55 protein-coding genes, 1 pseudogene and 1 other annotated feature (2 of these 57 only partly in view) are annotated in these 57671 nt (G+C 45.7%); of the genes and pseudogenes, 40 read left to right on the plus strand and 16 right to left on the minus strand.

Going from position 1 to position 57671, the window contains the following annotated elements; genetic code table 11:
- Positions 1 to 279 carry the 5' end (the start) of an LMBR1 domain-containing protein gene (locus KHQ79_RS00395; RefSeq protein WP_225513996.1) on the minus strand. Its footprint begins 471 nt before the window's first position, so the window shows 279 of its 750 coding nt (coding positions 1-279); its start codon is at positions 277 to 279; its stop codon lies beyond the left edge, outside the window.
- Positions 280 to 467: 188 nt separating this feature from the next.
- Between KHQ79_RS00395 and KHQ79_RS00400 the strand changes: the two genes are divergently transcribed.
- Positions 468 to 1661, plus strand: a complete 1194-nt coding sequence (locus KHQ79_RS00400; RefSeq protein WP_225513997.1) for an MDR family MFS transporter — start codon at positions 468 to 470, stop codon at positions 1659 to 1661.
- 31 nt (positions 1662 to 1692) lie between these two features.
- Here the strand turns inward: KHQ79_RS00400 and ytvA are convergent, their stop codons facing one another.
- Positions 1693 to 2478 carry a YtvA family blue-light photoreceptor gene (ytvA, locus tag KHQ79_RS00405; RefSeq protein ID WP_225513998.1) on the minus strand — a complete coding sequence of 262 codons (786 nt, stop codon included), beginning with the start codon at positions 2476 to 2478 and terminating at the stop codon, positions 1693 to 1695.
- Between the two features lie 401 nt (positions 2479 to 2879).
- Here ytvA and KHQ79_RS00410 point away from each other — a divergent pair, with 401 nt between their 5' ends.
- The 3 genes from KHQ79_RS00410 (at position 2880) to KHQ79_RS00420 (ending at position 6484) form a co-directional block, all read left to right on the plus strand.
- On the plus strand, positions 2880 to 3215 hold the full coding sequence (locus KHQ79_RS00410; protein WP_003246114.1) for a DUF4257 domain-containing protein: 336 nt from the start codon (positions 2880 to 2882) through the stop codon (positions 3213 to 3215).
- A gap of 103 nt (positions 3216 to 3318) precedes the next feature.
- Positions 3319 to 3533 (plus strand) — a binding site (T-box leader).
- 109 nt (positions 3534 to 3642) lie between these two features.
- Positions 3643 to 6057: a leucine--tRNA ligase gene (gene leuS / locus KHQ79_RS00415; RefSeq protein WP_019259235.1), complete on the plus strand. Its 2415-nt coding sequence runs from the start codon at positions 3643 to 3645 to the stop codon at positions 6055 to 6057.
- Between the two features lie 115 nt (positions 6058 to 6172).
- Positions 6173 to 6484, plus strand: coding sequence for a rhodanese-like domain-containing protein (locus KHQ79_RS00420; protein WP_003237998.1), 312 nt, complete (start codon positions 6173 to 6175; stop codon positions 6482 to 6484).
- Positions 6485 to 6506: 22 nt separating this feature from the next.
- Here the strand turns inward: KHQ79_RS00420 and melA are convergent, their stop codons facing one another.
- The 5 genes from melA to KHQ79_RS00445 are packed head-to-tail and all read right to left on the minus strand — an operon-like array spanning position 6507 to position 11904.
- Positions 6507 to 7805: an alpha-galactosidase MelA gene (gene melA, locus KHQ79_RS00425; protein WP_225513999.1), complete on the minus strand. Its 1299-nt coding sequence runs from the start codon at positions 7803 to 7805 to the stop codon at positions 6507 to 6509.
- Positions 7806 to 7824: 19 nt separating this feature from the next.
- Complete coding sequence (locus KHQ79_RS00430; RefSeq protein WP_003237993.1) at positions 7825 to 8655, minus strand: carbohydrate ABC transporter permease; 831 nt, start codon at positions 8653 to 8655, stop codon at positions 7825 to 7827.
- A complete protein-coding gene (locus KHQ79_RS00435) occupies positions 8652 to 9563 on the minus strand; it encodes a carbohydrate ABC transporter permease (protein WP_225514000.1) in 912 nt (303 codons plus the stop codon). Before KHQ79_RS00435 ends, KHQ79_RS00430 begins: the two co-directional genes overlap by 4 nt.
- A complete protein-coding gene (locus tag KHQ79_RS00440) occupies positions 9556 to 10836 on the minus strand; it encodes an ABC transporter substrate-binding protein (RefSeq protein WP_225514001.1) in 1281 nt (426 codons plus the stop codon). The genes KHQ79_RS00435 and KHQ79_RS00440 overlap by 8 nt, the downstream gene beginning before the upstream one ends.
- Before the next feature lie 33 nt (positions 10837 to 10869).
- Entirely contained in the window at positions 10870 to 11904 is a 1035-nt protein-coding gene (locus KHQ79_RS00445; RefSeq protein WP_060399316.1) for a LacI family DNA-binding transcriptional regulator, read from the minus strand.
- 217 nt (positions 11905 to 12121) lie between these two features.
- Here KHQ79_RS00445 and KHQ79_RS00450 point away from each other — a divergent pair, with 217 nt between their 5' ends.
- The 11 genes from KHQ79_RS00450 (at position 12122) to KHQ79_RS00500 (ending at position 23433) form a co-directional block, all read left to right on the plus strand.
- Positions 12122 to 13021 carry a dienelactone hydrolase family protein gene (locus KHQ79_RS00450; RefSeq protein ID WP_003237986.1) on the plus strand — a complete coding sequence of 300 codons (900 nt, stop codon included), beginning with the start codon at positions 12122 to 12124 and terminating at the stop codon, positions 13019 to 13021.
- Between the two features lie 55 nt (positions 13022 to 13076).
- Positions 13077 to 13577 (plus strand): hypothetical protein, encoded by a 501-nt coding sequence (locus KHQ79_RS00455; protein WP_225514002.1) that lies wholly within the window; start codon positions 13077 to 13079, stop codon positions 13575 to 13577.
- Between the two features lie 200 nt (positions 13578 to 13777).
- Positions 13778 to 14554 (plus strand): 6-carboxyhexanoate--CoA ligase, encoded by a 777-nt coding sequence (bioW, locus tag KHQ79_RS00460; RefSeq protein ID WP_225514003.1) that lies wholly within the window; start codon positions 13778 to 13780, stop codon positions 14552 to 14554.
- Positions 14544 to 15890: an adenosylmethionine--8-amino-7-oxononanoate transaminase gene (bioA, locus tag KHQ79_RS00465; RefSeq protein ID WP_225514004.1), complete on the plus strand. Its 1347-nt coding sequence runs from the start codon at positions 14544 to 14546 to the stop codon at positions 15888 to 15890. Before bioW ends, bioA begins: the two co-directional genes overlap by 11 nt.
- A complete protein-coding gene (bioF, locus tag KHQ79_RS00470) occupies positions 15880 to 17049 on the plus strand; it encodes an 8-amino-7-oxononanoate synthase (RefSeq protein WP_225514005.1) in 1170 nt (389 codons plus the stop codon). The genes bioA and bioF overlap by 11 nt, the downstream gene beginning before the upstream one ends.
- Entirely contained in the window at positions 17046 to 17741 is a 696-nt protein-coding gene (gene bioD / locus KHQ79_RS00475) for a dethiobiotin synthase (protein ID WP_225514006.1), read from the plus strand. The genes bioF and bioD overlap by 4 nt, the downstream gene beginning before the upstream one ends.
- A 2-nt stretch (positions 17742 to 17743) precedes the next feature.
- Positions 17744 to 18751: a biotin synthase BioB gene (gene bioB, locus KHQ79_RS00480; protein WP_148982190.1), complete on the plus strand. Its 1008-nt coding sequence runs from the start codon at positions 17744 to 17746 to the stop codon at positions 18749 to 18751.
- A 68-nt stretch (positions 18752 to 18819) separates the two neighbouring features.
- Complete coding sequence (gene bioI / locus KHQ79_RS00485; RefSeq protein ID WP_225514007.1) at positions 18820 to 20007, plus strand: biotin biosynthesis cytochrome P450; 1188 nt, start codon at positions 18820 to 18822, stop codon at positions 20005 to 20007.
- A 76-nt stretch (positions 20008 to 20083) separates the two neighbouring features.
- A complete protein-coding gene (locus KHQ79_RS00490; RefSeq protein WP_225514008.1) occupies positions 20084 to 20845 on the plus strand; it encodes an NAD-dependent epimerase/dehydratase family protein in 762 nt (253 codons plus the stop codon).
- Positions 20846 to 21052: 207 nt separating this feature from the next.
- Positions 21053 to 21913: a carbohydrate ABC transporter permease gene (locus tag KHQ79_RS00495; protein WP_019259222.1), complete on the plus strand. Its 861-nt coding sequence runs from the start codon at positions 21053 to 21055 to the stop codon at positions 21911 to 21913.
- A 23-nt stretch (positions 21914 to 21936) separates the two neighbouring features.
- On the plus strand, positions 21937 to 23433 hold the full coding sequence (locus tag KHQ79_RS00500; protein WP_225514009.1) for an extracellular solute-binding protein: 1497 nt from the start codon (positions 21937 to 21939) through the stop codon (positions 23431 to 23433).
- Positions 23434 to 23473: 40 nt separating this feature from the next.
- Here KHQ79_RS00500 and KHQ79_RS00505 read toward each other — a convergent pair whose 3' ends face one another.
- Positions 23474 to 25789: a helix-turn-helix domain-containing protein gene (locus KHQ79_RS00505; protein WP_225514010.1), complete on the minus strand. Its 2316-nt coding sequence runs from the start codon at positions 25787 to 25789 to the stop codon at positions 23474 to 23476.
- A gap of 215 nt (positions 25790 to 26004) precedes the next feature.
- Between KHQ79_RS00505 and rmgP the strand changes: the two genes are divergently transcribed.
- From rmgP to KHQ79_RS00535, 6 genes are all read left to right on the plus strand, one after another.
- Complete coding sequence (gene rmgP / locus KHQ79_RS00510; RefSeq protein ID WP_019259219.1) at positions 26005 to 26970, plus strand: polygalacturonan/rhamnogalacturonan ABC transporter permease; 966 nt, start codon at positions 26005 to 26007, stop codon at positions 26968 to 26970.
- Positions 26971 to 26977: 7 nt separating this feature from the next.
- On the plus strand, positions 26978 to 28099 hold the full coding sequence (rmgQ, locus tag KHQ79_RS00515) for an unsaturated rhamnogalacturonyl hydrolase (protein WP_225514256.1): 1122 nt from the start codon (positions 26978 to 26980) through the stop codon (positions 28097 to 28099).
- The gene (locus KHQ79_RS00520) at positions 28096 to 28599 is read left to right on the plus strand and encodes a lipoprotein YteS (protein ID WP_225514011.1); all 504 of its coding nucleotides are present in this window, start codon (positions 28096 to 28098) and stop codon (positions 28597 to 28599) included. Before rmgQ ends, KHQ79_RS00520 begins: the two co-directional genes overlap by 4 nt.
- A gap of 12 nt (positions 28600 to 28611) precedes the next feature.
- Entirely contained in the window at positions 28612 to 29898 is a 1287-nt protein-coding gene (locus KHQ79_RS00525; RefSeq protein ID WP_225514012.1) for a Gfo/Idh/MocA family oxidoreductase, read from the plus strand.
- 21 nt (positions 29899 to 29919) lie between these two features.
- Positions 29920 to 30588 (plus strand): YesL family protein, encoded by a 669-nt coding sequence (locus tag KHQ79_RS00530; RefSeq protein WP_225514013.1) that lies wholly within the window; start codon positions 29920 to 29922, stop codon positions 30586 to 30588.
- Positions 30589 to 30655: 67 nt separating this feature from the next.
- Positions 30656 to 30838 (plus strand): sporulation protein Cse60, encoded by a 183-nt coding sequence (locus KHQ79_RS00535; protein WP_003223398.1) that lies wholly within the window; start codon positions 30656 to 30658, stop codon positions 30836 to 30838.
- A gap of 36 nt (positions 30839 to 30874) precedes the next feature.
- On the opposite strand, the gene opuD is transcribed toward KHQ79_RS00535, so the two are convergent.
- The gene (gene opuD / locus KHQ79_RS00540; RefSeq protein ID WP_080429050.1) at positions 30875 to 32413 is read right to left on the minus strand and encodes a glycine betaine transporter OpuD; all 1539 of its coding nucleotides are present in this window, start codon (positions 32411 to 32413) and stop codon (positions 30875 to 30877) included.
- 187 nt (positions 32414 to 32600) lie between these two features.
- On the minus strand, positions 32601 to 33863 hold the full coding sequence (locus tag KHQ79_RS00545) for a BaiN/RdsA family NAD(P)/FAD-dependent oxidoreductase (protein WP_225514257.1): 1263 nt from the start codon (positions 33861 to 33863) through the stop codon (positions 32601 to 32603).
- A 205-nt stretch (positions 33864 to 34068) separates the two neighbouring features.
- Between KHQ79_RS00545 and murJ the strand changes: the two genes are divergently transcribed.
- Entirely contained in the window at positions 34069 to 35703 is a 1635-nt protein-coding gene (murJ, locus tag KHQ79_RS00550; protein ID WP_084992882.1) for a lipid II flippase MurJ, read from the plus strand.
- A 68-nt stretch (positions 35704 to 35771) separates the two neighbouring features.
- A complete protein-coding gene (locus tag KHQ79_RS00555; protein WP_133486417.1) occupies positions 35772 to 36491 on the plus strand; it encodes a pseudouridine synthase in 720 nt (239 codons plus the stop codon).
- Positions 36492 to 36611: 120 nt separating this feature from the next.
- Here KHQ79_RS00555 and KHQ79_RS00560 read toward each other — a convergent pair whose 3' ends face one another.
- Positions 36612 to 36833, minus strand: coding sequence for a DeoR family transcriptional regulator (locus tag KHQ79_RS00560; protein ID WP_003152337.1), 222 nt, complete (start codon positions 36831 to 36833; stop codon positions 36612 to 36614).
- Positions 36834 to 37120: 287 nt separating this feature from the next.
- Between KHQ79_RS00560 and KHQ79_RS00565 the strand changes: the two genes are divergently transcribed.
- Positions 37121 to 37831: an ABC transporter ATP-binding protein gene (locus tag KHQ79_RS00565; protein ID WP_148982179.1), complete on the plus strand. Its 711-nt coding sequence runs from the start codon at positions 37121 to 37123 to the stop codon at positions 37829 to 37831.
- Positions 37828 to 38984, plus strand: a pseudogene (locus tag KHQ79_RS00570) (ABC transporter permease). Before KHQ79_RS00565 ends, KHQ79_RS00570 begins: the two are co-directional and overlap by 4 nt.
- Positions 38985 to 39023: 39 nt before the next feature.
- On the opposite strand, the gene pbuO reads toward KHQ79_RS00570, so the two are convergent.
- Complete coding sequence (gene pbuO / locus KHQ79_RS00575) at positions 39024 to 40322, minus strand: hypoxanthine/guanine permease PbuO (protein ID WP_003237938.1); 1299 nt, start codon at positions 40320 to 40322, stop codon at positions 39024 to 39026.
- Positions 40323 to 40418: 96 nt separating this feature from the next.
- Here pbuO and pepV point away from each other — a divergent pair, with 96 nt between their 5' ends.
- The gene (gene pepV / locus KHQ79_RS00580; protein WP_225514014.1) at positions 40419 to 41810 is read left to right on the plus strand and encodes a dipeptidase PepV; all 1392 of its coding nucleotides are present in this window, start codon (positions 40419 to 40421) and stop codon (positions 41808 to 41810) included.
- 32 nt (positions 41811 to 41842) lie between these two features.
- On the opposite strand, the gene cysK is transcribed toward pepV, so the two are convergent.
- Positions 41843 to 42778: a cysteine synthase A gene (cysK, locus tag KHQ79_RS00585; protein WP_003237933.1), complete on the minus strand. Its 936-nt coding sequence runs from the start codon at positions 42776 to 42778 to the stop codon at positions 41843 to 41845.
- Positions 42779 to 42926: 148 nt separating this feature from the next.
- Here cysK and thpR point away from each other — a divergent pair, with 148 nt between their 5' ends.
- From thpR to KHQ79_RS00610, 5 genes are all read left to right on the plus strand, one after another.
- A complete protein-coding gene (gene thpR, locus KHQ79_RS00590; RefSeq protein ID WP_019259208.1) occupies positions 42927 to 43478 on the plus strand; it encodes an RNA 2',3'-cyclic phosphodiesterase in 552 nt (183 codons plus the stop codon).
- Between the two features lie 25 nt (positions 43479 to 43503).
- A complete protein-coding gene (locus KHQ79_RS00595; RefSeq protein ID WP_225514015.1) occupies positions 43504 to 44418 on the plus strand; it encodes a hypothetical protein in 915 nt (304 codons plus the stop codon).
- A 48-nt stretch (positions 44419 to 44466) separates the two neighbouring features.
- Positions 44467 to 45396 (plus strand): YegS/Rv2252/BmrU family lipid kinase, encoded by a 930-nt coding sequence (locus tag KHQ79_RS00600; RefSeq protein ID WP_225514016.1) that lies wholly within the window; start codon positions 44467 to 44469, stop codon positions 45394 to 45396.
- Positions 45397 to 45421: 25 nt separating this feature from the next.
- Positions 45422 to 47578 carry a type I pullulanase gene (gene pulA / locus KHQ79_RS00605; protein ID WP_225514017.1) on the plus strand — a complete coding sequence of 719 codons (2157 nt, stop codon included), beginning with the start codon at positions 45422 to 45424 and terminating at the stop codon, positions 47576 to 47578.
- 179 nt (positions 47579 to 47757) lie between these two features.
- Entirely contained in the window at positions 47758 to 48555 is a 798-nt protein-coding gene (locus KHQ79_RS00610) for a phosphotransferase family protein (protein ID WP_029316881.1), read from the plus strand.
- On the opposite strand, the gene KHQ79_RS00615 is transcribed toward KHQ79_RS00610, so the two are convergent.
- Positions 48556 to 48834, minus strand: a complete 279-nt coding sequence (locus tag KHQ79_RS00615; protein ID WP_003237926.1) for a YtzH-like family protein — start codon at positions 48832 to 48834, stop codon at positions 48556 to 48558.
- 204 nt (positions 48835 to 49038) lie between these two features.
- On the opposite strand from KHQ79_RS00615, the gene trmB reads away from it, so the two are divergent.
- The 3 genes from trmB (at position 49039) to KHQ79_RS00630 (ending at position 52378) form a co-directional block, all read left to right on the plus strand.
- Positions 49039 to 49680 (plus strand): tRNA (guanosine(46)-N7)-methyltransferase TrmB, encoded by a 642-nt coding sequence (gene trmB / locus KHQ79_RS00620; RefSeq protein WP_003237925.1) that lies wholly within the window; start codon positions 49039 to 49041, stop codon positions 49678 to 49680.
- A 69-nt stretch (positions 49681 to 49749) separates the two neighbouring features.
- Positions 49750 to 50595 carry a YtnP family quorum-quenching lactonase gene (locus KHQ79_RS00625; RefSeq protein ID WP_225514018.1) on the plus strand — a complete coding sequence of 282 codons (846 nt, stop codon included), beginning with the start codon at positions 49750 to 49752 and terminating at the stop codon, positions 50593 to 50595.
- Between the two features lie 82 nt (positions 50596 to 50677).
- The gene (locus KHQ79_RS00630) at positions 50678 to 52378 is read left to right on the plus strand and encodes an NAD-dependent malic enzyme (protein ID WP_019259203.1); all 1701 of its coding nucleotides are present in this window, start codon (positions 50678 to 50680) and stop codon (positions 52376 to 52378) included.
- A 52-nt stretch (positions 52379 to 52430) separates the two neighbouring features.
- On the opposite strand, the gene KHQ79_RS00635 is transcribed toward KHQ79_RS00630, so the two are convergent.
- Complete coding sequence (locus KHQ79_RS00635; RefSeq protein WP_003223432.1) at positions 52431 to 52748, minus strand: PepSY domain-containing protein; 318 nt, start codon at positions 52746 to 52748, stop codon at positions 52431 to 52433.
- Positions 52749 to 52906: 158 nt separating this feature from the next.
- Between KHQ79_RS00635 and KHQ79_RS00640 the strand changes: the two genes are divergently transcribed.
- The gene (locus tag KHQ79_RS00640) at positions 52907 to 53980 is read left to right on the plus strand and encodes a M42 family metallopeptidase (RefSeq protein WP_003237919.1); all 1074 of its coding nucleotides are present in this window, start codon (positions 52907 to 52909) and stop codon (positions 53978 to 53980) included.
- A gap of 56 nt (positions 53981 to 54036) precedes the next feature.
- Here the strand turns inward: KHQ79_RS00640 and KHQ79_RS00645 are convergent, their stop codons facing one another.
- Positions 54037 to 54483 carry a YtoQ family protein gene (locus KHQ79_RS00645; RefSeq protein WP_225514019.1) on the minus strand — a complete coding sequence of 149 codons (447 nt, stop codon included), beginning with the start codon at positions 54481 to 54483 and terminating at the stop codon, positions 54037 to 54039.
- A 77-nt stretch (positions 54484 to 54560) separates the two neighbouring features.
- On the opposite strand from KHQ79_RS00645, the gene KHQ79_RS00650 reads away from it, so the two are divergent.
- The 5 genes from KHQ79_RS00650 to KHQ79_RS00670 all read left to right on the plus strand — a co-directional run.
- Complete coding sequence (locus KHQ79_RS00650; protein ID WP_003237916.1) at positions 54561 to 54677, plus strand: hypothetical protein; 117 nt, start codon at positions 54561 to 54563, stop codon at positions 54675 to 54677.
- Positions 54678 to 54717: 40 nt separating this feature from the next.
- Positions 54718 to 55041 (plus strand): thioredoxin family protein, encoded by a 324-nt coding sequence (locus tag KHQ79_RS00655; protein ID WP_003237915.1) that lies wholly within the window; start codon positions 54718 to 54720, stop codon positions 55039 to 55041.
- A 14-nt stretch (positions 55042 to 55055) separates the two neighbouring features.
- Positions 55056 to 55865 (plus strand): DUF1444 domain-containing protein, encoded by an 810-nt coding sequence (locus KHQ79_RS00660; RefSeq protein WP_225514020.1) that lies wholly within the window; start codon positions 55056 to 55058, stop codon positions 55863 to 55865.
- 15 nt (positions 55866 to 55880) lie between these two features.
- The gene (ytpR, locus tag KHQ79_RS00665; protein WP_019259199.1) at positions 55881 to 56486 is read left to right on the plus strand and encodes a YtpR family tRNA-binding protein; all 606 of its coding nucleotides are present in this window, start codon (positions 55881 to 55883) and stop codon (positions 56484 to 56486) included.
- 159 nt (positions 56487 to 56645) lie between these two features.
- Positions 56646 to 57671: the start of a DNA translocase FtsK gene (locus tag KHQ79_RS00670; protein ID WP_225514021.1), read on the plus strand. It continues 1830 nt past the right edge of the window; 1026 of the gene's 2856 nt are visible here — the first part of the coding sequence; the start codon lies at positions 56646 to 56648; its stop codon lies beyond the right edge, outside the window.

Below are 57671 nucleotides of genomic sequence, written 5' to 3' on the forward strand. Positions count from 1 at the left end.
TTTATATTCTTTCTCAAGTTCTTCATGCTCTTTTGTGAGACTTTTGTATTCGGCGTTTAGCGCTGAATATTTTTTCTCAGCATTTGCTGCAGCAGCATCAGGTTCTGACAATCCTGCTCCGGTAAAGAGCAGCACGAGGCCTCCTATGAAAAGCGGCCAAAAGAGTCTCTTAGAGAAACGTTTTTCCTTTTTCAGCACATATCTGACGAGGTGATACAATCCATAGCCAAGCGAAATGAGACATGCAAGAAAACCTAAGAATGCTAATGCCATTTCCATAAAATTACTCCTTTTTCTATTTATTTTACATTTTATGAACAATATTTGTTAGATTTTTTCACGCTCATCAGTTGAAAAATGTGAGATAGACAGATAGAATGAATGTGCTATGATAACTGGATTCGTACGGAGCCGTTTTAGGTTTCGTTTTTTTCATGAGCTTTTTTAGGTAAGAAAGGGGGATGAGTATGCCGCGTGCTCTTAAAATTTTAATTATAGGAATGTTTATCAATGTGACAGGTGCTTCTTTTTTATGGCCGCTGAATACGATTTATATCCATAATCATTTAGGGAAGTCATTAACAGTAGCAGGGCTTGTCCTCATGCTGAATTCAGGCGCCAGTGTAGCCGGAAATTTATGCGGCGGTGTTTTGTTTGATAAAATCGGCGGCTTTAAATCGATTATGCTTGGGATTGCGATTACGTTAGCAAGCCTGATGGGCCTTGTCTTTTTTCATGATTGGCCGGCCTATATTGTGCTGCTGACGGTTGTGGGCTTTGGTTCCGGTGTTGTTTTTCCGGCCAGCTACGCAATGGCAGGATCAGTGTGGCCTGAAGGGGGAAGGAAGGCATTTAATGCGATTTATGTCGCGCAAAACGCTGGTGTGGCTGTCGGATCAGCGCTTGGCGGTGTCGTGGCGTCTTTCTCGTTTTCATATGTATTTTTGGCGAATGCTGTATTGTATCTGATCTTTTTCTTTATCGTATATTTCGGGTTTCGAAATATTCAGACGAAGGATGCGTCTCAAACGTCTGTGCTTGATTATGATGCTGTAAACAGCAAAGCAAAATTTGCCGCGCTCATCATATTATGCAGTGGCTATGTACTCGGATGGCTGGCTTATTCTCAGTGGTCTACCACGATTGCTTCGTACACACAAAGCATTGGAATATCTCTTTCCTTATACAGCGTGCTGTGGACGGTTAACGGAATTTTAATTGTGCTTGGCCAGCCGCTTGTCAGTTTTGTGGTGAAAAAATGGGCGGAGTCGCTGAAAGCGCAAATGGTCATCGGGTTTATCATTTTTATTGTATCCTTCAGCATGCTGCTGACGGCAAAGCACTTCCCGATGTTTTTGGCTGCAATGGTGATCCTGACTATCGGGGAAATGCTTGTCTGGCCTGCGGTGCCAACGATTGCCAACCAGCTTGCCCCTAAAGGGAAAGAAGGATTTTATCAAGGCTTTGTCAACAGCGCGGCGACAGGCGGGAGAATGATTGGTCCGCTGTTCGGCGGTTTGCTTGTCGATCACTTCGGCATTCAGGCTCTTGTTTTATCTCTTTTGGTTTTGCTGTTGATCAGTATTGCCACAACGCTTTTATATGACAAACGGATAAAACCGGCAAAAGAAACAAATAGGCAAGCATCAATCTCTTCATAATAAAAGATCCCGCCGGATGAGCGGGATCTTTTTACATGATCGGAAGCACGTTAACGGCATCCTTTACATTTGAATATGTTTTTAGCGATGAAAAATTGGCATCGAGTTTATTCATTTTCATAGCCAATTCGGGCTTAATGCCGGTAATAATTAATTCGGTTCCTGTCAATTTCAGCAAATGGCTCAGCTTGAAAATCTGGTCTGCAGTTTGTTCATTCACTTGTGCCAATCCTGATAAATCAATGATCAGATAATCATCCTTGGATGTTGATAAGATATTCGTCAATGTGCAGACGATGGAATTAAATCGTTCCTCTGTCAGGCTGCCGATCAGCGGAAGAGCCGAAATGCCGTTGCGAATCGGGACAATAGGCGTTGAAAGTGCAGTAATTTCGGTGAGGGAATCCTCGAGAAGCTTTTCATACTCTTTTTGCTGGGTGATGTCTTTTTGAATACCGACAAAATAGCTCTTGCCTTCGATCTCGAGCGGATCAATATTTAATTCATTCCAGAACATTGTTCCGTCTTTTTTGTAGTTTTGGATCTGAACGGTAACCGGCTCTTTATTTTGTAGCGCGGTTCTGATGTTGTCTACTTCAGCGGGGTCTGTGTGTTTTCCCTGTAAGAAGCGGCAGTTCTTTCCTAAAATCTCCTCAGCTTCATAGCCGGTCATTTGAACAAAGCCTTGGTTGACGTAGACAATAGGATTGTCTTCAAGTGCGGGATCTGTAATCACCACACCGACTCGCGCGTGATCAAGCGCTTTTTTGATGACTTCCAGCTGTCCTTGTACTCCAAATGATTGAAAACTAGCCATATAAATCCCCCTTAGGCTGTCAGCTAACTGTGCGAAAGCCTGGTACTCCCCTTTTTGTAATGAATTCTACAGTAACCGTAGCACAACACATGTTCTGATTCAAGCAAGCGCAGTTTGTTGTTTGTCATTAGGGCTTGTCCTCGTATACACTAAAAATAAGAACAGAGTTTGAACATATGAACGGAAAGGTTTCTACATGCTAAATGGGTGACTAGGTCAATGTCACTGGGTGAAAAATGAATCCAATGCATCAAGCTTACCGATCATGTGTTCACATATAATGGAAGAAACAAGCTTTTTCAGATTTGCCAGTATGTAGATATCGAAAATCATCGGAATCGTTTAAGGGGGCTGGATGGCCTGAAGTCGCTTTACGAAATAAGGGCTTTAGGAAGGTGATGATGAAGATGCTGCATCAGGTACTCATTGCTTGTGTAATTGGAGGTATCATGGGGATTCTCGGTCATGTGAAAAAGAGAGGCAGGCTGGAGAAGCCCAGAATGACGAAGCGGTTTATCTACCTTGGATTTTTGGAAGATTGGTTTATCGGAATGACGGCTTCCATTTTACTTGTATTATCCGCTGACCCCGATTCAGGAATTCAACTTGTCATCTTATCCATTATCTCAGGCTACGGCGGTGAAGCTGTTCTCAGAAGTTTTGACTTTGTTAGAGAACTGAACAGCGGCGGCGAACCGGCCGAGTCCAAACGTCAAACCAAAACTCCACCCGAATAATTGTCCTCAATCCTCGCCCGTTCAGGGTACATTCCCATTGTATACAAACCTGCTTGCACTTATGAACAGAATTCTATAAAATACAGTTAAGATTACGGTTGCGATAAGAACAATGAAGAGGAGCAGTAAGAAGCAGATATTGTAACAGAGAGTTGACGGCTGGTGAAAGTCAATCAAGTTTGTTTCCGAACTCACCTCAGAGTTGCAGCGGTGAAAAGCCGCTGACGCATAACTGCGTTAAAAGTATCAAGTGAGTGCGGCGAATGCCGCGCTAACGAGGGTGGTACCGCGGGAAAACGAAAGTCTCTCGTCCCTTTTAGGGATGAGGGAGTTTTTTTTAGTTTGGGAATATTCTGAATATAATCCTCTCCTTCCCGTCAATACTTGAACCATAAACGCCGTATTCAATCAGAAGGAGGTTTTTACTTTGAGTTTTCAGCACAAAGAGATAGAAAAGAAATGGCAAACATATTGGCTTGAAAACAAAACATTTGCCACTCTTGATAATAATGAAAAACAAAAATTTTACGCGCTCGACATGTTCCCTTATCCGTCAGGAGCGGGATTGCACGTCGGTCATCCTGAAGGATATACAGCTACGGATATTCTGTCCCGCATGAAGCGCATGCAGGGCTATGATGTCCTTCATCCAATGGGCTGGGACGCATTCGGCCTGCCGGCTGAACAATACGCGCTGGACACAGGGAACGATCCCGCTGTGTTTACGAAGCAGAATATCGATAATTTCCGCCGCCAAATTCAGTCGCTTGGCTTCTCGTATGACTGGGATCGTGAAATCAATACGACTGACCCTGAATACTATAAATGGACGCAATGGATTTTCTTAAAGCTTTACGAAAAAGGCCTTGCTTACGTTGACGAAGTGCCTGTAAACTGGTGCCCTGCGCTTGGAACGGTTCTTGCCAATGAAGAAGTTATTGACGGCAAGAGCGAACGCGGCGGCCATCCGGTCGAGAGACGCCCGATGAAGCAGTGGATGCTGAAAATTACAGCATATGCGGACAGGCTTCTTGAAGACTTGGAAGAGCTTGACTGGCCGGAAAGCATTAAAGATATGCAGCGCAACTGGATCGGCCGTTCTGAAGGCGCGCACGTTCATTTTGCTATAGATGGACATGATGAATCCTTTACGGTGTTTACGACAAGACCAGATACGCTTTTTGGCGCTACATACACTGTACTTGCTCCGGAACACGCATTGGTGGAAAACATCACAACGGCAGAGCAAAAAGAAGCTGTTGAAGCATATATCAAAGAAATTCAATCAAAGAGTGACCTTGAGCGTACAGATCTTGCGAAAACAAAGACAGGCGTTTTCACAGGAGCTTATGCGATCAATCCTGTAAACGGAGAAAAATTGCCGATCTGGATTGCGGATTACGTTCTTGCATCATACGGAACAGGTGCTGTCATGGCTGTTCCTGGCCACGATGAGCGTGATTTTGAATTCGCCAAAACATTCGGCCTTCCGGTGAAGGAAGTTGTGAAAGGCGGAAACGTTGAGGAAGCAGTGTACACTGGCGACGGCGAACACGTGAACTCCGATTTTCTGAACGGCCTTAACAAGCAGGAAGCGATTGAGAAAGTGATTGCTTGGCTGGAAGAAACGAAAAACGGTGAGAAGAAAGTGACGTACCGTCTGCGCGACTGGCTCTTCAGCCGCCAGCGTTATTGGGGCGAGCCGATTCCGGTTATTCATTGGGAAGACGGAACATCTACGGCTGTGCCGGAAGAGGAGCTGCCGCTGATTTTGCCGAAAACGGATGAAATCAAACCGAGCGGAACAGGCGAATCACCGCTTGCGAACATTAAAGATTGGGTGGAAGTCACAGACCCTGAGACAGGGAAAAAAGGAAGAAGAGAAACGAATACAATGCCGCAATGGGCGGGAAGCTGCTGGTATTTCTTGCGCTATATTGATCCGCGGAATCCGGATCAGCTGGCATCACCAGAGAAATTGGAAAAATGGCTTCCTGTTGATATGTATATCGGCGGCGCAGAACATGCCGTGCTTCACCTTCTGTATGCCCGCTTCTGGCATAAGTTCCTTTATGATATCGGCGTAGTGCCGACGAAAGAACCGTTCCAAAAGCTGTACAACCAAGGAATGATTCTCGGCGAGAACAATGAAAAAATGAGTAAATCTAAAGGGAACGTCGTCAACCCTGACGAAATTGTTGCCTCTCACGGCGCTGATACGCTGAGATTATACGAAATGTTCATGGGGCCGCTTGATGCTTCAATCGCCTGGTCTGAATCAGGATTAGACGGCGCGCGCCGCTTCCTTGATCGCGTATGGCGCCTGTTTGTTGAAGACAGCGGTGAGCTTAATGGCAAAATCGTTGAAGGCGCTGGTGAAACATTGGAGCGCGTGTATCATGAAACGGTCATGAAAGTCACAGACCATTACGAAGGCCTTCGTTTCAACACGGGTATTTCCCAGCTGATGGTCTTTATTAATGAAGCTTATAAAGCAACAGAGCTGCCGAAAGAATATATGGAAGGCTTCGTGAAGCTTCTTTCTCCTGTCGCGCCTCATTTAGCGGAAGAACTTTGGGAGAAGCTTGGCCATTCCGGCACGATTGCATACGAAGCTTGGCCTGTATATGATGAAACGAAACTTGTCGATGATGAAGTTGAAATCGTTGTTCAGCTGAACGGAAAAGTAAAAGCGAAATTACAGGTGCCTGCCGATGCGACGAAAGAACAGCTGGAACAGCTTGCTCAAGCAGATGAAAAGGTCAAAGAGCAGCTTGAAGGCAAAACGATTCGAAAAATCATCGCGGTGCCTGGCAAGCTTGTCAATATTGTGGCAAACTAAGCCTAGAAAAAATCCCCTTTGTCAAAGGGGATTTTTTTTCATCAGTCTCTAAATAGCAATCGCCCAGCTGACTTTGATATACTGAACATGATCATTGTGAATAGGAGTGTTTTCTTTGGAGATAAAAGAAATCAGCACAGCCGCTTTGAAAGAAAAAATTGAGGCGGACGAAGAACTATATTTAATTGATGTAAGAGAAGATGAAGAAGTGGCGGAAGGCATGATCCCGCAAGCCGTTCATATTCGGATGGGGGATATTCCTGAAAAAATGGACACCCTTGATAAAGACAAAGAGTACGTATTTATCTGCCGCTCAGGAATGCGCAGCATGAATGTCTGCAGGTACTTGGATGAGCAAGGCTTTAAAACAGTCAATGTTGAAGGCGGCATGATGGCCTGGGAAGGCGAAACAAAACCAAAAAACTAGGGGAGAGCGGTCCCCTAGTTTTTTATTTGTATTCCGGAAGCCAATCGCCGTGTGCTGCAAATAAATCGTCACACATGGAAATGATGTCAGTCATGGAAAGCTCCGCGCTTGTATGCGGATCAAGCATTGCCGCTTGGTAAACCGCTTCTTTTTTCCGTGTGACAGCGGCTTCAATTGTCATCAGCTGTGTATTAATATTCGTCCGGTTTAAGGCTGCAAGCTGCTCAGGCAGTTCTCCGGCGAAGCACGGCGTAATTTTTTTTCTGTCGGCGACGCATGTCACTTCCACAACCGCTTTTGAAGGCAGATTGGTGATCAATCCTGAATTCAAGACATTTCCTCCGAAGGTGAACGGCTCGTTCGTTTCCATTGCTTCTATAATTCTTGAACCATATTCCTTTGAGCGCTTGTGCGTAAGGTTTTTATTGTTGACGATATCATCCCGCATTTTCTCCCAATCTTGAATCTGTTTGACGCATCTTCTCGGATATTCGTCGAGCGGGATTTGCAGCTCGCTGATCAGCTCGGGATAGTTCCGTTTAATAAAGTATGGATGGTATTCTGCGTTGTGTTCGGACGATTCGGTAACATAATAGCCGAACTTATCCATCAATTCAAACCGCACCATATCATGATGCTTTGTTTTTTGTATTTCTTTCGCTCTCCTTTTGATTTCCGGATAGAGATCAGCGCCGTCTTTTTTGACTTCCAAAAGCCAAGCCATATGATTGATGCCCGCGATGCGTTCCTCGATTCCGTCATGCTCCATTCCGAGAGATTTGAATAAATCCTTCGTGCACACTTGAACACTGTGGCAGAGCCCGATTGTTTTGATATTCGTATAGCGGAGCATGGCACCTGTAAGAGAGGCCATTGGATTTGTATAGTTTAAAAACCACGCATCCGGGCACATGTCTTCCATATCTTTTGCGATATCAAATAAGACCGGGATGGTTCTGAGTGACCTGAAGATTCCCCCGATGCCGACTGTGTCGGCAATCGTCTGACGCAGCCCGTACCGTTTAGGAATCTCGAAATCTATGACTGTGCTCGGTTTATATCCTCCAACCTGGATCGCATTGATGACATAGCTTGCGTTCTGCAAGGCGAGTTTTCTGTCATCGTAGCTGTTGATGGCCACGCTCGGGTTATAGCGGTCTCTCAGATTTTCGAGCATGAGCTGGGATTCCTGCAAGCGTTTTGGATCAATGTCAAAAAGTGCGAATTCAAAGCCATTCAACGCTTCTGTTAACAAGCAGTCTCCCAAAATATTTTTGGCGAAAATGGTGCTCCCTGCACCGATAAATGTAATCTTTTTCATATGGCTTCCTCCTTTAATGTTATCCCTTTACCGCTCCGGATGACAGGCCGGCAATAAAGTATTTTTGCAGCGCCAAAAACAGAATAACCATCGGCAGCATCGCCATGAGCGCGGCTGCGGCAACTAAATGCAGATTGTTGGCGTTTTCTCCGAAAAAACCTGCCATGGCCACTGTTAATGTTTGAACCTTTTGATCTTGTAAAAAGAAAATCGCAAATTGATAGTCGTTCCATATGAAGACACAGGAAATAATACAGATGGTCGCAGTGATCGGCTTCAGCAGAGGAAACACGATCGTAAAAAAGATTTTCAGCATGCCTGCGCCGTCAATTCTTGCGGCTTCTTCAAGCTCTTTTGGAATGGTCGAACGGATAAAGCCTGAATACAAGAATACGGTTAACGGCATATAAGCCGCTGTATTGATCAAAATGGCGATGGCGTGTGTATTGACCATTCCAGCGTCCACGACCATTCTGTACAAAGGCACCATGGACGTTAACGGAGGGATGATCATAATGGAAATCAGCAAGGCGAAAACGGCTTTATTCAGCTTCGTTTCCCGCCGGGCAAGAGGGTAGGCGGCAAGTGAGCCGAATACGATCAATAACAAGGCAGAAAAACCTGTGATGATAATGGTGTTCATAAAAGAGTTTCCAAGCGAAGCTCGCTCCCATGCCTCTGAAAAATTGTGAAAGGAGATGTCAGCCGGAAACAGCCATTTTGAACTGTAGTCTCCTTTTGCTTTTATTGAAGTGGTCAACAGGATGTAAAAAGGAATAAAATGGGCAAAGGCCACAATGGCGGCAAGAATCGTAATGATCCGCAGTTTTTTTGAACGGGCGGCTTTCATGACATTTCCGTCTCCTTTCTTTTAAAGTACGCAAGCGCGCAAAAGCTGATGATCAAAATGACAAATGCCATAAATATGCCTTGCGTTGCGGCATAGCCGGCATCCTGCCGTTTGAAGTACAAATCATACATAAACGTGGACATGGATTGCGACGCATTTCCGGGGCCGCCTGCGGTGAGCGCGATAATGACGTCAAACAGCTTTAAGCCTCCGATAATATTGATGACCATATTAATCGTGATCGAGGGCATTAACAGCGGCAGCGTAATCGTGAAAAACTGCTGGCCTTGTTTTGCACCATCCATTTGCGCTGCTTCGTAGTAGTCTTTCGGAATGCTTTGCAGGCCTGCTAAGTAGACTACCATCGCGATCCCGACATATTGATAGGTGTTAATCATGACAATGATCCACGGATTGAGCGATGGACTGGCTAGCACATTGATCGGGCTGATGCCGAATACACCGAGCAAATCGTTGAGCGCGCCTCCGTCATAGGAGAAGAAAAAGTACCAAATGTAGCCCATAATGAGCGGGCTGATCATCACCGGCAAATACACAATCGTTCTTGTTATCGCTTTCATTTTGATGCTTTGATTTAAGAGCAGCGCGTACAAGAGTCCGACCACGTTTTGAAAAAAGGTGCTGCCGAGCCCGTAAAGCAGCGTGTTTTTTAAGATGTGCCAAGTATCAGGATCAGAAAACAGCCTTTCATATTGCGCGAACCCCACCCATTGGTAGACTTGAGAAAAGCCGTTCCAGTTTGTAAAGGTGATCAATGCACCTTTCACAAACGGATAAATCATAAAGACCAGAACGGAGAGCAAAGCAGGAATATACATCCACCAAAGTGAGGACTGCTTTTTCGGCTTAACCTGTTCCACATGAACATCCCTTGCGATCTCACTCATTGTTTTCAGCTCCCTGTGTTTCCGATTGCTCCCGGAGTCGTTTATATTCTCTTTCCAGCTTCTTCGAAATCTCTTGAGGTGTCAAAATGTCAGCCGCAAGCTCCTGCCCGACCGTGCCCAGGACGTCCCACATTCCGTTTGGCAGGTATAAACGGTCGAAGTAAGGTTCGACTTTGACATCTTGATAATGCTCATAGTCATTTGCGTAGAAAATATCAGCTTTCACATTGGTCAGCCCTGAAGGAAGTGATGTGGCTTCAGCCATTTGTTTAGCATTGGCGGAACGGGCCATAAATGCGATAAATTCTTTTGCTTCTTTTAAGCGGGGCGAGTCTTTCCATGCCGCAAGCGTGTAGCGTTCGCCGCCGATCCATATTGGGTCATCTCCGGCATGTATGGCAGGTGTCGGGATAATGCCGACCTTGACGTTCGGGTTGATCTGAGCAACGTCCTGGCCGAGTGTGCCGCCTTGCATTGTAAAGGCGATTTTATTTTGGGCCATTAATTCAATCAGCTGTGATTTTTTTGCGGTTACGGCGTCAATATTGATTAGTTTTTCTTTCTGCATTTGTTTAAGGATGTCTGATAAATAAGTGAATTTGCTCCAATGAAAGGTACCGTTGATGAGCTGTTTTTTTTCATTATGGGCAGGATCTGTGATGAGAAGAGGTGTAGCGAATTGGTCGTAATATTGGGCGAATGAGCTTTTGTCATATCCGGCAAACCAGAAGGGAACAATCTTTCCCTTGCTCTTTTCTTTAATCGTTCTCAGTGCTTTCATAAAGTCATCCATCGTTTCCGGCGGATCAATGCCGTAACGGTCTAAAATATTACGGTTATACGCCAAACCGTCTTTTGCCTGATTGATCGGATAGGCATACACCTTTCCGCTTTTATTTTTGAGGATGCTGTTTAAATTAGGATCGAGATCTTGAGTCCATTCCATATCCCGGAGATCTGCTGTATATTCTCCGTATCTGATTTTCCCCCAGCCATGTGTATCGAAAAGATCAGGCAAATCTTTGGCTGCCATTCTGACACGCATCATATTTTCATAGTCATTGCCTGGGAAATGAAGGCTGACACGAATGTCACTGTGTTCCTTTTCAAACGCTGCCGCCAGTTTTCTGAACGTAGCTCTTTCACTGTCCGTTGACATTGTAGAATAAATGGTTAACGTCTTTTTTGCGGTATCTGCTGAGCTTTTTTCTGCTGAGCAGCCGGGCAGAATAAGCAGAATAAGAGAGAGAAATAAAACAAAAGTGTGTTTCATCTTTTCCTCCTTATCATCGTGATGAATCTTTTCTTATGTCACCTCCTTAGCTGTATATCCACAGCTTTGTCTCACGATTAATGTTGTGGGCAGGGTGACGCGGTGGGGAAGCGTTCGGCCATTGAGGCGGTCAAGCAGCAGTTTTACGCCTGTACGGCCCATCTCCTCTGTGTACACCTTCACCGTCGTTAATGGCGTGCTGGCAAATTCAGCTTCTTCGATGCCGTTAAAGCTGACGATCGCCGTATCCTGCGGCACTTGGAGTCCGGCTTCCTGGAGCGCTTTTAATGCGCCGATCGCCATGGAATCGCTGGCGATAAAGAATGCTTCCGGCAGATTGCCTTGATCAATTGCTTTCTTCATCAGGCGATAGCCCTCACGCATGCTGTATTCACCGACCAGCACATGCTCAGGCTGGGGGGCGGCGGACTCCAAAAAGGCGGTCAGCCGTTTGTCTTCAATGGTTCTGCGAATGCTTTGGCCGTCCTTCAGCGTATGCTCTTTTTCCTGCCCGCCAATGTAGCCTAACCGTTTGTAGCCTAGATCGAAAAGGTGATCAATCGCCTGGCGTGAAGCGGATTCAAAATCGATGCCAATCGAATCGTATGCTTGAGGATCGGGAGAATGATTGATAAATACTGCATGCTCCAGCCTTCCGCTAATATGCTTAACCGCTTCATCATGAACACGGCCGATGACAATAACACCATCCAGTTCCCGAAAAATATGCTCTTGAAAGGAACCGAGATGAATCGAATTCGTAATGAAAATTTCTTGTTCAAAGCATTCTTTTTCAATGCCTTTGCGAATCGAAGAAAAATAAGGGTCCTGCCGTTCCTGATCGGGAGACAGGCAGCTCAGCACCCCGATCAGCGGCTGGGCCCGCTGTTTTTGCCCGCGGGCTTTCCGGCGTTTGGCAACCGTTTGATAGCCAAGCTCTTCAGCGATGTTGATGACTCTTTGTCTCGTTTCGCCTGCAACAGAAAGCGACTCATCTTCATTTAAAATTCTGGACACAGTCGCACTTGAAACATTAGCTTTCAAGGCGATATCTTTAATCCTAACCATAGGTATCCCTCTCATCTATTTAGTAAAATATTAACTCATCTGTTTTTGATAAATTGATACTATCATATGAAAGTAAGCGGTTACAATAATTACTTTCAGAATATTTCGTTATATTTACTAAATATTTAGTAAATGATGCGATTTGCATTGGAAAAATAAAGGGGAAACCAGATCCATCTCGTAAATGTGAAGTAAGCGAATAAGGAAGGGTGATGGAATGAGAGCGGAAAGAAGAAAGCAGCTGTTTCAATTGCTTGGAGATTTGCCTGAACGGAGGGAAATCAGTACGGAGATATTGCGTATTGAAGAAAGAGAAGGAAACATCATTGAAACGCTCCTGCTCGATCTAAACGGACATGAAAAGGTGCCTGCTTATTTTGTGAAACCGAAGTCCGCAGAAGGACCGTGTCCAGCCGTATTGTTTCAGCATTCGCATGGCGGCCAGTATGATAGGGGGAAAAGTGAACTGATTGAAGGAGCGGATTATTTGAAAACGCCTTCTTTTTCCTGTGAGCTGACGTCTCTCGGGTACAGCGTACTTGCGATAGATCATTGGGGATTTGGAGATCGGCGGGGAAAAGCGGAAAGCGAGATTTTTAAAGAAATGCTTCTTACCGGAAGAGTGATGTGGGGCATGATGATTTATGACAGTGTAAGAGCGTTAGATTATATGCAGTCTCGGCCTGATGTCCAGCCTGACAGAATCGGAACCATCGGCATGTCTATGGGAGGGTTGATGGCGTGGTGGACAGCGGCGCTCGATGACCGGATTAAGGTGTGCGTGGATTTGTGCAGCCAGGTAGATCATCACGTGCTGATGAAAACACAGAATCTTGATCGGCATGGCTTTTATTATTACGTCCCGTCGCTTGCAAAGCATTTTTCCGCATCGGAGATCCAAAGCATGATCGCGCCGCGCCCGCATCTTAGCCTTGTTGGTGAACACGACCAGTTAACGCCGGCTGAGGGTGTGAACAAAATCGAAAAAGAATTGACAGCTGTGTATGCTGGACAGGGAGCTTCTGAGTGCTATCGGGTGGTCCGTTCCGCTTCGGGGCATTTCGAAACAGCAGTCATGAGGCATGAAGCTGTCCGGTTTTTGCAAAAGTGGCTGTGACTGCCACGGGAAAATTGGCAGAAAGGCGCAGATTTGAGCGAGGGAAGTGGAACCAATGGAAGTACAAGACATATTGGATTGGGCTTTCCGGCGGCATCTCAATCCATTAAGCTGGTATATTCGCCCTCTCTTTTTACTAGTATTGGTTTATGCTGCGTATAAGCGCAGCTGGAATGGGCTCATCATTACTTTTGTATTGATGATGAGCAGTATGGTCTGGTTTCCGGAACCTAAGAGGATTTATCTGCAAATGCAAAAAGTGCTGGAATTTGAGCAAATGCTTTTAAGCAGTCCGGTCTCGGCTGTTTTAACTATTGTTTTCATGATGGTTTTGATCGGTTTTATTTTGGCTGCTTTTTGGAAGCGCTCAGTTGTATTAGGTGTAATCCTATTGAATGTGACACTTGCTGGGAAGGTGGCCCTGTCCTTATTTTTCACAGGTGAGAATGGCTGGGCACCGTTAGGCAATACGATTTTTGGACTGATGATGGTAAATGGGATCGGCTTGTTCATCAAGTATCGAAATCGTAAAAAACGCAGAGGAATAGACATCTAAGGGCCAGGACCGTTTTACTGTAAAGCGGTCTTTTTGCTCGTTTCAAGAAGCAACCCAAAAACAAAATGGAGATTTCTTATATTGACAGAATCATATGTGAATAATAATATTCTAATTGTTAACCTTTATTTATAATTGGTTAACAATTAGAATAGGATGTAATACACGTTCTTCAGTTATCAGTGAAAGGGCGAGAAACGATGCAAGAAGAAACATTTTATAGTGTCAGAATGAGGGCTTCTATGAATGGATCTCATGAAGACGGCGGAAAGCATATATCCGGCGGAGAACGGCTTATTCCTTTCCGTGAGATGAAACGTACATTCAATGCCTTATTAGAAAAAGGGTTATCCCATTCAAGAGGAAAACCTGATTTTATGCAAATTCAATTTGAAGAGGTACATGAACCGTTAAAAACCATTCAGCCATTGCCTGTGCATACGAATGAAGTGAGCTGCCCGGAAGAGGGACAAAAGCTTGCTCGATTGTTATTGGAAAGAGAAGGCGTTCCGCGAAAAGTCATTGAAAAAGCATATGAACAAATCCCTGAATGGTCGGGTGTCAGGGGAGCTGTGGTGTTTGATATTCACACCGGCAAGCGGTTCGATCAAACAAAAGAAAAAGGGGTGCGTGCCTCCAGAATGGATTGGCCGGACGCCAATTTTGAAAAATGGGCGCTGTGCTGTCACGTGCCGGCACATTCAAGAATAAAAGAGGCCCTTGCACTCGCTTCAAAAGTCAGTCAGCACCCGGCCGCCGTTGCAGAATTATGCTGGTCAGATGACCCTGATTACATAACAGGCTACGTTGCGGGTAAGAAAATGGGCTATCAGCGTATTACAGCAATGAAAGAATACGGGACAGAAGAGGGCTGCCGAATCTTTTTTATTGATGGCTCCAAAGATGTAAACACGTACATACATGATCTGGAGAAGCAGCCTATTTTGATAGAGTGGGAGGAAGAGCATGACTTATGATTTGATAGAAAAAAGCAAAAAGCACCTCTGGCTGCCGTTTACCCAAATGAAAGATTATGATGAAAACCCCTTAATCATCGAAAGCGGCACTGGAATCAAAGTCAAAGACATAAACGGCAAGGAATACTATGACGGTTTTTCTTCTGTTTGGCTTAATGTCCACGGGCATCGCAAAAAGGAATTAGATGACGCGATAAAAAAGCAGCTAGGAAAAATTGCGCACTCCACGTTATTGGGCATGACCAACGTTCCTGCAACTCAGCTTGCCGAAACTTTAATCGACATCAGTCCAACAAAGCTCACGCGAGTCTTTTATTCAGACAGCGGCGCAGAGGCGATGGAAATAGCCTTGAAAATGGCGTTTCAATATTGGAAGAACATCGGAAGACCTGAGAAACAAAAATTTATCGCAATGAAAAATGGGTATCACGGTGATACGATTGGCGCCGTCAGTGTCGGTTCAATTGAACTGTTCCACTACGTATACGGGCCGTTAATGTTTGATAGTTACAAAGCTCCGATTCCTTATGTGTATCGCTCTGAAAGCGGCGATCCTGATGAGTGCCGTGATGAGTGCCTGCGAGAGCTTGAACAGCTGCTCGAGGAACATCATGAGGAAATTGCCGCGCTTTCCATTGAATCAATGGTTCAAGGAGCGTCCGGTATGATCGTGATGCCGGAAGGATATTTGGCAGGCGTGCGCGAGCTTTGTACAACATACGATGTCTTAATGATTGTTGATGAAGTCGCTACAGGCTTTGGCCGTACCGGAAAAATGTTTGCGTGCGAGCACGAGAATGTCCAGCCTGATCTGATGGCTGCCGGTAAAGGCATTACGGGAGGCTATTTGCCAATTGCCGTTACGTTTGCCACTGAAGACATCTATAAGGCATTCTATGATGATTATGAAAACCTAAAAACCTTTTTCCATGGCCATTCCTATACAGGAAATCAGCTTGGCTGTGCGGTTGCGCTTGAAAATCTGGCATTATTTGAATCTGAAAACATTGTGGAACAAGTAGCACAAAAAAGTGCAAAACTCCATTGCCTTCTTCAAGACCTGCACACGCTTCCTCATGTTGGGGATATTCGGCAGCTTGGTTTTATGTGCGGCGCGGAGCTCGTTCAGTCAAAGGAAACCAAAAAGGCTTACCCTGCTGATCGGCGGGTTGGATACAAAGTTTCCTTAAAGATGCGAGAGCTTGGCATGCTGACAAGGCCGCTGGGTGACGTGATTGCATTTCTGCCTCCTCTCGCCAGCACAGCTGAAGAGCTTGCGGAAATGGTTGCCATTATGAAACAAGCGATCCAAGAGGTTACCAGTCTTGAAGATTGACGCCTGGTTAAACGAGCGATTAGACAGGGTAAAGGAAGCCGGCGTTTACCGCAACCTGCGGACAATGAATGGGGCTCCGATTCCAGAGAGGAAAATTGATGGCAAGAATCAAACGGTCTGGTCCTCAAACAATTATTTAGGACTCGCTAGCCACAGCCGCTTGATCTCTGCAGCCCAAGAGGCACTGCAGCAATTTGGGGCGGGAAGCAGCGGCTCACGTTTAACGACAGGCAATTCGGTCTGGCATGAAAAGCTTGAAAAAAAGATTGCCGGCTTTAAACGGACAGAAGCGGCTTTACTGTTTTCGAGCGGTTATTTGGCCAATGTCGGTGTCCTTTCATCATTACCAGAAAAAGAAGATGTCATTTTAAGTGATCAATTGAATCATGCAAGTATGATTGACGGCTGCCGTCTGTCTAAGGCTGATACAGTTGTTTATCAGCATATTGATATGGATGATCTTGAAAACAAGCTGAATGAAACACAGCGTTATCAGCGCCGTTTTATCGTTACAGACGGAATATTCAGCATGGATGGCACGATAGCCCCTCTTGATCAGATCATCTCACTTGCCAAACGCTATCATGCTTTCGTAATCGTTGATGATGCCCACGCCACAGGTGTTTTGGGTGAATCAGGAGGAGGAACGAGTGAATACTTTGGTGTTTGTCCTGACATTGTGATCGGCACCTTAAGCAAAGCTGTTGGCACAGAAGGAGGTTTTGCTGCAGGTTCAGCGGTCTGCATCGACTTTTTGCTGAACCATGCAAGAACATTTATCTTTCAAACCGCTATTCCGCCAGCCAGCTGTGCGGCGGCTCACGAGGCTTTCAACATCATTGAAACCAGCGGGGAAAAACGTCAGCTTTTAATTTCTTATATCAACATGATCAGAACCAGTCTGAAGAACATGGGTTATTTGGTAAAGGGGGATCACACGCCGATTATTCCTGTGGTCATCGGCGATGCCCGTAAAACGGTCACATTTGCTGAAAAGCTGCAGGACAAAGGGATTTATGCTCCTGCCATTCGGCCGCCGACTGTTGCGTTAGGTGAAAGCCGGATCCGATTAACAATCACTGCTGACCACAGGACAAGTGATATTGATCATTTGCTGACATCATTTCATTCAATTGGAAAGGAGCTGCATATCATTTGAGGGGTTTTTTTGTGACAGGAACAGATACAGAAGTGGGGAAAACGGTTATATCCAGCGGTCTTGCCGCTTTATTGCGAGAACATAACAGAGATGTCGGGGTGTTTAAACCTTTTTTAAGCGGTATTTCTCGTCATCATCCGGAGAGCGACACCAGTCTCCTGAAAGAGACGTCGCAGACGAGTCTTTCTCATGAAGACATTACGCCTTTTGCCTTCAAAGCGCCGCTTGCGCCATACGTTGCAGGAAAGCTGGAGGGAAAGGCTGTCACCATGGAAGAGGTCTTGAGCCATTGGGAGCGGATAAGAGAAAAACATGAATGCTTCATCGTAGAAGGTGCGGGCGGTATATCTGTGCCGTTGGGAGAGGATTTTTTAATCAGTCATGTCATAAAAGCGTTGCAGCTTCCCATGATCATTGTGGCACGTCCTCATCTCGGAACAATTAATCATACCTTTTTAACTGTCCAATATGCGAAAAGTATGAGTCTTCCAATCGCCGGAATTGTCATCAATGGGATCAGTAATTCTCCTGATGATGATGAAAAAACCAATCCTGAGATGATTGAGCGCTTATGCGGTGTGCCGATTTTAGGGGTTACGCCGAAGCTTGCCAACGTTACGAAAGAAACGGTTCTTCATATGGTAAAAGGCCATATCAATCTATCATTACTGATGAATCAAGTGGGGGTATGAGAATGAATCAATGGATGGAACTCGCAGACCGGGTGCTGGCAGGAGCAGAAGTGACCGACGAAGAGGCGCTTTCGATATTAAACTGTCCAGATGAAGATATTTTGCTTTTGATGCACGGGGCTTTTCAAATCAGAAAACACTTTTATGGAAAAAAAGTGAAGCTCAATATGATTATGAATGCGAAATCAGGACTCTGTCCGGAAAATTGCGGCTATTGTTCACAGTCTTCAATTTCAAAAGCGCCGATACAGGCTTATCGGATGGTGAATAAGGAAACGCTTCTAGAAGGCGCAAAGCGGGCGCACGATCTGAATATCGGCACATATTGTATCGTGGCAAGCGGCAGGGGACCTTCAAACAGAGAAGTGGATCAGGTCGTAGACGCGGTGCAGGAAATTAAAGAAACGTATGGACTGAAGGTTTGTGCGTGTCTCGGACTGTTAAAGCCGGAGCAGGCGAAGCGGCTGAAAGAAGCCGGGGTAGACCGCTATAATCATAATTTGAATACGTCACAGAGAAACCATTCAAACATCACGACTTCACATACATACGATGACAGGGTCAATACAGTCGAAATCGCAAAAGAATCGGGGCTGTCTCCGTGTTCAGGTGCCATTATCGGGATGAAGGAGACGAAACAAGACGTCATCGATATTGCAAAAAGCTTAAAGGCCCTTGACGCGGATTCCATTCCGGTGAATTTTTTGCATGCGATTGACGGCACGCCATTAGAAGGCGTCAACGAATTAAACCCTCTCTATTGTTTAAAAGTGCTGGCGCTGTTCCGTTTTATCAATCCGTCAAAAGAAATCCGCATTTCTGGAGGAAGAGAGGTCAATCTCCGCTCATTGCAGCCATTAGGGCTTTACGCCGCTAACTCCATTTTTGTCGGAGATTACTTAACAACTGCCGGGCAGGAGGAGACGGAGGACCATAAAATGTTGAATGATTTAGGCTTTGAAGTCGAATCAGTCGAAGAAATGAAGGCCAGTTTAAGTGCGAAAAGCTGAGAGAATCACTAAAAGCAATCGGTGTGATGTCGATTGCTTTTATTTTTGAACAGAAAGGAGAAGATCACATGACAATTGCATTTCCAACTGCATCTTCTGAGTTTTTGAAAAACCCATATCCTTTTTACGAAACATTGCGCGCTATTCATCCTATATATAAAGGGAGTTTCTTGAAATACCCGGGCTGGTATGTCACAGGATATGAAGAAACAGCAGCTATTTTGAAAGATACCAGATTCAAAGTCCGGACCCCGCTCCCTGAGGCGTCAATCAAATATCAGGATCTTCAGCATGTGCAAAGTCAGATGATGCTGTTTCAGAATCAGCCTGATCATAGACGATTACGGACGCTGGCCAGCGGAGCGTTTACTCCGAGAATGGCAGAGAGTTATCGTCCGTATATCGATGAAACTGTCCATCATTTGCTCGATCGAGTGCAAGGTGAAAAAAAGATGGAGGTGATTTCGGACTTTGCTTTTCCTTTAGCAAGCTTCGTCATAGCCAACATTATAGGTGTACCGAAGGAAGATAGGGAGCAATTAAAAGAATGGGCTGCGAGTCTCATTCAAACGATTGATTTTACCCGGTCAAGAAAGGCATTAACAGAGGGTAATCATATCGCTGTACAGGCTATGGCATATTTTAGAGAGCTGATTCAAAAGCGAAAACGGCATCCGCAGCAGGATATGATCAGCATGCTCTTGAAGGGGAAAGAAGAGGATAAGCTGACGGAAGAGGAAGCGGCCTCTACGTGCATATTACTGGCGATCGCGGGACATGAGACAACCGTCAATCTCATCAGCAATTCAATTCTTTGCCTGCTGCAGCACCCACAACAGCTTTTGAAGCTAAAAGAAAACCCAGATCTTATTGGCACTGCTGTTGAGGAATGTTTACGCTATGAAAGCCCCACGCAAATGACAGCCAGAGTTGCATCGGAAGATATTGACATCAGCGGGGTGACGATCCGTCAAGGGGAACAAGTCTATCTTCTGTTAGGGGCTGCCAATCGAGATCCAAACATATTTGCGCACGCCGAGGTCTTCGATATTACGAGAAGCCCTAATCCTCACCTTTCATTCGGGCATGGCCATCATGTTTGCCTAGGATCCTCGCTGGCACGATTAGAAGCACAAATTGCGGTCAATACCCTGCTGCAGCGAATGCCCGGCCTTACACTTGCTGATTCTGAATGGCGATACCGGCCGCTTTTTGGCTTTCGGGCGCTTGAAGAGCTGCCGGTGACTTTTGAATAAACCTAGCATGTGAGTGCCAAAAAAAGTGTCAGCCCCGCCGAAAATGGGCAATCTATAAAAAAGGGGAGTGAACACAGTGAAAAAAGTGCTGATCGCCGGCGGAAATGGTGTAATTGGAAGACTGCTGGCTGAAGGGCTTAGATCAGATTATGAAGTGACAGTGCTTGATAAAGATCATTTCAATGGCACAGCCTCTTCCATTCAGGCTGACGCGGCAAATTATGATGAGCTGTTAAAGAAGATTCCGAAAGACACTGATGTAATCTTGAATTTGCTGGCTGTCAAAATCAAATACGATGTCATGGACATCGCTGAATTTGAGAAAATGACGGATGTTTTCTATAAGGCAAGCTATTATCTGTACCGCGCCGCAGCGGAGCTGGGCATTGAAAAGCTCGTGTTCGCCAGCAGCAATCATGTCACAGATGTATACGAAAAAGACGGGCGTTCGCTCTTAGGACGGGAGATCACAACAAGCGATTATCCGCTGTCAAAAAACTTGTACGGTGTATTAAAGCTGACCTCGGAACAGATCGGCCATTTGTTTTATTTGGAAAATAAGCTTTCAGTGATCAATCTTCGCATTGGAACAGTTGTCACTGATGAAATGGATACGCTGCATGAAAAAGAAAGGACGAAAAAGACACTGCTTTCTCATCCCGATCTGCTGTCGATTTTCAAAGCCGCTATTGAAACCAATATCCGGTACGGCACTTATTACGCTGTCTCTGACAATCCGGGCCGGCCATGGTCCATTGAATCCGCTGTCAATGAACTTGGGTTTTCACCACAAATCAATACAGCCGAGCTTCTGAATGAGGAAGAGAACGGAGCATAATCATTTTCTAAGATTATGCTCTTTTTCTTTTGTCATCGGTTTTAATCCACGGCAGTCCCCGCCGGGCCGGGGACTCTGTTCAAATGATTATAGACATGGCAATCACAGATTTGCTACATTTTAGACACGATATCGTCACATGCTGCAGCTCGTTCAGAAAATAATGATAACGCTTACAAAAGAGAGGTGGGAGCTATCGCACATTCATTGAAAAGTCGCCTGTTTGATATTTTGATTTACGGGTTTTTGCTGATGTTCGCTTTAATATGCGTACTTCCGTTTATTCATGTCATCGCAGCATCCTTCGCCACAGTAGAAGAAGTCGTGTCGAAAAAATTCATTTTAATACCGACCACTTTTTCGCTTGATGCTTATCGTTACATTTTTTCAACAGATATTATTTATAAGAGTTTGCTTGTTTCTGTGTTTGTGACAGTGATAGGCACTGCAGTCAGCATGTTTCTTTCTTCACTGATGGCTTACGGGTTATCCCGCCGTGATTTAATCGGCCGGCAGCCGCTCATGTTTCTCGTCGTATTCACCATGCTTTTCAGCGGCGGCATGATTCCGACTTTCCTTGTGGTCAAATCACTCGGATTGCTTGATTCTTACTGGGCCCTCATTTTGCCGACAGCCATTAATGCCTTTAACCTCATCATTCTGAAAAACTTCTTTCAAAATATCCCGTCAAGCCTGGAAGAGTCCGCGAAAATTGACGGGTGCAATGACCTGGGCATTTTCTTTAAAATTGTGCTGCCGCTGTCACTTCCTGCGATCGCAACGATTTCACTATTTTATGCGGTAACATATTGGAACACGTATATGACGGCGATTTTGTACTTAAATGATTCAGCTAAATGGCCGATTCAGGTGCTTCTGCGCCAAATCGTGATTGTATCAAGCGGGATGCAGGGGGATATGTCAGAAATGGGGTCGGGCAGCCCGCCGCCTGAGCAAACCATTAAAATGGCCGTGATTGTGGTGGCGACCATCCCGGTTCTGCTCGTCTATCCATTTATACAAAAGCATTTTGCAAAAGGAGCTTTGCTGGGATCTGTCAAAGGATAAAGAAAATGAAACGGAGGGGTACGATGGGAAACAAATGGAGGGTGTTTTTGATTGTGCTTGTACTTGCATTTGGCGGAGTGCTGGCTGGCTGTAAAGGGGCTGACCAGTCTTCGGCTGAAGGCAAAGCTGACTCGGGTTCAAAGGTGAAGCTGTCTTGGATGGCGATTTTGTATCACCAGCAGCCGCCGAAAGACAGGGCGATTAAAGAAATTGAAAAGCTGACAAATACAGAACTGGACATCACCTGGGTTCCGGATGCGGTGAAAGAAGACAGGCTGAATGCGGCGCTTGCAGCCGGCAATCTTCCGCAAATCGTGACCATCCAAGATATTAAAAATTCGTCAGTCATGAATGCCTTCAGATCAGGAATGTTCTGGGAGATTGGCGATTATATCAAAGATTATCCGAACTTAAGCAAAATGAACAAACTCATTAATAAAAACGTAACAATCGACGGCAAGCTCTACGGGATATACAGAGAGCGTCCGCTTTCCAGACAGGGCATCGTCATTCGGAAGGACTGGCTCGACAATTTGAATTTGAAAACGCCGGAAACGCTTGATGAACTTTATAAAGTGGCCAAAGCGTTTACGGAGGACGATCCGGACAAGGATGGGAAAGACGATACATTCGGGCTGACAGACCGCAATGACTTAATTTACGGCGCGTTTAAAACGCTCGGCTCGTATGAAGGCATGCCGACAGATTGGAAGGAATCCAACGGCAAATTCACGCCTGATTTCATGACGAAAGAATACAAAGACACAATGAATTATATGAAAAAACTGCGTGACAACGGCTATATGAATAAGGATTTTCCCGTCACAAGCAAAACCCAGCAGCAGGAGCTGTTTTCTCAAGGAAAAGCCGGCATCTATATTGGGAATATGGTAGATGCGGTTAATCTGCGCGACCATGCCTCCGATAAATCGATGAAGCTTGAAATCATCAACCGCATAAAAGGACCAGATGGGAAAGAGCGGGTGTGGGCATCTGGTGGCCATAACGGCTTGTTTGCTTTCCCGAAAACGAGTGTGAAAACGGAAGCTGAGCTTAAAAGGATCTTGGCGTTTTTTGACCGAATTGCCGAAGAAGACGTCTATAGCCTGATGACTTACGGCATTGACGGCGTTCATTACAACAAAGGAGAGGGCAAAACGTTCACACGCAAGGAAAGCCAGGTGAAAGACTGGCAGACTGATATTCAGCCGCTGTCCGCCTTAATCGCCATTGATAAAGCCTACTTAAAAAACACTGGGGATCCGCTTCGCACGGCGTACGAGGAACTGACGGAAGACAATGAAAAGATCATCGTCTCAAACCCTGCTGAAAGCCTGTATTCCGCCGCGGAGTCGGAACGGGGAGATGAATTGAAGAAAATCATTGATGACGCGACCTACAAATATATAATAGGTGACATCACAGAAAGCCAGTTTGATAAAGAAGTGGAAAAATGGGAGTCAAGCGGCGGAAAGCAGATAATTCAGGAATACGAAGAAGCGTTTAAACAAACAAAATAACATTGGGAAAACCCAAAACGCGCAAGCAGTTTTGGGTTTTTTACATGCTTCTTTTTTGCTGGCGGTAGTTTCCCGGTGTAATTCCCTCCAGCTTCTTAAATGATCTGATAAAATTTTGCGAGTTTTTGTATTTCAGCTTTTCGGCAATGTCTTTGACCGCTATGTCAGTTTCGGCAAGCCAGCTTTTCGCCATATGGTGGCGGTAGCCGGAGACATATTCGCTGAATGAAATGCCCATTTCTTTTTTGAAAATGCTGCTTAAATAGTTTGGATTGTAATGCAGCCTGCGGGCGATTTCATCCAGTGTCAAATCGGATTCAAACTCGTGGTGGATGATATGAATGATGTTATCGGAAATATTTTTGTACTGTGCATCCGCGCGGGCGTTCACTTTGTCTGTCATCGGATCAATGAACTCATTTTTGAGCCAGTTTTCGGTATCCTCGAACGTCTTCAGCTCGAAAATTTGGTCATACAGCATTTTGTTTTCTTCAAGCTCGAATAATTCGATCCCGAGCACATGCATCAGTTCAATCACATGATTCAAAAAGCGGGCAATTGCGATTTGGAATTGATACGGGTTGGTGTTTTGGGTGAAGATGGATTGTAAAATCGCGTGCAGGCATTTGTCCGCTTTCTCCTTGTCCCCCGCTTTGACGGCATCGAACAGCTCATGCTGAAGCTGCTTTGGAAAATGGGTTTTGAAGGTTTTTTTCTGATCAAGGTCTTCGTAAAAGATAATCGATTTGTTTTCCGCTTTGAGCCGGTATTTCAACGCTTCTGAGCCTTCTGCATAGGCTGTTTTTGCCTTTGCCAGCGCATCAAACGGCTGGCTGATGCCGATGCTGACAGACAGCTGCAGCTCAGCTTCCGCTTTTTCCTGAATCATCCGCGCAGTCTCATTCAGCTCAGCCATGAATGCTTCCTTCGTCCCGTTCTGGTTGATCAAAATGGTTGCCTGCTGTTTGTCCACGACGGCGGGGGCAAGGTGCTTGTCCGCCGGGATGTTGCGCTCAATCAGGCTGTTGACGGCAAACAAAAGCAGATCCATATCTTTTTTCTCATAAGGCGTATGATTCAGTGTATCAATTTGAAGTACAAGCAGGGCGAGATGCCGCCAATTTTGCTCTAAACCGAGGCTTTCAAAGCGGTTATTGACCTCCTCATCCGTCAGTTTTCCAAGCATGAGCCTGACCATAAAATATTGCTGTAAATGAGTCGCCTGCTGTTTCATCGTTTCTTCAAGGTCGTCATTTCTGTCTTTCAGCTGCTTAAAGCTCTGTTCAATTAACTCAAACTCATTTTGAGGCGGTTGTTTCTCTTGTATGGCACCGTGTCTTGCGAATGATTCGTAAAGCACTTTGATCGGCTTGTAAAAATGGCGGGAGCCAAGCCAAGAGAACAATAATGAAAGCGTTAACAAAATAAAGCATACTGTAAAGGTGATCCAGCCGATTGATTTTGCTTCTTTTTTTAATTCAGGCAAGGAAACGAGAGAAAAATAAGTCCATGTGTTATAGTCTGATTTTTGATAGGTGACTTTATATTGAATCCGGTCTATGACTGTTTCAAACTGTCCGCTTTTGGCGGTCAGCGCCAGCATTTTTTGGACAAAGTCGTCGTTTGGAAGAGATTCACCGATGTCAGACATGTTGTTATGCAGGATGATGCGGCCTTTCTCATCAATGATAAACAGGTTGTTGGCATTTGAATAGTCAGGCATATTTTTGACCAGCGAACAGCTCGGGATGCTTGCGGCGGCCAATCCCTTTGTATTTGTGCTGTTTAAAGGAAGCTGTTTAATCAAATTGATATTGTAGCGGCAGTTGTCTGATGTGCCTTCTTTTGTCGAAATCAAATGATTGTTTTCCTCAAGCATCCAATACGAGCGGCTCGCTTTGTGTTGCGTGTACGCTGCGGCTGCTTCATGAAGAGAGTCTGTATTTAAGCGGTATAAGCCGGAATTGTTCATGTACCATTTTTTCATATAACTGACTAGCGTCATGTTAGACAGGTCGGTATCAAAGCTTTGCAGATAGTTGAGCTCTTGGTTCACTTGGTTATAGATTTGAAATTGGTCAGAGTGCAAAGGCTCGGACAGTGTGCGAAGGAGAGGCGGCGAACTCACATAGTGGGTTAAAGAGTGATCGACGGTTTTCAAGATATGCTCGATGCTTTGCTGGGTCTGTTGAAGTGTGTCGAGTTTTTCCTCCGAAACGTTGGAGATAGCCGTTTTCTGAGAGTGCTCGTACGAAAACAATCCGACCAGAATGACCGGAATGGTGCTGAGCAGACAGAAAAACGTGATCAGTTTGTAATAAAACTTGTATTGGCTTCTTTTCATAAAACCCCCCATTTCATAACATCCACTTCACCTTAATACAATTAATCCAAAGATTGATAGATATTGTCAATAATCATTTTCTAATATCGGTGTCTTTTTTTCAGGTGGAATGGCTGAACCCTTGATCATAAAGGGATAAGGCAGGATGTGATCATATGATTGTAGACGGACTTTTGCCTGCTGCGCTACAGTGAATGCAAGAACCCGTGAAAGGAGGCTTGGAAAAGATGAAAACAGCAGAAGCGCAAGCGCCGGCTGTTGATGCAGTCATTTTTAAAAAAGAAAAAAGAAAGCGCTTACTAAGCAAGCTGATCCAGCAGAAATATTTGTACTTGATGATTTTGCCGGGGTGTATTTATTTTTTGCTTTTTAAATATGTCCCGATGTGGGGAATTGTGATTGCGTTTCAGGATTATCAGCCGTTTCTCGGCATTTTGGGCAGTGAATGGGTCGGGCTGAAGCATTTTATCAGGCTGTTTACTGAGCCTACATTTTTTCTCCTGTTAAAAAACACGCTCGTGTTATTTGCTTTGAACCTGGTCATATTTTTCCCGGTGCCGATTTTGCTGGCGCTTCTATTAAACGAAGTGCGGATCGCTCTCTTTAAAAAATTTGTTCAGACGCTGATTTATATCCCGCATTTTATGTCTTGGGTTATTGTTGTATCGCTTTCGTTTGTGCTTTTAACAGTAGACGGAGGTTTGATTAATGAACTGATTGTGTTTTTTGGCGGCGAAAAAATCAACTTTCTGCTGAACGAAGAATGGTTCCGGCCCCTGTATATTCTGCAGGTCATCTGGAGGGAAGCAGGTTGGTCGACGATCATTTATCTGGCAGCCATTACAGCGGTTGACCCCCAGCTGTATGAAGCGGCGAAAATGGACGGAGCGGGACGGCTGCGGCAAATGTGGCATATTACGCTGCCCGCCATTAAAAGCGTTATTGTCGTTTTGCTGATTTTAAAAATCGGAGACACGCTGGAGCTTGGCTTCGAACATGTGTATTTGCTGTTAAACGCGACAAACAGGGAAGTGGCGGAAATTTTTGATACGTACGTTTACACTGCAGGGCTGAAACAGGGCCAGTTCAGCTACAGTACAGCGGTCGGCGTATTTAAAGCGGCGGTCGGGCTGATTTTGGTCATGCTTGCGAATCGTTTGGCGAAGAAATTTGGCGAGGAAGGAATCTATTAAGAAAGGGATGGGATCAATGGATCAATCAATCGCTGTAAAATCGCCTCTTACGTACGCGGAGGCATTGGCAAAAACCATTATGAACACGTACACAGTGGAGGAGCTGCCGCCTGCAAACCGCTGGCACTACCATCAGGGTGTTTTCTTATGCGGTGTATTGCGGCTCTGGGAAGCAACCGGGCAAAAGCGGTATTTTGAGTATGTGAAGGCCTATGCAGATCTCTTAATTGATGATTATGGCAATCTATTATTCAGAAGGGATGAGCTGGACGCCATTCAAGCGGGACTTATTCTTTTTCCATTATACGAGCATACGAAGGATGAACGGTATGTAAACGCGGCAAAAAGGCTGCGGGGCTTATATGGAACGCTGAACCGGACGTCTGAACAGGGGTTTTGGCATAAGGACGGCTATCCTTATCAAATGTGGCTTGACGGCTTATACATGGGCGGGCCGTTCGCACTGAAATATGCGAATCTGAAGCAGGAGCCGGAGCTGTTTGATCAGGTCGTGCTGCAGGAGTCGCTGATGAGAAAGCATACGAAGGATTCAAAAACCGGACTCTTTTATCACGCTTGGGATGAAGCGAAAAAAATGCCTTGGGCCAATGAAGAGACAGGCTGTTCTCCGGAATTCTGGGCGCGTTCCATCGGGTGGTACGTCATGTCTCTTGCTGACATGATTGAAGAGCTGCCGAAGAAGCATCCAAACCGTCACGTGTGGAAAAAAACGCTGCAGGACATGATTGAAAGCATCTGCCGCTATCAAGACAAGGAGACGGGGTTATGGTACCAGATCGTTGATAAGGGCGACAGGTCCGATAACTGGCTGGAAAGCTCAGGATCCTGTCTGTACATGTACGCAATCGCAAAAGGAATCGATAAAGGATATCTAGACAGAGCTTACGAAACAACACTTTTAAAAGCGTATCAAGGCTTGATTCAGCATAAAACCGAAACGGCAGAAGACGGTGCGTTTCTCGTCAAAGATATATGTGTCGGAACGTCAGCCGGTTTCTATGACTATTATGTCAGCCGCGAAAGAAGCACAAACGATCTGCACGGGGCCGGTGCGTTTATTTTGGCTATGACAGAGCTGGAGACTCTTTTTAGGTCAGCAGAGAAATGATGACAGGTATACGTACGGCTTTGTGTGTGATTGTCTCAGTCCTCTTTTTGGCATCATGCTCAAGCAGGTCGGACGGAATGCATGTCATCCTCTTTTCTGATATGCGGGCAGGCGTACAGGAAAAAATAAAAGAGGCCGCTGAGCAGAAGGCCGGGAAGGTGGATATCTTTCCAGCCTATCCGGAAAAACTGCTGACTGAAATCACCGCTCATGAGGGAGATGTCTTCATCGTGCCTGAAGACATGTTTCAAGCTTACGATGATCCGGAAAATTTTCAGCCGTTAGACGAATTGCCATTGGACAAAACCTCTCCTTATACAGCTGTTGATCAAAAAACGGGAGAAAAAACAGTCTATGCCGTTCAGATTGAAAAAGGGGGAAAACAGCTGAACGGCTATTCTTTTCGATTGAATCGCAATATGGCGGCGTTTATCCCTGTGTATGCTGAAAAAACAGAGGAAGCGCTGCAGCTGATTTCTCAACTAACTGAAGTCCGATAGAGGTGAGGACCATTGAAAAACATCGTCATTTGCGGATTGAGCAGCAGAGCTCTCAGTATGTTTATCAAACCGCTGATGGAGCGGTTTTCAGCACATTATCAGATTACGGGATTGCTGGATGCCGATCCAAAACGTTTTGCCGTTTGCAAGAAGAAGTTTCCCGAGCTTGCCCGCGTGCCGGAGTTTAACGAAGACGCTTTTGATGAGATGATGCGTGTTTCAAAGCCTGATATCGTCATTGTGACAGGCAGGGATGATACACATGTCACATATATCTTAAGAAGTCTTCAGTGGGATACGGATGTGATTACAGAAAAACCAATGGTGACGACGGTGCAGGATGCGAATCGGGTGCTTGGGGCGGAGGCGAAAAGCAAAGGGAAAGTCATCGTCGCGTTTAACTACCGCTACAGCCCGTTTCATCGGAAAATTAAAGAAATGATTCTGGACGGAAAAATAGGCAGGGTAACCTCTGTTGATTTGAATTGGTATATTGATACGTATCACGGCGCCAGCTATTTTAAACGCTGGAACCGATCGAGGCCATTTTCAGGCGGTCTTTCTGTCCATAAATCAACACATCACTTTGACCTCGTCAATTGGTGGCTCGGGCAAAATCCGGCGGAGGTATTTGCTTATGGCGCACTGAATTACTATGGGTCGGACAGTGAGTGGAACCCGCTGCCGGAAGAAGACGGGCGTTTTTGCGGGACGTGCCAGGTTAAAGAAAAATGCCATTACTATTCAAGATGGCATCCCCGCTCCTCCACAGCTTCTGTAAAGGATGATCATCTCCAAGCGGGAGACCAGTCCAGCTTGTATACTGCATACAGGCCAGACGCGTGTATTTTTGACGAGGAGATTGACATCGAGGATACGTACGTGGCGGCGGTCAAATATGACGGCGGCGCGCTTTTAAGCTACTCGATCATATTCTCCGCCCCGTATGAAGGCTACCGGCTGACGATCAACGGCACAAAAGGGCGTATCGAATCAAATGAATTTCACGAGCCTTCCAGAATTCCGTTTGCTTTTCCTGAGCAGACAATTGAATACTATCCGCTCTTTGAATCAAAGCAGACCATACAAGTGGTCAAAAACGAGGGCGGACACGGCGGAGGCGATCCGCTTTTGCTTGAAGATCTTTTTTTAGGAAAAGATCCGCTGCGCCGCTATGACATTTTAGCCGGGGCTGAAGCAGGAGCCTACTCCATCGCGGTCGGTGAGGGAATGTGGCGCTCTGTTGCCGAAAAGAAGCCGATCAACATTAAGAGGCTTTTTCAGATGCAAAATGCATAATGCAGAAAAGGAGGGGCCGCCGTGGAGCATGATGGTTCAATGGGGCGGGTGCTGCGCTTTTGCGAGTGGGTCATGAGATTTGCGTATACAAACTTGCTTTGGCTGTTTTTTACGATGATTGGTCTCGGGGTGTTCGGCATCATGCCCGCGACCGCAGCTTTATTCGCTGTCATGCGGAAATGGATCCAGGGGCAGGACAACGTTCCTGTGCTGCAGACTTTTTGGCGGGAATACAAGGCTGAATTTCTCCGTTCTAATCTGATCGGCGCTGTACTGGCGGTTATCGGATTGATCATTTATATCGATTTGGCCTTTATTTATCCGAGTCATTTCCTTCTGCATGTCCTTCGCTTTGCCATTATGATATTTGGATTTTTGTTCATATCCATGCTTTTTTATGTATTTCCTTTGCTTGTCCATTTTGATTGGAAAAAACGTTTGTATGTGAAGTTTTCGCTCTTGCTCAGTGTGGCGTATTTGCAATATACGCTCGTCATGCTTGCGCTGACTGTCGCTCTCTTTTTCCTGCTTGCGTACCTGCCCGGCATTGTCCCTTTTTTCAGCGTCAGCCTGATCAGCTACTGCCATATGCGAATGGTTTATGCCGTGTTGCTGAAAGTGGAGCAGCAACACGGCGAGCCGCAGAGGAAACACCAGACACGGGAAGCTTTGTATCCGGAGACGAGGTAATCATCATTTCTCTATCATAACGTTGTTCCAAACGGAATAGATTGATAGAGAAAGGAGAGCGGATAAGATGCTGAAGGTAGCGGTATTTGATGAAGAGCATGAAAAAGACCTACAGACGGAAATCAATTCATTTCTAAAAGGGATATCGGAGGAGCAGCTGATTGATATCAAATATACGGTTTCGGCGGCGTGCGATCCAGACGGCGAGCAGCTTTACTGTTTTTCCGCCCTTATTTTATATCGCAAATAAAAAGATCTTTCCGCGGGCGCGGAAAGATCTTTTTTGTTAATAAGCCTTTTTCACTCTTGGACTTCTCGGTTTATCGATTTTCTCCGCTTTTCTGATCTCTCTTCGTTCTTTTGAGAGTGATTTATAGAGAGCGGCAATCATCAGCAGGATGACGATAGAAAACGGCAGTGCTGCCAGAATCGCTGTGTTTTGCAAAGCGGCAAGCCCGCCGGAATATAGGAGCACAGCCGCCATGGCGGACTGAATGATGCCCCAGCTGAGTTTCACAGAGTTCGCCGGGTTTAATGAACCGTACGACGTCTGCATGCCCAGCACGAATGTCGCTGAATCAGCAGATGTGATAAAGAATACAGCGATCAGAACCAATGCAAGGATCGATGTTACCATTGTCAGCGGATAGTGATCAAGTGTTCCGAACAGCATCGTTTCAGTTGACATCTTTGCCACATTGAACGTGCCTTTCTGCTGAAGATCCATGGCTGATACGCCAAAAATAGAGAACCATAGAAATGCCAAAATACAAGGTGTCACCAAGACGCCGATTAAAAATTCGCGGATCGTCCGGCCTCTGGACACACGGGCGATGAAAATGCCGACAAATGGTGACCAGGAAATCCACCATGCCCAATAGAAAATTGTCCAGCCGTTAATCCATTCGCGTTTTTCAGGATCGTTCGGTGCCAGTCTGAAGCTCATTTGAACGATATTTTGAATATATTGTCCGATAGAATCTGTAAATGAGTTCATAATCAGCACAGTAGGCCCGACGACGAGCATAAACAGCATTAACAATCCGGCCAATGCCATGTTGATGTTGCTCAGATACTTAATGCCTTTTCCGAGTCCGCTCCACGCAGAAAGTAAAAAGAGCACTGTCACAATGGCAATTAAAATAAATTGAACGGCAAAGTTATTCGGAATGCCGAACAGGTAATTCAAACCGCCGTTAATTTGGGTTGCACCGAGACCAAGACTCGTCGACACCCCGACAACAGTGGCGAAAACAGCAATACAGTCAATCAATTTGCCGATCGGGCCGTTTACTTTATCGCCGAGAATCGGTGACAGCGTGCTGCTGATTAATCCGGGAGCGCCTTTACGGAATTGGAAATAGGCGATGCATAATGCCACGACGGCATAAATGGCCCAAGCATGCAGCCCCCAGTGGAAAAACGTATAGCGGAGCGCATCTCTGAAGGCTTGGGCGGTTTCTGTTTCACCTGATGGAGAGCTAATTGCGTAATGGCTGATCGGTTCAGCCGCACCATAGAATACTAAGCCGATTCCCATGCCTGCGCTGAACAGCATGGCAAACCATGATAATAACCCGAATTCCGGTTTTTCATCGGGTTTTCCGAGTTTGATTTTTCCGATCGGGCTGAAAATCAAAAAGAGACAGAACCCGACAAACAAAGAGACAACTAAAAGATAATACCAACCAAATGAATTGGTGATAAATGCTTGTGCGGATTGAGACACGTTTTGCAGGCTGTCAGGAGAAATAACGCCCCACAATACAGCTGCAGCTGTGATAACAATCACAATCCAAAATACACTAGATATATGTTTCAAAATTTCTCACCCTCTAAATTTTTGTGTACGCCTATATCTTGCTCGTAGGCTTAGTATGGTCGTACGCTGGCAGATCATCCCTCTCTTAAAATTACCCCGCAATCAGGTGAAACAAAACAAGTCCCACCCTAACATGAATGCGGATAATGTTCAAATGTTCGGTTTATGGTAAGAGTTTAAAAAGTAATGGTTAAGAACGGGCGAATTGTCCGGCATTGAGCCCCGCGAGTCTGCCTGTTACAAGGGCGGACGTAATATTGTATCCGCCTGTGTAGCCGTGGATATCCAAGATTTCGCCGCAAAAATACAGGCCCTCCATTTTTTTAGATGCCATCTTTTTCGGGTCAATTTCTTTTACAGATACCCCGCCACCCGTAACAAATGCCTTATCAAGAGACAGCGTGCCGTTTGCGAGAACGGTAAACTGCTTGCAGTCCTTTACAAATTGTCTGAAAGGGTCCTTCGGCAGCTCAGAAAACGATACGTTCGGAGAGATGCCGTTTTTTTCGAGCAAAAATAGGAGATAGCGCTCCTGCATCCAAGGCTTCAGTACGTTTTTAATGGCTTTTTTCGGTGCTTCCTTCAGTTCTTTGTACATCTTTTGGAATAGCGTTTCTTCATTGATATCCGGATACAAGTCAATTCTGATCGGCACTTGAGGCTGTTTTTTCAGCTCTTTTACGACAAATTGGCTGCATCTGAGAATGGCAGGTCCCGAGATGCCGAAATGGGTAAACAGCATGTCCATTTTATGTGTGATGATCGGTTTGCCTTTTTTATTTAACACACTGACGGCGACATCTCTTAGTGATAAGCCCTGAAGTGTTTTTTGCTTAATGAACGGTTCGGAAGATGTGACAGGAACCTCTGTCGGAAACAGCTCTGTTACAGTATGGCCTGCGGCTTCAGCCCATTCATAGCCGTCTCCCGTGCTTCCGGTATGAGGCACACTTTTACCGCCGACAGCGATAATGACTGCCTGGCTATGGATCATTTCGCCGTTATTCGTCACAATCCCTGCTGTCTGTCCATCTTCATATATGACAGATTTAATTTTCTCGTTCGTTCTGATCGTTACGCGGAGCTGTTTCAGCCTGTTTAACAGCGCGTCAACGACACTTTGGGCTTTGTCTGTTACAGGAAACATCCGGCCGTGATCTTCTTCCTTCAATTGAATGCCGAGATTTTCAAAAAACTTGATAATGTCTTCGTTATTAAATTCAGAAAACGCGCTGTATAAAAACCGCCCGTTGCCGGGGATGTGCTTAATAATTTCTTCCACAGGAAGGCGGTTCGTCACATTGCAGCGGCCGCCCCCGGAAATCGCGAGTTTTCGGCCTAATTTATTTCCTTTATCTATCAGCAAAACATCAGCGCCCTGTTCTCCTGCTGCAATTGCAGCCATCAAGCCTGAAGGGCCTCCGCCTATTACGATTACGTCATACTGTTTCATCTTTATCATCAACTTTCTTTTTCCATTTCGTATGCGAACACCCCGTCCGCAGTACTATTATAGCGAAAGAAAGCCTCTCCTTAAACGTCTTTTGCCGCGAACCTGAATCGTTCACAAGATTGCTTTTGTATTTATTACCGTCTAAATGCCCAGTTGTGGTAAAATAGAAAAGTTGAATCTTCGTAGAAAATGGTGATGAAGAAACATGTCAAGCAAACTGTTAAGAGGCACGTTTGTGTTAACGCTCGGTACATATATATCACGGATTCTGGGAATGGTCTATTTAATTCCTTTCAGCATTATGGTCGGGGCGACAGGCGGTGCATTATTTCAATACGGATACAACCAATATACTTTATTTTTGAATATTGCTACGATGGGCTTTCCTGCTGCCGTTTCTAAATTTGTTTCCAAATATAATTCCAAAGGGGATTATGAAACAAGCAGAAAAATGCTCAAGGCGGGCATGTCGATTATGCTTGTCACAGGAATGATTGCCTTCTTCATTCTGTATTTATCAGCGCCTATTTTTGCGGAAATATCGCTGGGAGGCAAGGATAATAACGGCCTGACAATTGACCATGTCGTTTATGTCATCCGCATGGTCAGCTTAGCGCTTTTGGTCGTGCCGATTATGAGCCTTGTCCGCGGATTCTTTCAAGGGCACCAAATGATGGGGCCGACAGCCGTTTCCCAAGTCGTTGAACAGATTGTCCGCATCATCTTTTTATTAAGTGCGACATTCTTAATTTTGAAGGTTTTCAACGGCGGCCTTGTAATCGCTGTCGGTTATGCGACCTTCGCAGCGCTGATCGGCGCCTTCGGAGGACTGATCGTGCTGTATATTTATTGGAACAAACGGAAGGGCAACCTATTGGCGATGATGCCGAATACGGGGCCGACAGCAAACTTAAGCTACAAGAAAATGTTTCTCGAGCTGTTCAGCTATGCCGCTCCGTACGTTTTTGTCGGACTAGCCATCCCTTTGTATAACTATATTGATACAAATACGTTTAACAAAGCAATGATTGAAGCCGGCAATCAAGCCATCAGCCAGGACATGATGGCGATTCTTACCCTGTATGTGCAGAAGCTCGTCATGATCCCGGTTTCCCTTGCAACTGCTTTCGGACTGACATTAATTCCAACGATTACTGAATCGTTTACAAGCGGAAACTATAAACTGCTGAATCAGCAGATTAACCAAACGATGCAGACGATCCTGTTTTTAATTATTCCGGCTGTTGTCGGGATCTCTGTATTGGCAGGGCCGACGTATACCTTCTTTTACGGGTCAGAAAGCCTGCATCCTGAACTGGGGGCAGACATTCTGCTTTGGTATTCGCCAGTTGCGATTTTGTTCTCTTTGTTTACGGTTAACGCAGCCATTCTGCAAGGAATCAATAAACAAAAATTTGCGGTTGTCAGCCTTGTGATCGGCGTTGTGATCAAGCTTGTGCTGAATGTTCCGCTGATCAAGCTGATGCAGGCTGACGGTGCGATTTTAGCAACGGCGCTTGGATATATCGCTTCGCTTTTATACGGATTTATCATGATTAAGCGCCATGCCGGCTATTCGTACAATGTATTAGTCAAACGGACAGTCTTGATGCTGCTATTATCAGCGGTAATGGGAATAACCGTAAAAATCGTGCAGTGGGTATTAAGCTTCTTTATTTCCTATCAGGATGGTCAGGTGCAAGCTGCGATCGTTGTGGTGATTGCGGCCGCTGTTGGCGGAGCTGTCTACCTGTATTGCGCCTATCGGTTAGGATTTTTGCAGAAAATATTAGGCCGCCGTTTGCCCGGTTTCTTAAAGAGAGGCAGACATGCCGGCTGATGAACAAGATATGAAGAAATAGAGGGCTCGCATGCTGCGGGCTTTCTTTTATAAAGGAGAGATTAGGAATGAGGCTTGATAAGCTGCTTGCCAACAGCGGATATGGTTCCAGAAAAGAAGTCAAAGCCGTTGTGAAGGCGGGGGCCGTCATGGTCGACGGCAAACCTGCCAAAGATGTAAAGACGCACGTTGATCCTGATACGCAGGAGGTTACCGTTTACGGAGAACCGATTGATTACCGGGAGTTCATTTATCTCATGATGAATAAGCCGCAGGGAGTGCTGTCGGCTACTGAGGACAGCCGGCAGCAAACAGTGGTTGATCTGCTGACGCCGGAAGAGATGAGATTTGAGCCGTTTCCGGCAGGCAGGCTTGATAAAGATACAGAGGGCTTTTTGCTGCTCACAAACGACGGCCAGCTTGCACATCGACTTCTATCGCCTAAAAAGCATGTTCCAAAAACGTATGAAGTCCATTTAAAATCACAGGTTTCGCCGGAAGACATCTCCGATTTGGAAGCGGGTGTCTACATAGAAGGCGGCTATAAAACAAAGCCGGCAAAAGCGGAAATCAAAGCAAACGACAACGGCAATACCGTGATATACCTGACGATTACAGAAGGAAAATACCATCAGGTCAAGCAGATGGCTAAGGCTGTCGGCAATGAAGTGATTTATCTGAAGCGGCTTTCGATGGGGCGTGTTTCCTTGGATCCTGCCCTGGCGCCGGGAGAATACCGTGAGCTTACAGATGAAGAACTTAAGTGGCTGAACGAGCCGCAAGCATGAAAAAACCCCGCATACCGAATGCGGGGTTTTATTTATAAGCACACAAAAACAAGGCTCAGAAGTTTCTTCGCCCCGTATCTATCAGGCCGCTCTCAGGCGGCCCTATGTAATTTTTCAAATTTATGAGGTAATCTTTACTTTCTTTCTCGTTGTCTCCCACTTGCCACGGCTTGGACTATGAACAAGATCATTGTATGCCAACACATTTAAGTCTCTTTGAATCGTTCTAGGTGTAATGCCGAATTCGTCAACCAGTTCCTGTGTTGTCACAAGACCTTTTTCTTGGATAAACATGTAAACTGATTTGATTCGAGTTAGCATACGGTTTGTTGAAGGTTTCAAAAAACCACTCCCTATCATAAGATCGGATGGACTTGACTAACCACAACTCACGACTATCAACTGCGTACGAAATAGCAACAAAGGCAGACATCTATTGTTTTAGATAATTCGCCCTCATTATACACGATATCGCAGTGATGAATCTAGGGATAACTCCTATTAATTTTTTCCAATTTTAGTTGGGCAGCCATCCTTGTTGGATTACTATGTATTTCGGCTCAATATTATTATGGTTAAAGAAACTTTTTTTATTCTGTTTCGTAGTAAATTTTGGAGGTGGGTGAGATTTGACAGTATTACTTGAAGCTTCGATAGAGCAGGCCGGGTACACAAGCCGAAAAAAAGTGCTCACCGATGTGTTTTTGGAAGTCGGAAAAGGCGAGCTTGTCGGGTTAATCGGAGCTAACGGCGCTGGAAAAAGCACCGCAATCAAGGCGATACTCGGCCTCTCAGAAGACTTTAAAGGGTATATTGCCTGGAATGACTGTTCATTTGCATATATTCCGGAGCATCCGTCCTTTTACGAAGAACTGACGCTGTGGGAGCATTTGGACCTGATCAGCACGCTGCACGGTATTGAGGAGAGTGAATTTGCGCCTCGGGCCGAACGCCTGCTGCAGACGTTTTCGCTTGATCATGTTATGCATGAGCTGCCTGTCACTTTTTCAAAAGGCATGCAGCAAAAACTGATGCTTATACAGGCTTTTCTCTCTAAGCCGGATATGTATGTGATCGATGAACCATTTATCGGACTTGATCCGATATCGACGAAACGCTTTGTGGACATGCTTAAGGCTGAAAAAGAACGGGGAGCCGGCATCCTTATGTGCACACACGTACTCGATACGGCAGAAAAAATTTGCGATCGGTTTTACATGATTGAGAAAGGATCTTTATTTCTCCAAGGCACGTTAAAAGATATTCAGGAGCAGACTGGATCAGAGGAGCAGTCATTGCTTGACTGTTTTTATCAGGCAGTCCAAGGTGATCGGTTATGAACGGGCGATCGCTCTTTTTTCGAAGGCTGCTTGACTATTACAGGTATCAGTTTAAGGTATTGCATGCGGTCATTGACTGGACAGTCGCTCTCTACATTGTTTTGCCGGCGCTTGCTTTTGTCATCTATCAGTATTTTGATTTGATGAACGGAAGAGGCCTTTTTTATGAGTGTTCTGAGGTGTTGGAATGGAGATGGCTGTACGCTGTATGCGTGCTGATCGTGTGTACAGGCTCGATCCATACGTTTTTAATGGAAGCGGACAAAGTATTTTTGTTGCAAAAGAAAGAGATAATCTATCAGCTAAAACGGCATGCGCTGGTGTATTCTTTTTTGGTCACGCTGGCCAAATGGCTGCTGCTCTTTTTCATTGTCCTTCCCTTTATCAGTCATTCTGTTCATATCACATTGGCAGAAGGCACTGGTCTATTGTGTTACCTGTTTGGCCTTCATACATTCTTTTTATCCTTAAAGCAAGACAGGATCAGAAAGCCGCGCTCCATTTCGAGACGGATTGCCGAAATTCTTCTCAGAGCTGTTCTTTTCTCTGGTTCTGCTGTCCTGATCGTTTTCACTGAGTGGCGTTTGCTTACGCTCATTGGCATTTTGTTTTTGATTTTTGCATTCGTCCGCGGTTTGACCAAGGCAGCTTCGTTCTCGGCTTTTGAAGCAGAGGTGACTGAAGAGAAAAAAGCAGGTTGGCGCTTGCCGGGCTTGTGATGATGATGAGCCAGGAGGCGGGAATCCCGAAAGTGAAAGACAGGATGAGAAGAAAACCGTTATTATACCGGAATTCAAGAAGGATATTTAAAAGTCGAACGATCTGCACTGGCTATAAGGAATTGTTTTTTAAAGTCATGCTGAGGAATGGCGAGTATACGAGGCGGATGTACATGCTGTTGTCAGCAGTCATCATTCTAATCTTTATGACCCCGATTTGGCTGAAGCTGATTGCGCTGCTGGTGTATACAATCGTTTGCCGTTATATCCTTACGCTTATCTTTGACAAAGTGATGGATGCGCCTATTTTAATTGGAGCCGATAAGGAAAGTGATGAGTATTACCGGGCCAGAAAAAGCTGTATACACACGCTGCATTATGCGTTTGTCGCCTGCTGTTTTTTAGCGGCCGCTGTCTCTTTATGGTTTACATAAAAAAACCCAAACGGCTGGCGTTTGGGTTTTCTGTATGTGTTATAAAATAAACAGCTGGATGAAAAACAGAATGGCGAAAATAATGACGAGCGGATGAATCTCTCTCCATTTTCCCCGCGCTGCTTTTACGATCGGATATGAAATAAAGCCAAGTGCAATTCCTGTAGAAATGCTGGATGTCAAAGGCATGGCCAGAATGACGAGAAACGCTGGAAATGCCTCGTCCATCTCTTTCCAGTTCATATTGGAAACCGAGCCCATCATCAGGCTGCCGACAATAATCAAAGCAGGAGAGGTGATGGCGGCTATGCCGGACAAGGCGCTGACAAGCGGACTAAAAAACATTGAAACCGCAAACATCACCGCAACAGTCAAAGCCGTAAGCCCAGTTCTTCCCCCAGCTGCGACACCAGCGGAAGATTCGATAAATGCAGTCGTCGGACTTGTGCCGAAAACAGCTCCTACTGTCGTCGCCGTTGAATCGGCAAGCAGCGCTTTTCGCACGTTCGGAAGCTTGTTGTTCTTCATTAGCCCGGCTTGCTCTGCAACACCGATCATCGTGCCGGTCGTATCAAATATCGTTACCAAAAGAAAAGAAAAGACAACAGCGTACAGGCCGTGGTGAACGACATCGCCAAAAGCGGAAAATGGATTTGAGATGATCAATCCTTCCGGCAAATGAGGAAGTGACATAAAACCCTTCGAAAAATGCAGCTGGCCGGTAAAAAAGGCGATCAAAGCGGTAGCTGCCATTCCGATAAATAAAGCGCCGCGTACATTCAGCACCATCAGAACCACACTGATCAAAAGGCCGATCAGCGTTAAAATAACACCAGGTGAATGAAGATTGCCGAGAGTAACCAGGTTTGACTCATCAGCCGCCACAATTCCCGCCTGCCGCAAACCGATAAAAGCAATAAACAGCCCGATCCCTGTTGTGATCCCGTATTTTAAATTGTTTGGAATTGCTTCTATAAGTTGTTTTCTTAAAGGCGTTAACGATAGAATAATGAAGAGAACCCCTGCTGTAAATACTGCGCTGAAAGCTGTTGCGTATGTGATGCCGCCATCGCTTGCGCTTACGACATGAAAGGCTAAATAAGCGTTCAAGCCCATGCCGGGCGCAATAGCAATCGGATAATTTGCTGCCAGGGCCATCCACAGCGTTCCGACAATGGAGGCAATAATCGTTGCGGTGAAAACCTGGTCGAAAGGAACTCCGGCGTTAGCCAGAATGACCGGATTAACCACGACGATATAGACCATTGTGAAAAAGGTCGTCAGCCCTGCTATGATTTCTTGCTTTATGGACGTTTGCTGCTCTTTTAGATGAAACATAGTATCCTCCAATTACGAACGTTTTAACAAAACACCATTAATATTATTCGTTTTATTTGGTTTTTGCAAGTCATTTCTTGCGGAAAGGGGATCGTTATGAACTGGGAAGTTGAAGTGATCAGAAAAAAAGAGGATTTAATTCGTGATACGCAGGAATTTTTGAAAATCAACAGTGTAATGGATGAAACAACCGCCGGACCCGGCAAACCGTTTGGAGAAGGAGTAAACGCCAGCCTGACTTCATTGCTGGAGCTTGGAGAAAAAGAAGGCTTTACAACAAAAAATCTTGACGGCTTCGCAGGCCATATTGAATGGGGCGAGGGCGATGACATTGTCGGCGTACTTTGCCATGTTGACGTCGTGCCGCCAGGAGACGGCTGGACGAGTGATCCGTTTTCAGCTGATATCCGCAACGGACGGATTTATGCAAGGGGCGCCATTGATGACAAAGGTCCGACGATGGCGGCATTCTACGCGCTGAAAATCGTGAAAGACATGAATCTGCCGCTGTCCAAGCGTGTCAGAATCATTATCGGAACAGATGAAGAAAGCGATTGGAGATGCGTGGAGCATTATTTCAAGCATGAAGAAATGCCAACGCTGGGATTTGCGCCTGACGCCGATTTTCCGATTATTAACGCTGAAAAAGGGATCATTGATGCTTCTTTACTTATCCCGCACCGCTCAAGCCAAGCCGATTCAGAGGCAGTGCTTGTATCGTTTCAGTCAGGCCTTCGCTTGAATATGGTGCCTGACGCTGCAGAAGCTGTCATTGAAGGGCCGAAAAAAGAAGAGATTCTTGCTTCATTTAAAAACATGCTTCGCACGACAGATCAAAAAGGGGAAGCTGAAATAAAGAACGGCCAGCTTATTTTGCGTATGTACGGGATTTCCTGCCATGCGATGGAACCGAACAATGGAATCAATGCCGGCATTTTATTATGTGAATTTCTGCAGCAGGCTGAGCTTGACGATGCAGGACAGCGGTTTGTGCAAGTCGTGACAGACAAGTTCTCAAACGATACAAGAGGGAAGAAACTGAACATCGACTGCGAGGATGAAATCAGCGGCGAGCTGACATTAAATGTCGGAAAACTGCGCTATACGGATGGGCAAGGAGGCGAGCTCGGGATCAATATCCGCTATCCTGTGACCGCAGAAAGCAAAGTGATCCGCGATGCATTCGAGAGCGCATCTGAATTTGAGCTTGGTGAATTCAAAGACAGCAAGCCGCATCATGTGTCAGCAGACCATCCGTTAGTCAAAACCCTGCAAAAGGTCTATGAAGGCCAGCTGGGCAAAAAAGCTGATTTAATCTCAATCGGCGGGGGGACTTATGCCAGATCTTTAAAAGCAGGTGTCGCGTTCGGCCCGCTCTTCCCCGGACGTCCTGACAGCGCACACCAAAAGGATGAATATATTGAAATCGATGACCTGCTTAGATCGACAGCGTTATATGCGCAGGCAATCTACGAACTTGCAAAATAAAAGGACCGGCTTCTTCTGAAGCCAGTCCTTTTTTAAACAAATGACCATAAATCAGTTGATAAATACCGTTCTCCCGTATCGGCTGTCATGCAGACCACAACTTGGTCAGGAGAGAGGCGTTTTGCTGTTTCGATTGCCGCGAAGCAGGCAGCACCTGACGAAGGCCCGACAAGAATTCCTTCTTCAGCAGCGAGGCGTCTAGTCGTCGTATAGGCGTCTTCATCAGAGATTTTGATAATTTCATCATATACGTCTTGATTTAAAATCGGAGGAATGAAGCCTGGGCTCGTCCCTACAAGCTTATGGGCGCCGGGTTTTCCTCCGGATAATACAGGAGAACCCGCAGGCTCGACAACATGAACCGTGATATCCGGGAAAAGCTCTTTGAGCGCTTCACCTGTTCCGGTAATGGTTCCGCCCGTTCCGGAAGAGGCGACAAAAGCGCCGAGCGGTTTTCCGATTTCCTCTATTGCCCGGGCAATTTCAGGCGCCGTCGTTTTCCGGTGCGCGTCAGGATTGGCGGTGTTATCGAACTGCATTGGTATATAGCTGTTCGGAATTTGTTCGGCAAGCTCCTTCGCTTTTTTGATGCTGCCCGGCATTCTTTCCGCTCCTGGTGTTAATACAACCTCTGCACCGTAAGCTTTAAGAAGGTTGATCCGTTCCTTCGTCATCGTATCAGGCATGACTAAAATCGCTTTATATCCGCGTGCCGCCGCATTCATGGCGAGCCCGATTCCAGTATTTCCGCTTGTTGGCTCTATAATAACTGAGCCCGGCTTGAGCAAACCGTTTTGTTCTGCTTCTATGATCATTTGATAAGCGGCTCTGTCTTTCACACTGCCGCTCGGATTGAAAAATTCAAGCTTTAAATAGACTTGTGCCGCGTTTTCCGGCTGAAGCCGATTCAATCTCACAAGCGGTGTATCTCCTATCAGATCAGCTGTATTTTCAACGATTTTCAACATTGTCATTCCTTTCTGAATAAAACAAGTGTCATATAATATCCTAACATAATAAACGTTTGTGCGAGAGTGTTTTCATACACTGTTCCTCTATCCGCACAGCCTCTTTATTGATAAAATAATAGCTGTTAAAGAAGGGAGTGTCAGACTGATGCCAGATACACGGCCTCATTATTTCATCGGCGTTCCCATTCCTGAGGGAATTGCGAATCCGATTTACCGGGCTGCGAAAAACGAGCCGGTTTTGACGTTTCAAAAATGGGTGCACCCGCTTGACTATCATATTACGTTAATTTTTCTCGGAGCGGCGGATGAGACACAAATCCAGCAGCTTGAGGGTTCGCTTGCTGCGATTGCTTCAGAAACCGATCCGTTTCCGATTGAGTTTGGCAAAATAGATGTATTCGGCGACCGCAGAAGGCCGCGTGTTTTACATCTGGAGCCAAAGAAAAACAGAACGCTTGAAATGTTGCGGGAACATACGAAACAGGCTGTTCTTCAAGCCGGCTTTCAAGTGGAAAAAAGACCGTATCACCCTCATATGACGCTGGCTAGAAAATGGACAGGCGAAGAAGGATTTCCGGCACATGTTCCGTTTGAAAGCGGCGAGGTTTCGATGATGGCTGAACGGTTTTCGCTCTTTCAAATACACTTGAATCAATCACCAAAGTACGAGGAAATATTTAAATTTCATTTATCTTAATTCATTGCGGAGTGGAGAAACAAACATGGCACAAATCATCAAAATTCATGATTATATATCGAGATATGAGCTTGATCCGTACCATTATATAAACCAGTTTGTAAGGCTGAAAAAAGAGCGCTGGCTTTCACTATTAGAAGCAGCGGAGCGCCAGCATGAAGAAAGACAAGCCAGTGCCGAAGAGCCGGAACCGGTGCAGAAACGAAAAAAATTTTCATTGAAAAGAAGAAAAGAAGAGATAAAAGCCGATATACAAGAAGAGAGACACCAATGGTTTGAGGAAGAAGACGATATACATGTAAGGCTGCCGAAGAGCAGGATGGCGCTTGCTTCATTTTATAAAAGGCATTTATATGACTTTCAGCTCAAATGGGCAAGCTCAACTCTAGCAGAAATATCTCATCTCTCAAACCAGGTGAAGCAGGACCGCATTTTGCGTTATCTGACCCAGCAGCTGCCTGATTCTTATTTCATTATGTATAAGCCCGTGCTGCAAATTCAGCAGGCGGCGGTTGAATTAAGCATTGTGATTATTTCCCCGCTTGCCATTTATTGCGTTTCTTTTTTAGAGGCGGAGGAAGACAGTGTGTACATAGGGTCTAAAAATCGTTTTTGGGAGAAGAAAACAGCCTCTCAGACTGCATCAGTGTTAAATCCGGGGCTGAGCCTGTTTCGCACTGACTCCGTCGTGTCAAAGATCATAAAGGAAAAACAGGCTGATATTCCGGTTCGAAAATTGCTTCTGAGCAGAACGTCGTACATTGATTACCCCGAGCCGCCATTCGGTTTAGAAATAGCGGATAAGCGGGGCGCGGAGGAATGGATTGAGCGGCAGAAGAAAAACACGGCTCCGATTAAACATCATCAGGTAAAGGCTGCAAAGGCTCTATTGTCTTACTGCATGTCTGACTCCTATCGCAGACAAGAGTGGCTGGAGTAAAAGAGAACGATTTGAGCGGTTTTCTCATAACATAAGCAGGTGAGAAAGATGAGCCATTGGTTTTTTATTATTAATCCGACAGCGGGACATCGAAACGGCCTGCGTGTTTGGAAGTCTATTCAAAAGGAATTAATCAAACGGAAAATTGAGCACCGCTCATTTTTAACTGAACATCCCGGGCACGCCGAAGTGCTCGCCAGACAGATTTCAATGATACAGGAATATAAGCTGAAGCGCCTGATTGTCATTGGCGGAGACGGAACGATGCATGAAGTTGTCAACGGGCTGAAAGATGTTGACGATATTGAACTGAGCTTTGTGCCGGCGGGCGCGTATAATGATTTTGCGCGAGGATTCTCTATTAAAAAAATCGATCTGATGCAGGAAATCAAAAAGCTGAAGCGTCCGTTAACCCGAACCTTCCGTTTAGGAAGCGTCAATTTCCTTCAAGATAAATCACACGTTCTTTATTTTATGAATCATATCGGAATCGGGTTTGACGCATATGTCAACAAAAAGGCGATGGAATTTCCGTTGAGACGGGTTTTTCTTTTTCTCCGCCTTCGATTTCTTGTGTATCCGCTTTCCCATTTGCACGCCTCGGCGACCTTTAAGCCGTTTTCGTTAGCCTGTACAACGGAAGGCGAGACGCACGAATTTCATGATGTCTGGTTTGCGATTGTATCTAACCACCCATTTTACGGGGGCGGCATGAAGGCGGCGCCGCTTGCAAATCCGCGCGAGAAGGCATTTGATATCGTGATCGTTGAAAATCAGCCGTTTTTCAAAAAATATTGGCTTTTATGTCTGATGGCATTTGGAAAGCATACAAAGATGGACGGCGTTACGATGTTTAAAACAAAGGACATTACGTTTTACACGAAGGACAAAATTCCGTTCCATGCTGACGGAGAAATCATGGGCACCACCCCGTTTCGTCTGGCATCGAGTCCTTCGCCCCTAAGGATCAAAACATAAACGTGTTTGGAGGAGAGTGCTTCCGATGGTCAGCATCCGCCGAAGCTTCGAAGCGTATGTCGATGATATGAATGTCATTACCGTTTTAATTCCTGCTGAACAAAAAGAAATCATGACACCGCCGTTTCGGCTTGAGACAGATACAACCGATTTTCCTCTGGCTGTCAGGGAGGAATACCGCCTTGAAGGAAAATACAAATACGTCTGCGTATCCGATCATCCGGTGACATTCGGAAAAATACATGCCGTCAGAGCGTCCAGCGGCGACAAAACGGATCTCCAAATTGGCGCGGTCATCCGGACGGATGCGTTTGATGATGCATTTTATTATGATGGAGAGCTGGGGGCTGTTTATACTGCGGATTATACTGAATTTAAAGTATGGGCGCCTGCCGCATCCTCAGCTGCTGTCAAGCTTTCACATCCGAATAAAAGCGGGCGCACATTCCAAATGATTCGGATGGAAAAAGGCGTCTACACCGTTACTGTCACCGGCGATCTCCACGGGTATGAGTATGTGTTCTGTATCTGCAACAATTCAGAGTGGACGGAAACCGTTGACCCGTATGCAAAAGCAGTGACGCTAAATGGAGAGAAGGGCGTCGTCCTGCGCCCGGATCAAATGAAATGGGCTGACTCGGTCAAACCATTCTCAAACCCTGTGGATGCCGTCATCTATGAGATGCACATCCGCGACTTCTCCATCCATAAAAACAGCGGCATGAAAAACAAAGGAAAATACTTAGCGCTGACGGAAACCGATACGCAAACCACAAATGGCTGTTCTTCCGGACTGGCGTATGTAAAAGAGCTTGGTGTTACGCATGTAGAGCTTCTGCCGGTGAATGATTTTGCCGGAGTTGATGAAGAGAAGCCACTTGATGCTTACAATTGGGGATATAACCCGCTTCATTTTTTTGCCCCGGAGGGAAGCTATGCCTCAAACCCTCATGATCCTCAAACAAGAAAAACAGAGTTAAAACAAATGATCAATACTCTTCACCAGCATGGCCTGCGAGTCATTCTGGATGTCGTCTTTAACCACGTGTATGAGAGGGAGAGTTCCCCCTTTGAAAAGACAGTGCCCGGTTATTTTTTTCGGCATGACGAATTTGGGATGCCGTCAAACGGCACCGGCGTTGGCAATGACATCGCGTCAGAAAGGCGGATGGCGAGAAAGTTCATTGCGGATTGCGTCATCTACTGGCTTGAGGAATACGATGCGGACGGCTTTCGCTTTGACCTGCTCGGCATTTTAGATATTGATACCGTGCTTTATATCAAAGAAAAAGCAGCTGCGGTAAAGCCCGGAATCCTGCTTTTTGGGGAAGGATGGGATTTGGCTACACCGCTGCCGCATGAACAGAAAGCCACCTTGGCGAACGCTTCAAAAATGCCGGGCATCGGCTTTTTTAATGATACGTTTCGTGACGCTGTGAAAGGGAACACCTTTCACCTCGCGGCTGCCGGCTTTGCGCTCGGAAACGGTGAAGCATCTGAAACCGTTATGCATGGGATTGCCGGGTCTTCCGGATGGAAGGCATTAGCACCGGTTGTTCCTGAACCCAGCCAGTCTATCAATTATGTCGAGTCACACGACAATCACACCTTTTGGGATAAAATGAGCGTTGCGCTTTCTCAAGAAACTGACAGCCGAAAGAGAAGCAGGCAAAGGCTGGCTGCCTCGATTATCTTGCTTGCCCAGGGGGTGCCGTTTATTCACAGCGGACAGGAATTTTTCCGGACGAAGCACGGAGTGGAAAACAGCTATCAATCCAGTGACAGCATCAACCAGCTGGATTGGGATCGGCGTGAAACGTTCAAAGAAGATGTTGACTATATCCGCAGGCTGATCTCGCTGAGAAAAACGCATCCGGCATTCCGTCTCAGATCGGCTGCAGACATCCAGCGCCATCTCGAATGTTTGACGCTAAAAAAGCACCTCATCGCATACAGGCTTTATGATCTCGGTGCGGTTGACGAATGGGAAGACATTATCGTCATCCATCACGCGAGTCCGGACTCCGTGGAATGGAAGCTGCCAAACGACAAAACGTACCGGCTTTTAAGTGATACATCAGGTTTTCAGCATGACCCGAAAGAAATCAAGAAAGCGGTTGCGGTAAACGGCATCGGAACGGTTATCTTATATTTAGCATCAGATCTTAAGAGTTTTGCTTGACGAAGTTTGTGCTATAGCGCTAAAATTTAAAGGACGGCTATTGATTAGCATATGAGACTCTCAATAGCTGTCTTTTTTATTTTCATACGATTCGTACGAAAAAGGCACTCGCTGGATAGACTAGAGACGATTAGCCTTTATTCTAAAATATTTTAAGAAATGATGGGTTGAACATTGATATGAACTGGTTGGGACAATTACTAGGTAGCGATTGGGAGATCTTCCCCGCCGGAGGAGCTACAGGAGATGCATATTATGCGAAACATAACGGGCAGCAGCTTTTTTTAAAACGTAATAGCTCACCTTTTTTAGCTGTTTTATCCGCCGAAGGCATTGTTCCGAAGCTGGTTTGGACAAAACGGATGGAAAATGGAGACGTCATTACGGCTCAGCACTGGATGACCGGCAGAGAGCTGAAGCCTAAAGATATGAGCGGACGGCCCGTAGCTGAATTGCTTCGTAAAATACACACATCAAAAGCCTTGCTGGACATGCTGAAAAGACTTGGAAAAGAACCGCTGAACCCGGGGGCTCTTCTGTCTCAGCTGAAGCAGGCTGTATTTGCTGTGCAGCAATCTTCGCCGCTGATTCAAGAAGGAATCAAGTATTTAGAAGAACATCTGCATGAAGTGCATTTCGGTGAGAAAGTCGTTTGCCATTGTGATGTCAATCATAATAACTGGCTATTGTCTGAAGACAACCAGCTGTATTTAATTGACTGGGACGGCGCCATGATCGCTGATCCGGCGATGGATCTCGGGCCTTTGCTGTACCACTACGTCGAAAAGCCAGCTTGGGAGAGCTGGCTGAGCATGTACGGCATTGAGTTAACGGAAGGCCTGCGGTTACGAATGGCTTGGTATGTGTTATCTGAAACAATCACTTTCATTGCGTGGCATAAAGCAAAAGGCAATGATAAGGAATTCCATGATGCAATGGAAGAACTGCATATTCTCATGAAACGTATCGTTGAATAATCAGGAATACGAATCCATTTGCTCTACCCATTGAGACAGGCTGTTCTGATGCTCTTGTATGTGTGAGTCGATGGATTTGGATGAAATTCCTGATTGGCTGTAACGGTAAACATCTTCCAGCACGTTTTTGAAGTTTGAATCAAGCTCGGTGTTTGCCATCAGCGATTTAATCACACGCTCAAGCTGCTCGTACTCTGCGACGGTTCCGCAGCAGTCCAATTGATGGTCAGTCAATATATCCTTCAATAAATGAACTTGATGCTCATAATGTAAGCCCATAACGGTACACATCCCTTCAGTATCCTACGGGTTAAATTGTTCAAAACAGAGCGTTTTTATACATGTGAAAGGAGTGTTCCGGCAGACAGGAACCTCTTTTTTTATATGCTCAGCCTTAGCAGGCACACTGGAAAAACGAGCTTGCGGGTCTTTTTAATTCATGGTATGTTGTTAGTCGAAATAATAGATAGAGGTGTCAATCATATGAGAATGCGCCACAAGCCTTGGGCTGATGACTTTTTGGCTGAAAACGCAGATATTGCCATCAGCAATCCTGCTGATTATAAAGGAAAATGGAACACAGTGTTTGGCAATGACAATCCGATCCATATCGAGGTTGGGACAGGGAAAGGGCAATTTATTTCTGGAATGGCCAAACAAAATCCAGACATCAATTATATTGGGATTGAGTTATTTAAAAGCGTCATCGTGACAGCCGTTCAAAAAGTAAAAGACAGTGAAGCGCCGAATGTAAAGCTTCTGAATATAGATGCGGACACGCTGACAGATGTGTTTGAGCCGGGTGAAGTCAAACGGGTCTACTTGAACTTTTCTGATCCTTGGCCGAAGAAACGCCACGAAAAACGCCGTCTGACGTATTCCCACTTCCTCAAAAAATATGAAGAAGTGATGGGAAAAGGCGGAGCGATTCATTTTAAAACGGACAACCGCGGCTTGTTTGAGTACTCTTTGAAGAGCTTCTCCGAGTACGGCCTGCTGCTGACATACGTCAGTCTCGATTTGCATAACAGCAACCTGGAAGGCAATGTTATGACAGAATATGAAGAAAAATTCTCAGCACTCGGCCAGCCGATCTATCGGGCTGAGGTTGAATGGAGAACGTAAAACAGACTCTTACAGGAGTCTGTTTTTTTTATGGGCCGTTTGCTACCATGATGAAAGGGGGGGATGAAAATGGAAACAATGAAAATTGGAAACATGACGTTAACCTGGCTTGACGGAGGCGTGACACATATGGACGGAGGCGCCATGTTCGGCGTCGTTCCAAAGCCGCTTTGGTCTAAAAAATATCCAGTCAATGAAAAAAACCAGATTGAACTAAGGACAGACCCTATCCTCATTCAAAAGGACGGGCTGAATATCATCGTCGACGCCGGAATTGGGTCCGGCAAGCTGACTGATAAACAAAAACGAAACTATGGCGTGACACAAGAATCGAATGTGAAAACATCATTAGCGGCACTTGGATTAACGGTTGCTGATATAGACGTGATCGCTATGACACACCTTCATTTCGACCATGCATGCGGTTTAACGGAATATGAAGATGAACAACTCGTCTCTGTCTTTCCGAATGCAGTGATTTATGCATCAGCTGTTGAATGGAATGAAATGCGCCATCCGAATATCAGATCGAAAAATACGTACTGGAAAGAAAACTGGGAGGCAGTTGCCGGCCAAGTCAAAACCTTTGAAGACACCTTAACGATCACAGAGGGTATTACGATGCATCACACCGGAGGCCATAGTGACGGCCACAGTGTTCTTATATGCGAGGATACGGGTGAAACCGCCGTACATATGGCAGATCTGATGCCAACACACGCCCACCGCAATCCGCTATGGGTGCTGGCTTACGATGATTATCCAATGACCTCTATACCGCAAAAGCAGAAATGGCAGGCATTCGCAGCGGAAAAAGACGCATGGTTTATTTTTTATCATGATGCCGAATATCGCGCGCTTAAATGGGATGAGGATGGAAGCATCAAAGGTTCAGTGAAGCGAATCAAGCAATAGCATATTTTTATGTTTACCCTGCATGATTTCCGGCTAATAATGCAAACCTAGTACTAATTATGCTCAGAAAGGAAGAGGCAGGGTGAAACAATTTACAGTAACAAACGAAGGAGACATTCAAACAACATTAAGAGGCCTTGAAGTACTCTCTGTTCCTTTTTTGAACAAAGGTGTTGCTTTTACTGAGGAAGAAAGAAAAGAACTTGGCTTAAAAGGCTTTCTGCCGCCAAAGGTATTAACGATTGAAGAGCAGGCGAAAAGAGCGTACGAACAGTTTTCCGCACAGCCTGACGATTTGAGCAAAAATGTCTATTTAACAGCACTGCATGATCGGAATGAAACGCTGTTTTACCGCCTGTTAAATGATCATTTAGGGGAAATGCTCCCGATTGTCTACACACCGACAGTCGGAACGGCGATCCAGAGATACAGCCATGAATACAGAAAGCCAAGAGGACTCTATCTGTCAATCGATGATCCGGACGGTATGAGAGAAGCATTTAAACAGTATAAAGATCAAAGTGATACGATCGATTTAATTGTTGCAACTGATGCGGAAGGAATTTTAGGAATTGGAGACTGGGGTGTCGGAGGAATCGCAATTTCTATCGGCAAGCTAGCGGTTTATACAGCGGCTGCGGGCATTGATCCGAGCAGAGTGCTGGCTGTTGTTTTAGATGCGGGGACAAACCAGGAGAGCCTCCTGAACGACCCGCTTTATGTCGGCAACCAGCATTCCAGAGTACGCGGGGAACGCTATGACCAATTTATTGACGATTATGTTGCGCTGGCAAGAGAAACGTTCCCAAATGCACTGCTGCATTGGGAGGATTTTGGAGCGAAAAACGCACGCAGCATTTTGAAACGCTATAAAGAAAAAGTGTGTACGTTTAATGATGATATCCAAGGTACAGGCGCTGTTTCACTAGCGGCAGTTTTATCCTGTGCAAAAGCGTCTAAAGTGCCGCTGAGGGATCACAGAGTCGTGATATTTGGAGCGGGGACGGCAGGAATCGGAATTGCTGAACAGCTGCGGGAAGCATTGGTGCGCGAAGGACTGAGCGAGGAAGAATCATTCCAGCGCTTCTGGTGCATAGACCGAAACGGATTGTTGACAGATGATATGGATCAGCTTCTCGATTTCCAAAAGCCTTATGCCCGATCAGCTGATGAGGTGAAGGATTATCAGCGGAACGGAGAAGGCGGAGGCATTGACCTCGCTGAGGTGGTCCGCCAGGCGAAACCGACGATTCTGATCGGTACATCTACGGTTTCCGGCGCTTTTACTGAAGAAATTGTAAAAGAAATGGCGTCACACGTAAAACGACCGGCGATTTTACCGATGTCAAATCCGACAACTCTTTCTGAAGCAAAACCGCAGGATTTAATCGAATGGACGGAAGGCCGCGCACTGATTACAACAGGAAGCCCATTCCCTCCAGTAGAATATAACGGCGTGACATACCATATCGGCCAAGCGAACAACGCGCTTGTCTTCCCGGGTCTCGGTCTTGGAACGATTGTCACCAAATCAAAATTAATTACTGACGGCATGTTTGAAGCATGTGCCCGGGCGATTGCAAGTATGGTCAATGTCGGGGTGCCTGGCGCGCCGATGCTTCCGAAAGTAGAGGATTTGCGGACTGTATCGGCAACCGTCGCAGTTGAAGTCGCTAAAACCGCAATTAAGGAAGGCGTTGCGACGGAAGAGCCTGAGGACATCATACAGGCTGTGCAGGACGCGATGTGGTATCCGGTATATAAACCGATTCGCGCGATATAATAAAAAAGAGCCGCTGCATGGGCAGCGGCTTTTATTTTACGCTTGTCCGGTGTTAAGAGGCGATTGTATCAATGACATCTACAATTTCCCCCGTTTTCGCATCCACCATGACTTCATACTGCTCTAATTCTCCGAAAGCTGATCGTGTAATGCCGGTTTTGTACACCTGTACCGTTTCTCCGTTCACATTGTAAGGCTCGGGCTGCGTGTAAATCCATGATCCGTCAATCGGCCCCCGCTGTTTAAAAGCGGATTTTACGATTCGAAGCGCTTTTTCTGAAGAAATATAAGGCTTCATTACATATTGTTTCACAACGACTGCCGTACAAATGCCAAGTCCTGCTCCTAAAAGAAGATGACGCAATTTCAAAATAAAGCACCTCCTGGTTGATCGTACTTTTCATTATACAGAAACCGCCAAATCCTGTTAAGCAATACGCGGCTGTTCGAGCAGATTCGTCCAGGATGCTTGGAAAACTTGATTTTTTCTAATAAAATAAAAGGACTAAATAGAAATGAGGGGAAAACATGAATCAAGAAACGAAAGCGCTTTTCCAAACACTGACGCAGCTTCCCGGCGCGCCGGGCAATGAGCATCAGGTTCGTGCTTTTATGAAGCAGGAGCTTGCCAAATATGCCGATGACATCGTTCAGGACAGACTGGGAAGTGTTTTCGGAGTCAGAAAAGGCGAAGCGGGCGCACCGAGAATCATGGTAGCCGGACATATGGATGAAGTCGGCTTCATGGTTACTTCCATTACAGATAACGGGCTGCTCAGATTCCAGACGCTCGGGGGCTGGTGGAGCCAGGTGCTGCTTGCACAGCGAGTTGAAATTCAAACAGATAACGGGCCGGTTCCGGGTGTGATTTCAAGCATACCGCCGCATCTGCTGACAGATGCTCAGCGAAACCGCCCGATGGATATCAAAAACATGATGATCGATATTGGAGCGGATGATAGGGAAGACGCCATCAAAATTGGCATAAAACCGGGACAGCAGATCGTGCCTGTCTGTCCGTTTACGACGATGGCGAATGAAAAGAAAATTTTATCAAAAGCGTGGGATAACCGGTACGGATGCGGCTTGAGCATTGAACTGCTAAAGGAACTGCACGGAAAAGAACTTCCGAACACGCTCTATGCGGGTGCAACCGTTCAGGAAGAAGTAGGGCTGAGGGGCGCACAGACGGCTTCTCATATGATTAAACCGGACTTGTTTTTCGCCCTTGACGCAAGCCCGGCAAACGATATGAGCGGTGACAAAAACGAATTTGGCCAGCTTGGTAAAGGCTTTTTGCTCCGCATCCTCGACAGAACGACAGTCATGCACCGCGGAATGAGAGAATTTGTTCTTGATATGGCGGAAACGCATGATATTCCATATCAATATTTTGTATCCGGCGGGGGAACAGATGCAGGCAGAGTTCATATTTCGAACAGCGGCGTTCCGTCAGCGGTTATCGGAATTTGTTCCCGCTACATTCATACGAACGCTTCTATCATTCATATTGATGATTATGCTGCTGCTAAAGAAATGCTTATTAAACTTGTGACAGCCTGCGATAAACAGACGGTTGATGCGATTAAAGAAAATATGTAGGATTACACAAAAGCTTGTTGAACGAGGCAGTTACCTCGGATCGACAAGCTTTTTTCTTATTCTGTTTCAAAGACATAGGAAAGGGCCTTAATGGCTTGGTTCACGGTTTCAACCGTTATATTTGCTTTGTTGGAAAGCTCTTTTAAAGGATGGTGGAGCGATTCCGGTCGGATGATAATCAGGGGTTTTCCTTTTGCGATCGCATATGATGCATCCATTGCCGTGTTCCACTGTTTGTATTTTTCGCCAAACAGGGCAATCACAAAGTCTGCTTTATTCATCAGGACGGCGGTTCTGAAGTTGTTCATGTCAGAGGCTTTGTCGTCCTTCAAAACGGCATTTGGCTGAACGCCCATAATTTCTTCTCCGATATTGTCTGAGCGGTCATGATTCTCCATCGGGCCGACAAACATAATCGGCAGCTTCAGTGATTTTGTTTTCTCTTTGATTTCCTCGCGCCAATTGCTGTGGATTTCTCCTGCTAAATAGACGATAAAATCCATACTGAATCCCTCCTTATGTATGTCCATCTGTAAATTTTACCCTCATGTACAAGATGTTAAACGAAACGAGCTTGATAATGCAAATAAAATATGATAATGATAATGGGAAAGCCAATCTTACATATTCATTCGTTGCAAATAAGTGGTTTTGCCGCAAGCAGTTTGGTATGATCCAAATGGACGAGTATCGATAAAACAACATGTAAGAACATAAAACAACTGGAGGGATATGAAATGAAAAAAATTGAATCAACTCAAGAGCTGGAAAAAGCGGTAAAGGATGATTGGGCGGTATTTATGTTTTCAGCCGACTGGTGCCCTGATTGCCGTTTTGTAGAGCCTTTTCTGCCTGAACTGGAAGCGAACTTCCCTGAATTCACTTACTACTACGTAGACCGCGACAAATTCATTGATACGTGTGCAGAGTGGGAAATTTATGGAATCCCAAGCTTTGTGGTGTTTAATGAAGGAAAAGAAGTCAATCGTTTTGTGAGCAAAGACCGCAAAACAAAAGAAGAAATTGAACAGTTTTTAACTGACTCTCTCGCTAAAGCGTAAAGGAGGACATCGGTTTGAAAATGACCTCAAGGAAGCTGTCAGATATACTGAAACAGCGCCTCCAGCACGAGAATCGCTCCTTTCTGTTTGACAGAGAAAAAGACACCCTCCGTGTTGAGGATCAAACGACCAAAAAAGGAATTACGCTCGACCTGCCGCCGATTATTGCAAAATGGGAACTGAAAAAAGACGAAGCCATTGATGAGATTGTGTACTATGTCTCCGAAGCGATGACGGCAATGGAAGGGAAGGCTCAGGAAATGACCGGCAAGGAAAGCCGCATTTACCCGGTTATCCGCTCGACTTCTTTCCCGGACAAGTCCAGCGAAGATATTCCGCTCATCTATGACAATCATACCGCAGAGACAAGAATTTATTACGCGCTCGATCTCGGGAAAACCTACCGTTTAATTGATCAGCGCATGCTTGAGAAAGAAAACTGGACAAAAGAGCGAATCAGAGAGACGGCCGCATTTAATCTCCGTTCCCTGCCGACGGTTGTCAAAGAGGATACGGTTGCCGGCAATTTCTTTTATTTCTTCAGAGCAAACGACGGTTACGACGCCAGCCGGATTCTGAACGAAGCGGTTTTAAATGAGTACAAGCAACGTGCAGAAGGTGAACTGGCGATCTCTGTACCGCATCAGGACGTTCTGATTCTTGCTGACATCCGGAATGAATCGGGGTATGATATTCTAGGACAAATGTCGATGAGCTTCTTTGCAGGCGGCACCGTTCCGATTACCGCCCTTTCATTTTTGTACAATGAAGGAAAGCTGGAACCGGTGTTTATCCTGGCGAAAAGCCGTCCGAAAAAGGATTAGAAAGGATTTTTACTTATGAACGCTTTTTATAATAAAGAAGGTGTGGGGGATACGCTCCTAATCTCTCTTCAAGATGTGACACGCGAACAAATAGGCTATGAAAAGCACGGCGACGTCGTCAAAATCTTCAATAACGAAACAAAGGAAACAACGGGCTTCAACATTTTCAATGCGTCTTCTTACTTGACCATTGATGAAAACGGTCCTGTGGCGCTCTCAGAAACATTCGTGCAAGATGTGAATGAGATTCTAAACAGAAACGGCGTTGAAGAAACATTAGTCGTTGATTTATCTCCGAAGTTTGTTGTCGGATATGTGGAATCAAAAGAAAAACATCCGAATGCGGATAAATTAAGCGTATGTAAAGTCAATGTAGGAGAAGAAACGCTTCAGATCGTCTGCGGCGCGCCTAACGTTGATCAAGGCCAAAAAGTTGTCGTTGCCAAAGTGGGCGCCGTGATGCCGAGCGGACTTGTCATTAAGGATGCAGAGCTTCGCGGCGTTCCGTCAAGCGGAATGATCTGCTCAGCAAAAGAGCTCGCTTTGCCGGATGCCCCTGCTGAAAAAGGAATCCTCGTGTTAGAAGGAGACCATGAGGCGGGAGACGCATTTCAGTTTTAGACTCCCATAAATCCGCCAAAAAAAACGAATCATGTGAAAAGCCGCTAAGCCCTTGTTTAGCGGCTTTGTTTTTGCTGAAAGCTTAATCTTTTCTGGGCCGACCAGCAGTGGTATACTAAAAACCGTCCCAGAAAACTATAAGGGAGTTAGAGATAAATTATGAGTTGGCTTCATAAATTTTTTGATTTGTTTTTAGGCGAGAGTGAAGAGGATGCTGAACGGGAGACAAAACCCGCTCAAATTCCGCAGCAACAAGAAGTACATCAACATCACCCTGAAGGACAATTAAAAAGGTTGGAAGATCCTAAAATATATTATGAATATCCAAAAGGCAAGTTCCGTTTTCCAATCGTGCCTGACGGATACAAAAACCAAGACCTGAGAAGGCGCCGCGCACCATCGGACGAACCGAAATCCGCGCCTCGTCCAAGCGCCGCACCATACAGAGAACGTCCCAAAGATGAAAAAGAGCAGCATACATACCAAACATCAGAGCCGGCGAAGAAACCGTTTAAACCGACAAATATCCCTTCGCCCATATATGGATTCAATCAAAAACCATCCGTCAAAAAGGATGTGCCAAAACAGCCTTCTGAGGAGACATTGAAGGCACCGGACAAATCTGTAAAAGAGAAGGTAACACTGCTGTCAGAAGAGATCGAACGGGAACGCGGCTATCCTGCTCCAGACAGACCGGTACAGCACGTGAAAGAACGACCTTTCTTTCCGGATACCCAATTCGAAGAACAGCCTTCTGGCGCCTTATACGGAACGGCTGCAGAGCGTGACGAAGCGCTGGCGCAGCGCCCAGCCGAAGAGCCGTCAGACAACAGAATGCCATCTGCATCCGGCATCCAGCAGCCGGAAAAAGAGGAGTCTTTCTTCCCTGCTGAACATAATGAAGAGCAACCAGAACCTCCGACACTGGCAGATACGGTGGCTGAGGCACAAGAAGACCTTTCAGGCCGTGAAGACACCATGCCTGTAACGGCTGAGATTCAAGAAGAACAAAGGGAACAACAGCCAGAGAAAGTAGAAGAGCCTGTCTTCCGCGCTGAACATGATGAAGAGCAACCAGAACCTGAGTCTCTGACAGAGGCAGTATCTGTGTGCGAAGAATCAGAAGAGCCGTCACACAGCACAGTAAATGCTCATGACGAAATCGCGGCAGCTGCTGAGGCCCCA

Origin of the sequence: Bacillus sp. TSO22 (genome assembly GCF_020223595.1) — a bacterium.
Taxonomy (GTDB): Bacteria; Bacillota; Bacilli; order Bacillales; family Bacillaceae; genus Bacillus; species Bacillus inaquosorum.

Bases quoted from the DNA above. Each gene is read 5' to 3' on its own strand.
- KHQ79_RS00650 (WP_003237916.1), top strand. From the start codon at position 54,561: ATGCAAATAAAATATGATAATGATAATGGGAAAGCCAATCTTACATAT.
- pepV (WP_225514014.1), top strand. From the start codon at position 40,419: ATGAACTGGGAAGTTGAAGTGATCAGAAAAAAAGAGGATTTAATTCGT.
- rmgP (WP_019259219.1), top strand. From the start codon at position 26,005: ATGAAAACAGCAGAAGCGCAAGCGCCGGCTGTTGATGCAGTCATTTTT.
- pbuO (WP_003237938.1), bottom strand. From the start codon at position 40,322: ATGTTTCATCTAAAAGAGCAGCAAACGTCCATAAAGCAAGAAATCATA.
- KHQ79_RS00640 (WP_003237919.1), top strand. From the start codon at position 52,907: ATGAATCAAGAAACGAAAGCGCTTTTCCAAACACTGACGCAGCTTCCC.
- KHQ79_RS00410 (WP_003246114.1), top strand. From the start codon at position 2,880: ATGAAGATGCTGCATCAGGTACTCATTGCTTGTGTAATTGGAGGTATC.
- KHQ79_RS00595 (WP_225514015.1), top strand. From the start codon at position 43,504: ATGGCACAAATCATCAAAATTCATGATTATATATCGAGATATGAGCTT.
- KHQ79_RS00625 (WP_225514018.1), top strand. From the start codon at position 49,750: ATGGAAACAATGAAAATTGGAAACATGACGTTAACCTGGCTTGACGGA.
- KHQ79_RS00545 (WP_225514257.1), bottom strand. From the start codon at position 33,863: ATGAAACAGTATGACGTAATCGTAATAGGCGGAGGCCCTTCAGGCTTG.
- KHQ79_RS00610 (WP_029316881.1), top strand. From the start codon at position 47,758: ATGAACTGGTTGGGACAATTACTAGGTAGCGATTGGGAGATCTTCCCC.
- ytpR (WP_019259199.1), top strand. From the start codon at position 55,881: ATGAACGCTTTTTATAATAAAGAAGGTGTGGGGGATACGCTCCTAATC.
- KHQ79_RS00500 (WP_225514009.1), top strand. From the start codon at position 21,937: ATGGGAAACAAATGGAGGGTGTTTTTGATTGTGCTTGTACTTGCATTT.
- thpR (WP_019259208.1), top strand. From the start codon at position 42,927: ATGCCAGATACACGGCCTCATTATTTCATCGGCGTTCCCATTCCTGAG.
- KHQ79_RS00400 (WP_225513997.1), top strand. From the start codon at position 468: ATGCCGCGTGCTCTTAAAATTTTAATTATAGGAATGTTTATCAATGTG.
- pulA (WP_225514017.1), top strand. From the start codon at position 45,422: ATGGTCAGCATCCGCCGAAGCTTCGAAGCGTATGTCGATGATATGAAT.
- KHQ79_RS00535 (WP_003223398.1), top strand. From the start codon at position 30,656: ATGCTGAAGGTAGCGGTATTTGATGAAGAGCATGAAAAAGACCTACAG.
- KHQ79_RS00615 (WP_003237926.1), bottom strand. From the start codon at position 48,834: ATGGGCTTACATTATGAGCATCAAGTTCATTTATTGAAGGATATATTG.
- KHQ79_RS00435 (WP_225514000.1), bottom strand. From the start codon at position 9,563: ATGAGTGAGATCGCAAGGGATGTTCATGTGGAACAGGTTAAGCCGAAA.
- cysK (WP_003237933.1), bottom strand. From the start codon at position 42,778: ATGTTGAAAATCGTTGAAAATACAGCTGATCTGATAGGAGATACACCG.
- KHQ79_RS00555 (WP_133486417.1), top strand. From the start codon at position 35,772: ATGAGGCTTGATAAGCTGCTTGCCAACAGCGGATATGGTTCCAGAAAA.
- KHQ79_RS00445 (WP_060399316.1), bottom strand. From the start codon at position 11,904: ATGGTTAGGATTAAAGATATCGCCTTGAAAGCTAATGTTTCAAGTGCG.
- KHQ79_RS00600 (WP_225514016.1), top strand. From the start codon at position 44,467: ATGAGCCATTGGTTTTTTATTATTAATCCGACAGCGGGACATCGAAAC.
- KHQ79_RS00520 (WP_225514011.1), top strand. From the start codon at position 28,096: ATGATGACAGGTATACGTACGGCTTTGTGTGTGATTGTCTCAGTCCTC.
- melA (WP_225513999.1), bottom strand. From the start codon at position 7,805: ATGAAAAAGATTACATTTATCGGTGCAGGGAGCACCATTTTCGCCAAA.
- KHQ79_RS00505 (WP_225514010.1), bottom strand. From the start codon at position 25,789: ATGGGGGGTTTTATGAAAAGAAGCCAATACAAGTTTTATTACAAACTG.
- KHQ79_RS00430 (WP_003237993.1), bottom strand. From the start codon at position 8,655: ATGAAAGCCGCCCGTTCAAAAAAACTGCGGATCATTACGATTCTTGCC.
- trmB (WP_003237925.1), top strand. From the start codon at position 49,039: ATGAGAATGCGCCACAAGCCTTGGGCTGATGACTTTTTGGCTGAAAAC.
- bioA (WP_225514004.1), top strand. From the start codon at position 14,544: ATGACTTATGATTTGATAGAAAAAAGCAAAAAGCACCTCTGGCTGCCG.
- bioB (WP_148982190.1), top strand. From the start codon at position 17,744: ATGAATCAATGGATGGAACTCGCAGACCGGGTGCTGGCAGGAGCAGAA.
- KHQ79_RS00655 (WP_003237915.1), top strand. From the start codon at position 54,718: ATGAAAAAAATTGAATCAACTCAAGAGCTGGAAAAAGCGGTAAAGGAT.
- bioI (WP_225514007.1), top strand. From the start codon at position 18,820: ATGACAATTGCATTTCCAACTGCATCTTCTGAGTTTTTGAAAAACCCA.
- KHQ79_RS00440 (WP_225514001.1), bottom strand. From the start codon at position 10,836: ATGAAACACACTTTTGTTTTATTTCTCTCTCTTATTCTGCTTATTCTG.
- bioW (WP_225514003.1), top strand. From the start codon at position 13,778: ATGCAAGAAGAAACATTTTATAGTGTCAGAATGAGGGCTTCTATGAAT.
- rmgQ (WP_225514256.1), top strand. From the start codon at position 26,978: ATGGGATCAATGGATCAATCAATCGCTGTAAAATCGCCTCTTACGTAC.
- KHQ79_RS00455 (WP_225514002.1), top strand. From the start codon at position 13,077: ATGGAAGTACAAGACATATTGGATTGGGCTTTCCGGCGGCATCTCAAT.
- ytvA (WP_225513998.1), bottom strand. From the start codon at position 2,478: ATGGCTAGTTTTCAATCATTTGGAGTACAAGGACAGCTGGAAGTCATC.
- KHQ79_RS00645 (WP_225514019.1), bottom strand. From the start codon at position 54,483: ATGGATTTTATCGTCTATTTAGCAGGAGAAATCCACAGCAATTGGCGC.
- KHQ79_RS00450 (WP_003237986.1), top strand. From the start codon at position 12,122: ATGAGAGCGGAAAGAAGAAAGCAGCTGTTTCAATTGCTTGGAGATTTG.
- murJ (WP_084992882.1), top strand. From the start codon at position 34,069: ATGTCAAGCAAACTGTTAAGAGGCACGTTTGTGTTAACGCTCGGTACA.